At 51.2% G+C, this 57,671-nt stretch carries 48 protein-coding genes (2 of these 48 running past the window's edge); 33 read left to right on the top strand and 15 right to left on the bottom strand.

Annotated features, from left to right (window positions below; all coding sequences use genetic code 11):
• The 7 genes from ppc to glmS all read left to right on the top strand — a co-directional run.
• On the top strand, window positions 1-2,031 hold the 3' portion of the coding sequence (ppc, locus tag D7M11_RS23680) for a phosphoenolpyruvate carboxylase (RefSeq protein ID WP_120749746.1). The gene continues 762 nt to the left of window position 1, outside the view; 2,031 of the gene's 2,793 nt are visible here — the last part of the coding sequence; its start codon lies off the left edge, out of view; it ends in the stop codon at window positions 2,029-2,031.
• Window positions 2,032-2,248: 217 nt separating this feature from the next.
• Window positions 2,249-2,821, top strand: a complete 573-nt coding sequence (sigW, locus tag D7M11_RS23675) for an RNA polymerase sigma factor SigW (RefSeq protein ID WP_120749745.1) — start codon at window positions 2,249-2,251, stop codon at window positions 2,819-2,821.
• Between the two features lie 95 nt (window positions 2,822-2,916).
• Complete coding sequence (locus tag D7M11_RS23670) at window positions 2,917-3,528, top strand: zf-HC2 domain-containing protein (RefSeq protein WP_120749744.1); 612 nt, start codon at window positions 2,917-2,919, stop codon at window positions 3,526-3,528.
• 220 nt (window positions 3,529-3,748) lie between these two features.
• Window positions 3,749-4,573 (top strand): diadenylate cyclase CdaA, encoded by an 825-nt coding sequence (cdaA, locus tag D7M11_RS23665; protein ID WP_120749743.1) that lies wholly within the window; start codon window positions 3,749-3,751, stop codon window positions 4,571-4,573.
• Window positions 4,566-5,831 (top strand): CdaR family protein, encoded by a 1,266-nt coding sequence (locus D7M11_RS23660; RefSeq protein WP_120749742.1) that lies wholly within the window; start codon window positions 4,566-4,568, stop codon window positions 5,829-5,831. The genes cdaA and D7M11_RS23660 overlap by 8 nt, the downstream gene beginning before the upstream one ends.
• 93 nt (window positions 5,832-5,924) lie before the next feature.
• Window positions 5,925-7,268, top strand: a complete 1,344-nt coding sequence (glmM, locus tag D7M11_RS23655; RefSeq protein WP_120749741.1) for a phosphoglucosamine mutase — start codon at window positions 5,925-5,927, stop codon at window positions 7,266-7,268.
• Between the two features lie 647 nt (window positions 7,269-7,915).
• Window positions 7,916-9,745 (top strand): glutamine--fructose-6-phosphate transaminase (isomerizing), encoded by a 1,830-nt coding sequence (gene glmS / locus D7M11_RS23650; protein ID WP_120749740.1) that lies wholly within the window; start codon window positions 7,916-7,918, stop codon window positions 9,743-9,745.
• 276 nt (window positions 9,746-10,021) lie between these two features.
• Here the strand turns inward: glmS and D7M11_RS23645 are convergent, their stop codons facing one another.
• The 5 genes from D7M11_RS23645 to D7M11_RS23625 are packed head-to-tail and all read right to left on the bottom strand — an operon-like array spanning window position 10,022 to window position 12,341.
• Complete coding sequence (locus D7M11_RS23645; RefSeq protein ID WP_120749739.1) at window positions 10,022-10,318, bottom strand: spore coat protein; 297 nt, start codon at window positions 10,316-10,318, stop codon at window positions 10,022-10,024.
• A 13-nt stretch (window positions 10,319-10,331) separates the two neighbouring features.
• The gene (locus tag D7M11_RS23640) at window positions 10,332-10,535 is read right to left on the bottom strand and encodes a hypothetical protein (RefSeq protein WP_120749738.1); all 204 of its coding nucleotides are present in this window, start codon (window positions 10,533-10,535) and stop codon (window positions 10,332-10,334) included.
• 31 nt (window positions 10,536-10,566) lie between these two features.
• Window positions 10,567-11,703 (bottom strand): zinc-dependent alcohol dehydrogenase, encoded by a 1,137-nt coding sequence (locus tag D7M11_RS23635; protein WP_120749737.1) that lies wholly within the window; start codon window positions 11,701-11,703, stop codon window positions 10,567-10,569.
• Window positions 11,700-12,086, bottom strand: a complete 387-nt coding sequence (locus D7M11_RS23630) for a spore coat protein (RefSeq protein ID WP_120749736.1) — start codon at window positions 12,084-12,086, stop codon at window positions 11,700-11,702. The genes D7M11_RS23635 and D7M11_RS23630 overlap by 4 nt, the downstream gene beginning before the upstream one ends.
• 12 nt (window positions 12,087-12,098) lie before the next feature.
• Entirely contained in the window at window positions 12,099-12,341 is a 243-nt protein-coding gene (locus tag D7M11_RS23625) for a spore gernimation protein GerQ (RefSeq protein WP_120749735.1), read from the bottom strand.
• Between the two features lie 229 nt (window positions 12,342-12,570).
• Between D7M11_RS23625 and D7M11_RS23620 the strand changes: the two genes are divergently transcribed.
• Window positions 12,571-13,665 carry an L-dopachrome tautomerase-related protein gene (locus D7M11_RS23620; RefSeq protein ID WP_193556264.1) on the top strand — a complete coding sequence of 365 codons (1,095 nt, stop codon included), beginning with the start codon at window positions 12,571-12,573 and terminating at the stop codon, window positions 13,663-13,665.
• Between the two features lie 287 nt (window positions 13,666-13,952).
• Here D7M11_RS23620 and D7M11_RS23615 read toward each other — a convergent pair whose 3' ends face one another.
• Window positions 13,953-14,825, bottom strand: a complete 873-nt coding sequence (locus D7M11_RS23615; RefSeq protein WP_120749734.1) for an AraC family transcriptional regulator — start codon at window positions 14,823-14,825, stop codon at window positions 13,953-13,955.
• A 514-nt stretch (window positions 14,826-15,339) separates the two neighbouring features.
• Between D7M11_RS23615 and D7M11_RS23610 the strand changes: the two genes are divergently transcribed.
• From D7M11_RS23610 to D7M11_RS23590, 6 genes are all read left to right on the top strand, one after another.
• Entirely contained in the window at window positions 15,340-16,653 is a 1,314-nt protein-coding gene (locus D7M11_RS23610; RefSeq protein WP_158606795.1) for an ABC transporter substrate-binding protein, read from the top strand.
• A gap of 205 nt (window positions 16,654-16,858) precedes the next feature.
• Window positions 16,859-18,190, top strand: coding sequence for an ABC transporter substrate-binding protein (locus D7M11_RS23605; RefSeq protein ID WP_120749732.1), 1,332 nt, complete (start codon window positions 16,859-16,861; stop codon window positions 18,188-18,190).
• A 52-nt stretch (window positions 18,191-18,242) separates the two neighbouring features.
• Window positions 18,243-18,431, top strand: a complete 189-nt coding sequence (locus D7M11_RS23600; RefSeq protein ID WP_147433483.1) for a hypothetical protein — start codon at window positions 18,243-18,245, stop codon at window positions 18,429-18,431.
• A gap of 248 nt (window positions 18,432-18,679) precedes the next feature.
• Window positions 18,680-20,005, top strand: a complete 1,326-nt coding sequence (locus tag D7M11_RS23595; protein ID WP_158606794.1) for an ABC transporter substrate-binding protein — start codon at window positions 18,680-18,682, stop codon at window positions 20,003-20,005.
• Between the two features lie 415 nt (window positions 20,006-20,420).
• Window positions 20,421-20,597 carry a hypothetical protein gene (locus tag D7M11_RS36515; protein WP_158606793.1) on the top strand — a complete coding sequence of 59 codons (177 nt, stop codon included), beginning with the start codon at window positions 20,421-20,423 and terminating at the stop codon, window positions 20,595-20,597.
• A gap of 81 nt (window positions 20,598-20,678) precedes the next feature.
• A complete protein-coding gene (locus tag D7M11_RS23590; RefSeq protein WP_120749729.1) occupies window positions 20,679-23,396 on the top strand; it encodes a phage tail protein in 2,718 nt (905 codons plus the stop codon).
• A 123-nt stretch (window positions 23,397-23,519) separates the two neighbouring features.
• Here the strand turns inward: D7M11_RS23590 and D7M11_RS23585 are convergent, their stop codons facing one another.
• Window positions 23,520-24,410, bottom strand: coding sequence for a helix-turn-helix transcriptional regulator (locus tag D7M11_RS23585; protein ID WP_158606792.1), 891 nt, complete (start codon window positions 24,408-24,410; stop codon window positions 23,520-23,522).
• A gap of 490 nt (window positions 24,411-24,900) precedes the next feature.
• Window positions 24,901-26,205 carry an ABC transporter substrate-binding protein gene (locus D7M11_RS23580; protein WP_158606791.1) on the bottom strand — a complete coding sequence of 435 codons (1,305 nt, stop codon included), beginning with the start codon at window positions 26,203-26,205 and terminating at the stop codon, window positions 24,901-24,903.
• A 1,287-nt stretch (window positions 26,206-27,492) separates the two neighbouring features.
• On the opposite strand from D7M11_RS23580, the gene D7M11_RS23575 reads away from it, so the two are divergent.
• The 3 genes from D7M11_RS23575 to D7M11_RS23565 all read left to right on the top strand — a co-directional run bounded on the left by D7M11_RS23575 (window position 27,493) and on the right by D7M11_RS23565 (window position 32,688).
• A complete protein-coding gene (locus tag D7M11_RS23575; protein ID WP_158606790.1) occupies window positions 27,493-28,677 on the top strand; it encodes an extracellular solute-binding protein in 1,185 nt (394 codons plus the stop codon).
• A gap of 194 nt (window positions 28,678-28,871) precedes the next feature.
• Entirely contained in the window at window positions 28,872-29,738 is an 867-nt protein-coding gene (locus D7M11_RS23570; RefSeq protein WP_120749725.1) for an amidohydrolase family protein, read from the top strand.
• Window positions 29,739-29,841: 103 nt separating this feature from the next.
• Window positions 29,842-32,688, top strand: coding sequence for a phage tail protein (locus tag D7M11_RS23565; RefSeq protein ID WP_120749724.1), 2,847 nt, complete (start codon window positions 29,842-29,844; stop codon window positions 32,686-32,688).
• Window positions 32,689-32,932: 244 nt separating this feature from the next.
• Here the strand turns inward: D7M11_RS23565 and D7M11_RS23560 are convergent, their stop codons facing one another.
• The gene (locus D7M11_RS23560; protein ID WP_120749723.1) at window positions 32,933-35,248 is read right to left on the bottom strand and encodes an alpha-galactosidase; all 2,316 of its coding nucleotides are present in this window, start codon (window positions 35,246-35,248) and stop codon (window positions 32,933-32,935) included.
• A 394-nt stretch (window positions 35,249-35,642) separates the two neighbouring features.
• Here D7M11_RS23560 and D7M11_RS23555 point away from each other — a divergent pair, with 394 nt between their 5' ends.
• Together D7M11_RS23555 and D7M11_RS23550 are read left to right on the top strand one after the other, a co-directional pair.
• Window positions 35,643-36,533: an AraC family transcriptional regulator gene (locus tag D7M11_RS23555; protein WP_120749722.1), complete on the top strand. Its 891-nt coding sequence runs from the start codon at window positions 35,643-35,645 to the stop codon at window positions 36,531-36,533.
• 174 nt (window positions 36,534-36,707) lie between these two features.
• Window positions 36,708-37,901: a DegT/DnrJ/EryC1/StrS family aminotransferase gene (locus tag D7M11_RS23550; RefSeq protein WP_120749721.1), complete on the top strand. Its 1,194-nt coding sequence runs from the start codon at window positions 36,708-36,710 to the stop codon at window positions 37,899-37,901.
• An 84-nt stretch (window positions 37,902-37,985) separates the two neighbouring features.
• On the opposite strand, the gene D7M11_RS23545 is transcribed toward D7M11_RS23550, so the two are convergent.
• The 3 genes from D7M11_RS23545 to D7M11_RS23535 all read right to left on the bottom strand — a co-directional run bounded on the left by D7M11_RS23545 (window position 37,986) and on the right by D7M11_RS23535 (window position 41,942).
• A complete protein-coding gene (locus D7M11_RS23545) occupies window positions 37,986-39,269 on the bottom strand; it encodes a neutral/alkaline non-lysosomal ceramidase N-terminal domain-containing protein (RefSeq protein ID WP_120749720.1) in 1,284 nt (427 codons plus the stop codon).
• A 185-nt stretch (window positions 39,270-39,454) separates the two neighbouring features.
• Window positions 39,455-41,170: an ankyrin repeat domain-containing protein gene (locus D7M11_RS23540; protein WP_158606789.1), complete on the bottom strand. Its 1,716-nt coding sequence runs from the start codon at window positions 41,168-41,170 to the stop codon at window positions 39,455-39,457.
• A gap of 64 nt (window positions 41,171-41,234) precedes the next feature.
• On the bottom strand, window positions 41,235-41,942 hold the full coding sequence (locus D7M11_RS23535) for a MerR family DNA-binding transcriptional regulator (RefSeq protein WP_120749718.1): 708 nt from the start codon (window positions 41,940-41,942) through the stop codon (window positions 41,235-41,237).
• Window positions 41,943-42,099: 157 nt separating this feature from the next.
• On the opposite strand from D7M11_RS23535, the gene D7M11_RS23530 reads away from it, so the two are divergent.
• A complete protein-coding gene (locus D7M11_RS23530; RefSeq protein ID WP_240041273.1) occupies window positions 42,100-42,588 on the top strand; it encodes a DUF6022 family protein in 489 nt (162 codons plus the stop codon).
• 69 nt (window positions 42,589-42,657) lie between these two features.
• Here D7M11_RS23530 and D7M11_RS23525 read toward each other — a convergent pair whose 3' ends face one another.
• The gene (locus D7M11_RS23525; protein WP_120749717.1) at window positions 42,658-43,437 is read right to left on the bottom strand and encodes an IclR family transcriptional regulator; all 780 of its coding nucleotides are present in this window, start codon (window positions 43,435-43,437) and stop codon (window positions 42,658-42,660) included.
• 236 nt (window positions 43,438-43,673) lie between these two features.
• Between D7M11_RS23525 and D7M11_RS23520 the strand changes: the two genes are divergently transcribed.
• The 6 genes from D7M11_RS23520 (at window position 43,674) to D7M11_RS23495 (ending at window position 49,899) form a co-directional block, all read left to right on the top strand.
• Window positions 43,674-45,059 (top strand): MFS transporter, encoded by a 1,386-nt coding sequence (locus tag D7M11_RS23520; protein WP_120749716.1) that lies wholly within the window; start codon window positions 43,674-43,676, stop codon window positions 45,057-45,059.
• A 180-nt stretch (window positions 45,060-45,239) separates the two neighbouring features.
• Window positions 45,240-46,010 carry a 5-oxoprolinase subunit PxpB gene (gene pxpB / locus D7M11_RS23515; protein ID WP_120749715.1) on the top strand — a complete coding sequence of 257 codons (771 nt, stop codon included), beginning with the start codon at window positions 45,240-45,242 and terminating at the stop codon, window positions 46,008-46,010.
• The gene (locus tag D7M11_RS23510; protein ID WP_120749714.1) at window positions 46,007-47,014 is read left to right on the top strand and encodes a 5-oxoprolinase subunit C family protein; all 1,008 of its coding nucleotides are present in this window, start codon (window positions 46,007-46,009) and stop codon (window positions 47,012-47,014) included. Before pxpB ends, D7M11_RS23510 begins: the two co-directional genes overlap by 4 nt.
• A gap of 36 nt (window positions 47,015-47,050) precedes the next feature.
• Window positions 47,051-47,827: a LamB/YcsF family protein gene (locus D7M11_RS23505; protein ID WP_120749752.1), complete on the top strand. Its 777-nt coding sequence runs from the start codon at window positions 47,051-47,053 to the stop codon at window positions 47,825-47,827.
• Between the two features lie 26 nt (window positions 47,828-47,853).
• Window positions 47,854-49,572 carry an FAD-binding protein gene (locus D7M11_RS23500; protein ID WP_120749713.1) on the top strand — a complete coding sequence of 573 codons (1,719 nt, stop codon included), beginning with the start codon at window positions 47,854-47,856 and terminating at the stop codon, window positions 49,570-49,572.
• A 15-nt stretch (window positions 49,573-49,587) separates the two neighbouring features.
• Window positions 49,588-49,899 carry a 2Fe-2S iron-sulfur cluster-binding protein gene (locus D7M11_RS23495; protein ID WP_120749712.1) on the top strand — a complete coding sequence of 104 codons (312 nt, stop codon included), beginning with the start codon at window positions 49,588-49,590 and terminating at the stop codon, window positions 49,897-49,899.
• A 56-nt stretch (window positions 49,900-49,955) separates the two neighbouring features.
• On the opposite strand, the gene D7M11_RS23490 is transcribed toward D7M11_RS23495, so the two are convergent.
• Window positions 49,956-50,438, bottom strand: a complete 483-nt coding sequence (locus tag D7M11_RS23490; RefSeq protein WP_120749711.1) for a CcdC protein domain-containing protein — start codon at window positions 50,436-50,438, stop codon at window positions 49,956-49,958.
• A 306-nt stretch (window positions 50,439-50,744) separates the two neighbouring features.
• On the opposite strand from D7M11_RS23490, the gene D7M11_RS23480 reads away from it, so the two are divergent.
• From D7M11_RS23480 to D7M11_RS23450, 7 genes are all read left to right on the top strand, one after another.
• A complete protein-coding gene (locus D7M11_RS23480; protein WP_120749709.1) occupies window positions 50,745-51,965 on the top strand; it encodes a leucine-rich repeat domain-containing protein in 1,221 nt (406 codons plus the stop codon).
• A 177-nt stretch (window positions 51,966-52,142) separates the two neighbouring features.
• The gene (locus D7M11_RS23475; protein ID WP_120749708.1) at window positions 52,143-52,610 is read left to right on the top strand and encodes a hypothetical protein; all 468 of its coding nucleotides are present in this window, start codon (window positions 52,143-52,145) and stop codon (window positions 52,608-52,610) included.
• Window positions 52,611-52,742: 132 nt separating this feature from the next.
• The gene (locus tag D7M11_RS23470; protein ID WP_240041278.1) at window positions 52,743-53,432 is read left to right on the top strand and encodes an ArsR/SmtB family transcription factor; all 690 of its coding nucleotides are present in this window, start codon (window positions 52,743-52,745) and stop codon (window positions 53,430-53,432) included.
• The gene (locus tag D7M11_RS23465) at window positions 53,402-54,556 is read left to right on the top strand and encodes a cysteine desulfurase family protein (RefSeq protein WP_240041272.1); all 1,155 of its coding nucleotides are present in this window, start codon (window positions 53,402-53,404) and stop codon (window positions 54,554-54,556) included. Before D7M11_RS23470 ends, D7M11_RS23465 begins: the two co-directional genes overlap by 31 nt.
• Window positions 54,557-54,612: 56 nt before the next feature.
• Window positions 54,613-55,923 carry an MFS transporter gene (locus D7M11_RS23460; protein ID WP_120749705.1) on the top strand — a complete coding sequence of 437 codons (1,311 nt, stop codon included), beginning with the start codon at window positions 54,613-54,615 and terminating at the stop codon, window positions 55,921-55,923.
• Window positions 55,924-56,195: 272 nt separating this feature from the next.
• Window positions 56,196-56,672 carry a VOC family protein gene (locus tag D7M11_RS23455; RefSeq protein WP_120749704.1) on the top strand — a complete coding sequence of 159 codons (477 nt, stop codon included), beginning with the start codon at window positions 56,196-56,198 and terminating at the stop codon, window positions 56,670-56,672.
• A gap of 69 nt (window positions 56,673-56,741) precedes the next feature.
• A complete protein-coding gene (locus D7M11_RS23450; protein ID WP_120749703.1) occupies window positions 56,742-57,476 on the top strand; it encodes an ankyrin repeat domain-containing protein in 735 nt (244 codons plus the stop codon).
• Between the two features lie 104 nt (window positions 57,477-57,580).
• On the opposite strand, the gene D7M11_RS23445 is transcribed toward D7M11_RS23450, so the two are convergent.
• Window positions 57,581-57,671 carry the 3' portion of a hypothetical protein gene (locus tag D7M11_RS23445; protein ID WP_120749702.1) on the bottom strand. The gene runs 440 nt beyond the window's last position, so the window shows 91 of its 531 coding nt (coding positions 441-531); its start codon lies off the right edge, out of view; its stop codon occupies window positions 57,581-57,583.

Genomic DNA, 57,671 nt, shown 5'->3' with positions numbered 1-57,671 from the left:
ATTCCGTCTTTCCTGCGTTTCGGCTCCTGGATCGGCGGGGATCGCGACGGCAATCCGTCGGTAACGGCGAAAGTCACCTGGGAAACGCTGACGCTGCACCGGCAGCTGGCTCTTAAGAAGTATGAGGAGCAGCTCAGTGAGCTGATGAATCACTTGAGCTTCAGCACGAACATCGTAGAGGTGCTGCCTGAGCTTCTCGAATCGATCGAGACGGACAAGCAGCACATTCAGCTCAAATCCGAGGACGTATGGCGCAACGATAAGGAGCCTTACCGGATCAAGCTCACCTACATGGCCGAAAAAATCGCGAACGCGCAATCGCACGGAAAAAGCGCAAAAGCCAAATATGCATCTCCGGATGAACTGCTCGAGGATTTGCGCCTGATCGACCGCAGCTTGCGTAATCACTACGCCGACTACACGGCTAATATATACATCCGCAAGCTCATTCGCCAAGTCGAGCTGTTCGGCTTCCATTTGGCCGGGCTGGACGTGCGTCAGCACAGCAAAGAGCATGAAAGCGCGATGAACGAAATTCTCGGGAAAATGAACATCGCGAGCAGCTATGCCTCGCTATCCGAAGAGGAGAAGGTCAAGCTGCTGAGCGGTTTGCTTACCGATCCGCGCCCGCTGATGTCTTCCTATATGGAATACTCGGAATCGACGATGGAAGTCATTAGCGTATACAAAGCGATCAAGGCGGCCCAGGCCGAGTTCGGACCGAAGTGTATTACGACTTATCTGATCAGCATGACACAAGGCGCGAGTGATCTGCTTGAAGTCATGGTGCTTGGCAAAGAAGTCGGCTTATACCGGCGCGAGGCGGATGGAACGGTACGCTGTACCCTGCAGCCTTCGCCGTTGTTTGAAACGATTGATGACCTGCATGCGGCGCCCGCTATTATGGAAACGATATTCAGCATTCCGGCTTACCGGGAGAGCATTAGCGATTTTAACAACGTCCAGGAAATTATGCTTGGCTATTCCGACAGCAACAAGGACGGCGGCGTGCTCACCGCGAATTGGGAGCTTCGCGTGGCGCTGAAAGAGATTACAAAAACGGCCAAACGTTATGACGTGAAGCTCAAGTTTTTCCACGGACGCGGCGGTGCGCTCGGGCGCGGCGGCATGCCTTTGAACCGTAGTATCCTCGCTCAGCCTCCAGAGACGATCGGTGGCGGCATCAAAATTACAGAGCAAGGGGAAGTGTTATCTTCCCGTTATGCGCTGAAAGGAATCGCCTATCGCAGTTTGGAGCAGGCGACGTCGGCTCTTATTCTGAGCGCTTATCTCGCGAAAAACCCGCAGGATACGGACAACGAGTCCGAATACGAGACGATCATGCGATCGATCTCGGAGCAATCGCAGAGCAAGTACCAGGATCTCATTTTCCGCGACCCGGACTTCTATGCGTTCTTTAAGGAAGCGACTCCGCTTCCGGAGGTTGGCGAGCTGAACATCGGTTCGCGTCCGTCCAAGCGGAAAGGAAGCGACCGTTTTGAGGATCTGCGCGCCATTCCGTGGGTATTCGCATGGACGCAGAGCCGCTATCTGCTGCCTGCTTGGTACGCGGCTGGATCGGGTCTCCAGAAGTTTTATCAAGGAAATCCGGATAACCTCCGCAGTCTGCAGACGATGTACCAGAACTGGTCGTTCTTCAGCTCTACGATCGACAATTTGCAGATGGCTCTGGGCAAGGCCGATATGCTGATCGCTCAGGAGTATTCGCAGATGGCGAATAATACGGAAGCCGGACAGCGCATCTTCGAACAGATTCGTTCGGAGTACGAGCTGACCTCGCAGCTGATCCTGCAAATTACAGGCCAAAAAGAGATTTTGGATAACCAGACGGTTATTCAGGAATCGATCAAGCTTCGCAACCCGTATGTCGATCCGCTGAGCTTCCTGCAGGTTCAACTGCTTAGCGAGCTGCGTTCGCTGGATAAGTCGTCGGAGGAAGGCGCCAAGCTGCTGAGAGAAGTGCTGTTGACGATCAACGGCATTGCAGCCGGTCTTCGCAATACAGGCTGATGCGCTTCAAATTATTTCTAGTCGGGGATCGGCTCCTTCGGGAGCCGGTTCTCGACTTTTTTTATAAAAAACGGTACTCTAATAAAGATGGATAAAGATAAGGAATGGCGTTGATACTTCTCGGTATCACCTATTGGAATAAGGCCCGTCTGCGCGGGAGAGAACCGAATCGTAGCGCAGCGGCGGGCCGCAAGGTACCGGGATGGGAGGAATGTCGGTGAATTTTGTAGAAACAAGGCTGGCCAAGCTGGCCCGCGAAGGCGACCGCCGGGCATTCAGCGAACTGGTCGACTTGTACAAAGATAAAATTTATCATCTCGCGTACCGGATGCTGCATAATGTGCAGGAAGCGGAAGACGTGGTCCAGGAAACGTTTTTGCGGGTGTATACGAATTTGAACCGGTTTGACGAGGCGCAGAAGTTCTCGACGTGGATCTACCGCATCGGCACGAACTTGTGTATCGATCGGCTTCGCAAGCGCAGGGCGTCGTATTCGCTCGATGCGGAAGTAAACGACAGCGAGGGAAACGACTGGTACTCGATGCTCGCGAGCGGCGATCGCACGCCGGAGGGCGAGCTGGTGTTATCCGAGACGCAGGAGCAGGTGCGTAAAGCGATCGACTCGCTGCCGGAAAAATATAAATCGGCGGTCATCCTCCGTTACTTGCACGACATGTCGCTTCAGGAGATCGGAGAAGTGCTGGATATGCCGGTGACAACGGTGAAAACGCGGGTTCATCGCGGCCGGGAATATTTGCGGGAACGTTTAGAAAAAGATTCGCTGCTGTGAAGAACAAATGTTGAAACGATTTCAAACATCAAACGTATTGTACGTTACGATACTTTATGCAAAGCGATAGCCAAGGAAAGGAGTGGCACTGTAATATGAATTGCAAAGAAGCCATCCTTTTGATGCACGACTACTTGGACGGGGACTTGACGGGACCCGAGGCGGCGGAACTCAAGAAGCATCTGATCGGCTGCGCCAGCTGCCAGGAGCGGTATACGAAGCTGGAGAAGACAGGGGCGGCTCTCATGGCCTCGATGAAGCCGGTCCATGTGCCGAGCCATCTGACAACTGCATCGATTATGCAGAAGCTTCCCGCTCCGGCGAAACGGACGGTCTGGATGAGGTGGCCGCGACGCCATCCGGCTGCGACAGTGGCCGCATTATTTTGCATCGTCATGTTGGGCAGCTTCATGAGCATGTGGAATGAGGACACCCAATTGGTCGTGCACGGTTCGAACCTCGAGCAGGTCGTCATTAAAGGAAACACGGTTGTTGTCCCAGAAGGCCAAACGTACCAGGGCAACCTGATCGTAGAGAACGGCAAAATCGAAGTAAACGGCAAAATCGACGGGAATCTGATCGTGATCGACGGCAATTACGCTCTCGCTTCTACGGCTCAAATATCCGGAGATATTACAAGCGTCAATCAAGCGGCGGAGTGGGTCTGGTACAAATTGAACCAACTGTTCACCCTGTTCGTCAAATAAATCCGGATGCCGGAAGCGAAAATGTTTCGCCTTCGACATGCGGATTTTTTTTGCAAATTGGGCCGTATCGGCCGGTACATGGGATAGGCGGTTCCTTTGTCGGATTTCGTAGAAACATTCGGACCGTCAATCGGGGCGCAAAATGAGGTTTTTTTGCAGAAATATGTTATGATTATACAATAGACAGATAGGCTCTCGATACGGCCATGGGGGAACAAGCATGGAACTATTGACGGATATTCGCATCAAAGACATAATCGATATTTTGATCGTAAGTTATGTCATTTACCAGCTGATCCTGCTTGTCCGCGGAACGCGTGCCGTTCAGCTGCTCAAAGGGATCATCGTCGTCGTACTGACCTGGGCGCTCAGCATCTGGTTTAACTTAAACACGCTCCAATGGATGATGAACCAGATGTTTACGTTCGGCGTGCTTGCGGTCATCATTATTTTTCAGCCGGAGCTGCGACGGGCGCTCGAACAGCTGGGCCGCGGCAAGCTGTTTCGGGGGTCGTCCTCGTCCGATGAAGAGCACGAGGTCACAAACCGCATCTCGCAAATCTTGAAGTCGGTTAACTATTTATCGAAGCGCAAAATCGGCGCGCTGATCGTATTCGAGCGGGAAACCGGCCTGAATGATTACTTGGAGTCGGGTATATCGCTAGAGGCTCATATTACGTCCGAGCTGCTTATCAACATTTTTATCCCGAATACGCCTTTGCACGACGGGGCTGTCATTATTCGCAGAGGCCAGATTATGGCGGCGGGCTGTTACTTGCCGCTGTCGGAAAACCCGTTCATCAGCAAAGAGCTCGGTACGCGCCACCGGGCGGCGATCGGCATGAGCGAAGTGTGCGACGCGATCTGCGTTGTCGTATCGGAGGAGACGGGACAAGTCTCGCTTGCGATCAACGGCCAGATCGTCCGCGATATCAAGGAGGAGTCGCTCGTCTCGAAGCTGTTCGAGGAGCTTCGCCCGAAGATGAAGGTTAAGGGCAAGACCCCTTTCTGGAAGCGGAAAGGAGGCGAAGGGGCCAATGGATAAATGGCTTCGCAATCCGAACGTCGTCCGGGTCATTGCGCTGTTTATTGGCATCCTGCTGTGGGCGGTTGTACATCTGGACGATCGTTCGACGTCGGGTGGCAGCATTTCGACTAATCAGGAAAAGACGATTTATAACGTTAAGGTTACGCCTATTTATGACGATAACAAGTTTCATATCGCCTCAATCGATCCGACGGAGGTTATGATACGGGTAGAGGGCAAGGAATCGGCGCTGAAAAAAATCAGAACCGACCAGTACCAGATCGTGCTCGATCTGAACGGAGCCAAGGTCGGAGAAAATACGCTGTCGCTCATTGCCAAAGATTTTCCGGCCGGAGTTAAAGTTTCGGTCTTCCCGCCTTATGCCAAAGTAACGCTGGAGGAGAAGCAGACGAAGGAGGTTCCCGTACAGGTGAACCTGATCGGCAATCCGGCGAACGGCTTCAAGGCCGGGCAGCCGGTAGCCAAGCCGAATCGCGTCCTGCTTACGGTGCCAAGCGGCCTTATGGGAGAGGCGATCACGGTCAAAGCCGACGTGAACATCGAGAATGCGCAATCGGCTGTTACAAAGCAGGTGAAGCTGGTCGCCGTCGACAAAAACGGCAAAGAGCTGGGAGTTTCGATCAGTCCGACCGTTGTGGACGTAGAAGTGCCGATTACGCAGCCGTTCAAAAAGATGCCGCTGCAGCTCAAGGTCGTAGGTGAGCCTGCGCCGGGGTACAGCATATCGTTGTTCCAGCCGTCCGTTGACCAGATTACGGTGTACGGACCGCAGGAACTGCTCAATACGCTCGATTTCTACGAAGGGCCGCAGGTCGACGTGGGCGGGCTCAAAACCGACCAGCTGTACACGCTGGACGTTCCGCTCCGGACGAAGATTACTTCGGTCGATCCGCCGAAAATGGAAGTGAAGGTGCAAGTCGTGCCGTCCGATAAGCGGACGTTCGAGCAAGTGCCGATCACGATTATCGGGCAGAACAACAACTTCGATACGCGCATCAAATCGCCGCCTAACGGCACGATTAATGTAATGCTCGAGGGAGCTCCTGCGGTGCTTCAGAAGCTGAAGGCGCAGGATGTGCAGGTCATCGTCGATGTCAGCAACCTGCCGCCGGGCGAGCATACGGTAAATGTGAACGTCAATGTGCCGCAGTTCGTCAAAAAAGTGGAGACGGAAACGAAGGCTGTAGTGGAAATAACGGCCAAAGCGACCGACAATACAGCCGCTCAAAGCGCGCAGGTGAAACAGCTGCCTTAGATCGGGGCCAAACCGAAAGCTTATTCGCGGACACAGGAGCTTAATGAACGGGCTTCGTTAAAGCTCCATAGATAAAGGAGAGGGAACTGGAACATGGGGAAGTACTTCGGAACAGACGGGGTTCGCGGAATTGCCAATAAAGAACTGACAGCAGAGCTGGCTTATCGGATCGGCCGCTGCGGCGGGTATGTGCTTACCCAGCACGCTTCGGAGAAGCCGGTTGTACTGATCGGCCGCGATACGCGCGTATCCGGGGCTATGCTGGAGGCGGCGCTTGTGGCAGGACTATTGTCCATCGGCGCAGATGTCGTCCGTCTTGGCGTCATCTCGACGCCGGGAGTGGCCTATTTGACGAAAACGTCCGGCGCACATGCCGGGGTTATGATATCCGCTTCGCACAATCCGGTGGAAGATAACGGGATTAAGTTTTTTGGCAGCGACGGATTTAAGCTGTTCGACGAAACCGAGCTGGAAATCGAGCAGTTGCTGGATGCTCCTGTCGACGAGCTGCCTCGCCCGATCGGAGGAGATTTGGGGACGGCGCGAGACGACGAACAGGCGAAGTTCCGTTATGCGGAATTTCTGAAAACGACGGTAACTCGCTCCTTCCAGGGATTGCGAATTGTGCTTGACTGCGCTCACGGAGCCGCTTACGAGCTGGCGCCGACTATTTTCCGCGAGCTGGGAGCAGACGTTCATGTGATCGGTGCGGAGCCGAACGGCCGCAATATTAACGATAATTGCGGATCGACGCATCCGGAGAAGCTGAAGGAGGAAGTCGTTCGGCTGGGTGCCGATCTAGGCTTGTCGTTCGACGGGGATGCCGACCGTTTGATCGCCGTGGACGAATCCGGAGCCGAGGTCGACGGAGACTATATTCTGGCGATTTGCGGCGATGCGCTCAAGCGGGCAGGCAAGCTGAACCGGGATACGATTGTGACGACGGTGATGGCTAACCTCGGCTTTTTCAAGGGTGTAGAGAAGATGGGCATGAATGCGCTGCAGACGGCCGTAGGCGACAGATATGTGATGGAGGAAATGCGCAAGGGTGGCTTCAACCTCGGCGGCGAGCAGTCCGGACACGTAATTTTCCTGGATTACAGCACGACTGGAGACGGCATCCTGAGCGCGCTCCAGCTTGTAAACACAGTAGCGGACTCGGGCAAAAAGCTGAGCGAGTTGACAGGCATTATGCAGAAATATCCGCAAGTGCTCGTTAATGTGCGCGTAGCCGACAAAACGAAGCTGAAGGGCAATGCTGCAATCGAGAGCATCATTCAGGATGTAGAGAGCCGCTTTGCGGGCAATGGTCGCGTGCTTGTTCGTCCTTCCGGTACGGAGTCGCTCGTTCGCGTTATGGCGGAAGGACCGGATAAAGACATTGTGGAGTCATACGTCGCCGAAATATGCGAAATTGTGAAGCGTGAGCTGGTATAGCGTTTGTATTTGATACAAAGCGTATCTAAGACAAGTCCTCCGGATGAGCATCCGGGGGATTTTTGCCGATAGACGGGTGTTTTGCGGGAAATTTGGAGGTTGCGTCAAGGAGCAGAATTGAATATGATGGTATTATCACTTTGAAAATGGAAAGGTGGGCGGAGGTTTATCTTAGTATATAAGCGCCAGCGCTTGTCAGGCGGTCGCCGGATCGGAATCAGGGCGTATCGTTATCTGGGTAGGGCAAGCGGACGAGGTAGAGGTGTTCGAAATATTCGGCGGGGACCTCTCGGCAGCCGCATCAGGCCGAAAGCGGGAAGGCAAAAGGTTCGGGCAACCGGGCTGACAAGATTTCCGCATGATGCATTAAAGCGCGATTAAAAAGACCTATGTCTTTTGGATTGCGTACAGGTTCGAAATAAACCGGATCGGCAGAAGCCGTTCGCGCACGTAAGGCGGAGCGGAGCTGCGAGACCGGGTTCGATACAAGCAATAACACGATGAGCTTGCTGCGTTCTTTGAAAACGGAATAGGCTAACCTTGAAAAAAATCGTACGGTTTGTACGCTTCTTTGTCATGCACGGCTGCATGTTCTCGTAGAAAGGGCGCACAAGTTCAAACATCCCATTATTCGGAGGTATGGAACTATGTGCGGTATTGTCGGATATGTTGGAAAGCGGAATTCGCAGCGGATTTTGCTGGAGGGTCTTAAGAAGCTGGAGTATCGGGGATACGATTCGGCTGGCCTGGCGGTATTTACGGATCACGGCCTGGTTGTCAGGAAGGCGCAGGGGCGGCTGGCCGTCCTCGAGTCCAGGCTGGAGCAGGAGCCGCTGGACGGGACGATCGGGATTGGACATACCCGCTGGGCTACGCACGGCAAGCCTTCCGATGTGAACTCTCATCCGCATACGGATAATTCGATGAAATTTTCGGTCGTGCATAACGGCATTATCGAGAACTATATGAGCTTGAAAGAGGAATTGACGGCCAAAGGCCACGTATTCGTATCGGAGACGGATACGGAGGTCATCTCCCATCTGATCGCGGATTTGTACGACGGCGATATCGTCAAGGCTGTGCAGCAGGCGGTCAAAAAGATGAGCGGAGCGTTCGCTCTAGGTGTCTTGACCGAGTATGAGCCGGAGAAGCTTGTAGCGGTACGGCTGGCGAGCCCGCTTATTATCGGCGTCGGCGACGGAGAGAATTTTATCGGCTCGGATATTCCCGCGATTTTGGAGCATACGCGCAACGTTTATATTTTAAACGACGGTGAAATGGCCGTTCTGACGCAGAATGGTGTCGATTTGCGGACGATTGAGGGGAATTTTATTTCCCGGGAAACGTTTTATGTCGATTGGGATCTGATGACCGCGGAAAAAGCCGGATTCGATCATTTTATGCTGAAGGAAATATACGAGCAGCCGAAAGCGTATCGGGATACGATGGGCAGCCGGATCGACGCCGCCGGGGGGCAGGTCGTTCTGAACGAGGTGAAGCTGACGCCGCAGCAGATTTGGGACATTCATAACATTCATATTGTCGCTTGCGGAACGGCTTATCATGCCGGCCTCGTCGGAAAAGCGGTCATCGAGCAGTTGGCGCGAATTCCGGTAGAAGTTGATGTCGCGTCCGAATACCGGTACCGCGATCCGATCATTACGGCGAATACGCTCGTTATCGTCGTCAGCCAGTCCGGCGAAACAGCCGATACGCTGGCGGCTTTACGGGAAGCGAGACGAAGCGGGGCGAGAGTAATCGCCATTACGAACGTAGTGGGCAGCTCCGTCTCCCGCGAGGCGGACGATGTGATCGTCACCTGGGCCGGACCTGAGATTGCCGTCGCTTCGACGAAGGCGTATACATCGCAGTTGATCGCCTTTTATTTGCTTGGGCTGCATTTCGCGCAAACGCTAGGCTTGCAGGACGAAACTATGATCCGGTCGACTATCGCCGCGCTGCTAAAGCTGCCGGAGCAGGTGGAGCAAATTCTTGCGCAAGCCGAACAAATCAAGGAATATGCGGAGCATATTGCGAGCCACAACGATCTGTTCTTCATCGGCCGCGGCTCGGATTACGCCGTTGCCCAGGAAGGCTCGCTCAAGCTGAAGGAGATATCGTACATCCACTCCGAGGCTTATGCGGCGGGAGAGCTGAAGCACGGGACGCTGGCGCTGATCGAGGAAGGGATTCCGGTCATTGCGCTTGCGACACAGGAGCATTTGCTCGAGAAAACGGTCAGCAACATTAAAGAAGTGAAAGCCAGAGGCGCACAAGTGTTCGCTATCGCTTTCGAAGGCAATCCCGACATCGGCAAGGCGGTCGATCTCGTATTCGAGATCCCGCGTACGCTGTCGCTGCTCGCGCCTGCGCTTTCGGTTATTCCGCTGCAATTGCTCGCCTACTATGCGTCGCTTGCTCGCGGCAACGACGTGGATAAGCCGCGCAATTTGGCGAAGTCGGTTACGGTAGAGTGATGTTCACTTGCCTGATGTAACTATGTCTGGTGATAAAAAAGTGTGGAACCAATAAGCAAAATGATTGAACAGATCTGGAAGGGAGCCCGAGGGGAAGATTCGGCGCTCCCTTTTAGATTGCGTAAAAATTGATTTTTTGGATGAGAAGAAAAGAAATTGAATGAACCTCTCCAGCTCAAACTCCCGTCGTTCAATTCTCTAAAGTCTTCGCCTAAAATCAAAAAACGCGCCTGAACCATGGTGGTTTTGCGCGTTTTGTCGGGACGAAATACGGTGTCAGGACGGGATGTTCATAGCGGTCTGCATATTTTTCAGATCGAGCTGAATTTGCTCCGGAATATGGTAGGGATGGTATAGGCCCCGCTGCATCATGTAGTTTGTTATCTTTTCATGGGAGTCTATAGCTTCGTCGAGCTGTTTCATCAAAATTTGTTTGATTTCGGAGGTGGCACATTCGGTTACGGCCATGGCGTAGTTTCTGACTCCGCTCTTGGCGTTCATCAAAAAATCCATTGCGATCACGTCGTCGGTCAGCGTATGAAGCCCTGTCAAGTGTTCTAATAGGGTGTTCATGTTTCTATCTCCTTTAGGTTAGGGTCACTTTAGACAGCACTCCACCGAGCTCCTGAAGCTGCTGCTGTGATAATTGCACGTCTTGCTGCAAAATTTGCCTGAGCTCCGGGTCGGTTACCAGAGCTTGCATGGTTTTGGATTTGGTCATGCAAACGGTCTTGAACGCAGCCATTTCATGAACCTCCAGCATCTCATGCAAAGCGTAATTGGAATTCATTCGGATTGTCCTCCCCTGTATTTACCCATATTCAGGGCTTTAAGATGACTTTGATGCAATTGTCCGTTTTCGTATCGAACATTTCATAGCCGTGCTTGGCCTCGCTAAGCGGAATGACGTGCGTAACAATATCTCCAGGATCTACTTTGCCCGACGTAACCAGCTCGTACATATACGGCATGTAGTGAATGACCGGAGCTTGCCCGGAACGGATATTCACGTTGCGTTGCATGATGTCGCCGAGCGGGAATCCGTTATAGCGTCCGCCGTATACCCCAGTGACTTGGATGGTCCCGCCTTTGCGGACAGCCTGAGACGCAATGATAAATGCGCTCATGGTCCCGCCTTGCAGTTTCAAACCGCTGGCTAGAAATTCGAGATCGCTCATCTTGCCGTCCATGCCTACCGCATCAATTACGACATCGGCGCCGCCTTTGGTCATTTCCTTGAGATTGTTGCCGATATTTGTATCCTGTTCGAAGTTTACGATTTCCACATGGTTCGTTCGCTTCGCATGCTGTAAGCGGTAATCGACATAGTCAACGGCGATGACCCGCTTTGCTCCTTTCAGCCAGCAGAATTTCTGGGCCAGAAGTCCGACCGGACCGCAGCCGAGCACGATGACCGTATCTCCATTCTTGACACCGGCGTTATCTACGCTCCAAAATGCCGTCGTCATGGCATCGGCGATCAAGCTTAGCTTTTCGTCCGGTTGCTCGCAGTTTTCAGGAATCTTGAAGTGGGTGAAATTAGCAAACGGAACTCGTAAATACTCGGCTTGCCCGCCAGGGTAACCACCGGTCGTTCCGGAGTAGCCGAAATATGCGCCTATATCCCCGTGTTCGTTTGAATTGTCGCATTGGCTTTCCAGCTGATTCTTACAATAAAAACATTCCCCGCATGCGATGGTAAAAGGGATGATCACCCGGTCACCTTTCTTTACCTTGGTCACTCCGGGGCCTACTTCTTCTACGATCCCCATCGGTTCATGCCCGATGACATAGTTCTCCTGAAGGTTAGGGATCATTCCGTGAATCAGGTGAAGGTCCGAACCGCAAATGGCGGAACTGGTGACTCTTACGATCATATCGTCCGGTTTCACAATCTTCGGATCCGGCACCTCTTTGACCACGACATTTTTAATCCCTTGATACGTTACCGCCTTCATGCTTTATGTCCTCCAATATGTTCATCCGGGGTCCGATCAAACATCCCTTTACGCGACGTATCATCCGGGAACAAATTCATCTGCCCGATCATCACCGTATTTTTCGCTGAAAGCTGGTCGAGTTGGTACTGTTCGTTCAGCTCGTAAGGATGGAACCATTTTTTGCGAATCATAAGCTCCGTGATTTCTTGGTGCAGTGCAATCCCCTGCATAAGATGATTGCGAAGCAGCGCTCTTACATCGGGAGAAGCCGTTTCCGTCAGGGCGATGGACAAATTTCGCACACCCTCCTTGGCACGAATAAGGAAGTCCATTGCAAATGTCATATCTGCCATCTCCGGCATATTTAACGAATTAATCGGGTCTAAATAATCGGTGTTCATTGGCGTTCCCCTTTAATGTGTGATAGGTGTCGGGTTATTCGGAACAGGCGCTTGGAATGGAGCTCTTGCGTAGATGGCCTGGAGCTCGGCGATCTGTTGCGTGGATAGAATGACGTCCTTCTGCATTAACGCTTTCAGCTCCTGGTCAAAGACCAAGCCTTGCATAAGTTTTGACTTAGCGAGGCAGAGCGTTTTGAAGTTTAACGCTTCATGCAGTTCCATCGATTCGTGCGGCGCTAGCGTTGGCGTATTCATTGAGTAATTATCCCTCCTTACTTTCATCAAAGTTAGACTTTCCTACGCATTGGATCCTATACTAAAATGGATTGCCGAAAATCTGGGGTTCGAATATTCCCATGCAGTCGTAAGAATATGAGGACTCACCTTTTCGGGGCCCGTAAAAATATTTTATTATCCAGACACTTGAACCACATTCAGTCATATAAATAGGTAATAGCAGTTGGAACTTGTTGAGGAGGATTTTATGCAAGTGATGTTACCGAGTGAAAAGTATTTCGGTAAGTTTGAGGCGTTTTTTTTATTTTACGGAGCCATGCCTACAGGCGTTACGGTTTCTGAAACTGGGCGCATTTTTATTTGCTTTCCAAGATGGGGAGACGATGTTAAATTTACGGTGGCTGAAATCGTTCGCGGTACATTACAGCCTTATCCTAGTTTAGACGCTAATTTGGTAAGCCAATCGAATATCACAACGTCCTTCATTAGTGTTCAAAGCGTCGTTGCTGATGGAAAGGGAACGCTTTGGGTACTGGATACGGGGGCTCCTAATTTCTCAGAACCCATCAACGGGGGGGCGAAGTTAGTCGCTGTAGATTTAAATTCAAATACCATAAGAAGTATATATACATTTACGGAAAATGTTGTCCTGCCAACCACTTATCTGAATGATGTCCGATTTGATTTTCGTGTTGGTAAAGCAGGTTATGCTTATATAACGGATTCGTCTTCCCGAGGACCAGGAGCCATTATTGTCGTTGATTTAGAAACGGGCTATGCCTGGAGACGGTTAAACGGAGCAAACTCAACCTCGCCCGATCTCTTTTTCTTACCGAAAGTTGAAGGTAAAATCCTGAAGAATCGAAACAAAGACGGATCTACTTCACCTTTTAGATTGGCATCCGATGGTATAGCGATTTCCCCGGACGGCAAGATGTTGTTTTTTTGTCCTCTCTCCAGTCGTCATCTGTACTCGATTTCAACGGAAGCCCTAAGAGACCGAACGATACCGGATATGAATGTACAGGATCACGTGAAGTATTGGGGAGAAAAAGGTGCTTCAGATGGAATGGTCACCGATGCAAAAGGAAACGTTTATTCTGGAGACTATGAAAACAATAGTATTCGAAAGATATTGCCTAATGGAACAATGGAAACCATCGCACATGATCCGAGGATTTTATGGCCGGATACTTTTTCTATTGGTCCCGATCAATACTTATATTTCATCGTGAACCAATTACATCGGCAGGCAAGATTTCATTATGGTAATGACCTGCGGCAGAAGCCTTATAGTTTACTCCGTATGAAAATAGACGAACTACCTGCTCCTACCTTTTAGTAAATATTTCGCTTTACAAAGTTGACTCTATTTGCATAGAAAATGTATTTTATGACTTTAGGGTTATTAAGAATTTGGAGGCTGCCGCTCGGCAGCCTGTTCAGCTATCGGACTAGCCATAATACCGGACGCTTCAGAGAGATAATAACAGGTGAGGAAGCAATTATGGTAGCCTTTTGAAGTAACGGGGATAATGACAATCTAGTAAACATCACCAAATGTAATTGTTGATATCTCTAGTATTATGGAGAGACGCTGCCCAATGAACAGTCCAATGACGAAACATCTTAGTTAAACCGCTCGATCATCATTCTCCTGTAAAGGCCGGGGCTTGCGCCGTACAGCGATTTGAAAAAGCGGATAAATGGAAACGGCTGCTCATAGCCGACCCGATTTGCGATTTCATGGATCGTCAAATCGGAAGTAGCCAGCAACGATTGCGCTTTCTTATATCGCTGCGATTGAATATATTGCAACGGAGAAACGCCAAACGCCTCTTGGAACTCTTTATGGAAATGCGATGTAGAGATGAACATCAGGCCGGCTAACTGGGATATGATTATTTTCTCATGCAGATGGCTTTCGATATAATCGAGTACCGGCTGGAAACGCTGAAGTTTGCTGATTTTTTCAATGCCTCCGGATTTGTAGGGCGAAAACGACATGATCAGCTCTAGCACGACGTACATGAGCTGCTTCACAAGGCCGGCCGTGCGCAGAAGTTCGCCGGGATCGGACCGCTCGGCATGAACGAGCTCGTTAATTTGCGTTTGCAGCCTCCTTACCTCGTTTCCAACGGATACAGGGGATACATAAGGAACATCGAGCAGATCGAGCAGCGGAAAATGTTCGAATATAGTGAAATTCAAATTAAGCCAGTGCGAGACGATATCGCGATCGATCAGTTGCAGCGTATAAGGCTGATTGGCCGGTATATATAACGCTTGCCCCGGATTCACGATAAACGTTTCATGATGGAGCGTAATTTGTACGGGCCCGTCGGTTATTTGAGTCAGCAGTGCCCACGGCTGGACGCGAATGGACGTGTAGTAGCTTTTGCCGCGGTACGTGCCTAGCGTGGAAGTCCCACATTCGAATTCGGACAGCCTCAGTGTCGTGAGCAAATGAACGAGACGGAAAGCATCTGGCGAACCTTTCATACGAGTCCCTTCCTTTACTAGTATTCACCTGATACCCCTTCGAAAAAGAGGCTGTACTACGCGGTGCCATGCTACCATTATAGGGGGTATTGGGTCGCAGTCAATACGAATCTTGCAGGCGTTTCGAAAGTGCAGAGGATATGTGTACTCGACTGCACAATCTGTGCTTTTTGTCCGAAGGCCGGTGTGTGATAATGGCTTTGCAGCACGTAAGCGCTTGAGCGGGCGATGAGCCGATTGAGCAACGAAGGGAGCATACTTTTGACAAACAAAGCGAAGATCGGTAGCTTTGGAGGTGGAGAGATTTTGTAGGCGTGCAAGCTGCCGGGTAAAGGGGAGCGCATACGGCGACAATTTTGATGTAAGCGCTGTCAAATTTTGCGAAAAAGAATTGCAGCTCGATCTGACGCTTCTGCTACTTGCCCCATTGGATTGAGTCCAAGAAGGTAAGCGAATTGTACAGTGGCAAAACTATGCTTCAAGCAATCCAATTTAACTAATGGGGTGGGTCTATATGAAAAAATGGAAAGGTGCAGGGTTGGCCGCTGCGATGGCCATCGTCTTGCTGACTGCCGGATGCGGCGGCGGGAATGAAAGCGGCGCGAAAACGGAAGGGAACGCCTTAGCAGGCGGCGATAAGCCTACGGAACCGGCGAAACCGGTCAAGCTGCTCGTCATCACGCCACAGGGCGGCAACATGGAATGGTTTATGAGCCGATACGGCAGTCAGATTCAGAAAAAGTATCCCCATTATGAGTTTGAAGTGGTGGAGAGCGTCGGAAGCAATGTGCAAAATCTCGTTACGGAGCAGCGCAAAGTCGACCTAATTATTTCCTCCGTCAACAACTACCGCTCCAGCCTGCTCGAGCTGTACGGCGGCGATATCTCGGATCTGATCGTGAAGCAAAAATACGATCTTAGCCGACTCGAGCCTTCCTATGTAGAAGCGGCGAAGGTGGACGGGAAAAAACAGAACGGCTTGCCCTTGTACGATTTGCGGCTGACGCTGTATTACAATAAAGATATTTTCGATAAATTCGGTGTTCCTTATTTGAAAAACCATATGAGTTGGGAAGAGGTGGCGGAGGTTGCGACGAAACTGACGCGGAGCGATGGCGGCGTGCAGTACCGCGGATTTGTCGCTAGCCCAAACCCGTTGCTTGTTGTGAATCCACTTTCTATTCCGTATACTGACGTGTTGGGCGAAAAAGCCGTCTTGCAGACCGACCAGTGGAAATCGTGGATTAACACGCTGCTGCCGCTATATAAAGCGCCGGGCTATGACGCCAAGCTTCTGAACGATGCGCGGAACGTCTTCGTCAAAGAGAAGACAAGTGCCATGTTCCTGGCGTTTAACTCTGACGCTCCGAAGCCTGAGGAAAATATGAACTGGGACGCGGCCAGCCTGCCGGAGTTGAAAAGCTTGCCGGGCGTCGGCTCGCAGCCATACCCGGTCATTATTACCGTAGCTCCGACAAGCCAGCATCGGGATGAATCGTTCCAAAGCATCGCCCAGCTTTTGACCGATGAAGTGCAAACGGCGATCACCTCCGACTTTGCCGCGATTACGCCGCTGAAGAGCCAGGCGGTGAAAGAAGCTTTCGGCCGCAACGTAGCGCAGTGGAAAGGGAAAAACGTTAGCGCGATCGCTGCACTAAAACCTGCTGCGCCAGCCCGCGCCGGCGTGTTTGATTCGAACGCGACGGGCGCGATGAATAGCGCCGTCATGTCCGTCATCGCTGGAGAAACCGATCTGAATTCGGCTCTGCGGACCGCCGAAGAGCAAGCGACCAAGAAGATCGCCGAAGCGATTCAGATGAAAAAGTAACGAATAGTTCCCACGAAAAATAACTCTCCATACTTGGAGAGTTATTTGCATTTATATCCATTCGATTGCCTTATTGCTCGAACGGCGATTGCAGGGTTGTGGAATTTTGACCGATATTTTTCGGGAAGTGGCAAGAAATTTATCCTCTTTTCCTATAGCATAGAACTTGCTAAAGATCATCCAAAAAAGTGAAGGGGGACAACAGATGAGGCTCTGGAAATGGATCAAGCCGTTCGGAGCGGGAGTTACATTGGCTATCATAGCTGCTTGCGGGGGAGGAACCGGTGCCGGACAAACACAACAGGAAAAAAGTGAAGCGGGGCAAGCTCAGACGAAAAAAGACCCCGTAGAAATCGTCTTTTATTCCACCAGCGCCGACCCGCAGGAAAGCTTCGAGTACCGGTTCGGGGAACTGCTCCGGGCTAAGTTTCCTAACTATACGATTAAGTACATACAGTCCGGACAAGGGGCTACGTTAAACGATTTGCTCACAAACGGTACAAAATTCGATATTTTTTACGCCACAATCGGTAACTACGAACAGGCGATCATCCAGAACGATTTGCAGGTGGATATGACGGATTTAATCAAAAAGCATGGCATCGATCTGAATCGGATCGAGCCGACCGTCGTTCAGGCGCTTCAGCAGGTGCAGGGCGGTAAAATATTCGCTCTGCCCGTATCGACGGCCAATCTGATTTTATACTACAACAAAGACATCTTCGATAAATTCGGCGTACCGTACCCGGGTGACGACTTAACGTGGGAGCAAACGCTGGACTTATCCAAAAAAATGACTAGGAATGACGGGGGGACGCAGTATTTCGGGATGGCCGCCTCTTTCCTTCACCTGTTCCGAATGAATCCGCTTTCGACACCGACGGTCGATATGACTTCGTTCAAGCCTACGATCAACAAGGATGAGCGCTGGAAAACATTTTTCAAAACATTTTTTATCGACTCCTCGCAGGAGCCGGGTTATCAAGACTTTATTCAGAAGACGAAATCGTTCCCCGGTATTAATCAGTTCGTTAAGGATCGCAATGTCGCCATGTTCCCTTACTTATCCAGCTTGATCTACGCTTGGCCGACGGAGATGCAAGCCTTCAATTGGGATTGGGCTGCGCTGCCTCATTTCAGCGGCAGTCCGGGAACCGGATCGCAGTCGTATCCCGCCTTCTTCGGTTTGACGAAGCGAAGCGCCCATCCGGACGAAGCGATGGAAGTGTTGAAATATTTGCTCACGGATGAATTCCAGCTTTCTCTTTCCCACAAAGGAATTATGCCCGTTGTCAAATCGAAGAACGTAATTGACAGCTTCGGGAAGCAGTCGCCATTCAGCAACCGGAGGATGCAGGCGGTGTTCCAAAACAAGTTCGCGCCCATTTCACCCAAAGCGGTTTACGATGCAGATATTCTCAACATCTATACGAAGTACGCGAATGCGGTCAATCAGAATACGATGGACATGAATACGGCGTTTAGCAAAGCGGAGGAAGAAGCGGTTAAGTTTATCGATAATTTCAGCAAGAAGTAATCGGCGGAGCAGTCGTTCTCCCGAAAACAAATACAAGGAGGTGATGGACTTTTTGTCCACCGAGACGTTTCTGACGGAGAAGGCGAAGCCGTCTCCCCAGAGCAAATATTACTCGGCGGCGACGGCGCAGCTAACAAACGCCCTGCGCGGCATCCTGTACGAGGGCAAGGATCTCAACACCGCGCTGCGCGATGCAGAAGAAGCGGTGAAGAAAACGATCGAGGCGGACAAAAACAAGTAGCCGCGGAAGGAGAAGAGCAAGTAAAGGGGAAGGACTCGCTCCGACAATCCAACGTGAGCGGGGAGGGAAAGACTGGGTTAGCCGGATCGCGGTGTGCACCGGTTCGGGAATCGAGAGGTTCAACATACCCGATTTCTTTATTATCGGCTTTTTGGAAACGTTTCCGTTTATTGATTTATCCACATTTCAAATTCGTTGAACTGCGGCATGAAAGGCCGCACATAACCAACATGCAGGAGGGTCAATGTATGAGAACAAACAAACAAACAAACAAACAAACACGTGCGCTTGTCATCGCGGTATCGGCGGCTCTGATGATTGGCGGTTGCGCCGCCAAGAAAGAAGAAGAAGGGGGCAAGGCGGACCCGCAGACGGTGGGGGTGAAGCAGGAAGCGCCCCTCGAGCCGGTTACGCTGAAATTTCATCAGCTCGGCACATATTTTACGCCGGAGGATTTCAAAATGCTGCTGGCCGATCCGGTTCATAAAAAATATCCGCACATCACGCTCGAAATGATCAATTCCCAGAACGATATGGCCAAAATGCTCGCTATGGGGGAACAGGTCGACTTTCTGGTGACGTATAACGGGCGGCTCGCCCCGCATAAAGATTTAAACATTCTCGAAGATATAACCCCGCTCGCCAAAAAACATAATTTCGATCTGACCCGCTTCGACCCGGGCGCGCTGGACGCGCTGAAGTCGGCTTCGGATAAAGGCGAGCTGTATGCCCTCCCCTACGCAGTCAATCTGAACGCGCTCTACTACAATAAGGACATCTTCGACAAGTTCGGTGTCGGGTATCCGTCCGACGGTTTAACCTGGGAAAACGCGATCGAGCTCGGCAAAAAAGTCGGCCGCCAGGAAGGGGGCACGCAGTACAGAGGGTTGGAAATGGACAATTTGGCCCGCCTGCTTTTCCCGCTGTCGCTGAACGTGATCGATCCGAAGACGGATAAGGCGATGGTGAACAGCGACCCGTACAAAACCGCGTTCGAGATCGGCAAATCAATCTATTCGATACCGGGCAACGACTACAAAACGGGGACGGGGGCGATCGACCGCTTCTCCAAAGACCGGAACGTTGCGATGCTAGGATCGGTCAATTTGTTCCTCACCCTGCGGCAAATGCCGGATCTGAACTGGGACCTCGCGCAGTTCCCAAGCTACAAGGAGAAGCCGAATACATACGGCATGTACGATCTGCACCTGCTTATTCCGATGAAGATGAGCCAATATAAGGACGATCAGATGCGCGTTATGGAAGTGATGTTCTCCGACGAGGTGCAAAACGCGATGGTGCGAAAAACGGCCCGTATCTCTACGCTGAAAGATCCGAAATACAGCCAGCAGTTCGCCCAGGAAATCTCCGAGCTGAAAGGAAAACGGATCGAAGCCGTATTCAAGAGCAAGCCGGCGCCGGCTATGGCTTTCTCGGTGTACTATTCGAACGCGTATACACTGCTGAACGCCGAATACGAAGCGATGCTGCAAGGGAAGCAGGATACGAACACCGCGCTGCGGACGGCTGAGGAAAAGATCAACCAGCTAATCAAGACGGAAAAAGGCAAATAAGCCGGATTGTAACCGAAAGCGATTTCATTTCGAGCGAGGAGGCTGGCCATGAGTTTAGGTCAAGGGATGAACGTGTTATGGTTTGGAGCGAATGGTGACGAGGTGTCGGACGATTCCGACGTCGTCAACGGCGTCTTGCAGTAGTTCGCGAACGTATACTTGCCTCCCGAGCGGACATACCGCATTACGAAGCCGCTGGTCGACCCGGCCGGGATCGAGGTCGGTCACCAATCGGCCGTAGAGACGCTGACCATACTGATCTGCGGCGGGTAATACCGCCGAGTCGGCTTGCGCGATCAAAATCCGAACGAGCCCGCTATCGACGCGGGCCCGAATCCGGGACATCGATCAGGGGGACCGATTTTACGAGCAATGGAATCTGCATCAAGAGCCCGCCTATGCGAACGGGACGATTTTGAACAATATCGTCATTCGCTCGACGAAGCGCGGCTTTTACTTCGATAAAGGCTCGGAAGCGAATGTAGTGAACAATGTGCATTGGAATTCCGGCAGCGAGTCGATCGAGTCATTTATGCCGAATCCAACTACAATCAGTGGAACGGCTGGTATTACGACTTGGGCGTTTTCTTGACAGAAGTCCACAGCGAAATATCCCATACTTGCTGGGGTTCTTCGATTTTCAAAAATCGGCTTAGATGGAGGAGAATAAATTATGACTGGTTCCATTTTAACTGTAATCGGCAAAGCTAAATTAGCCAATGCAACCTCTGAAAATCAGCTTGAGATTACACATGTCGCCGTTGGTGATGGCAATGGCTCATATCCTGTTTTGACTGAAAATATGGTGGCATTGGCTAACGAAGTTTGGCGTGGTACTGCTTCTACTCCAATTCATGATACGCAGGCACCAAATACATTGATGTTTGAGTCAGCTATTCCACCAGATGTTGGCGGCTTTACCATTCGAGAGATTGCTATCTTTGACAGATCAGGTGCAATGATTGCAATCGGGCATGTTGACCCTGCACAGCAAAAACCACTGCCGACGCAGTCAACTGGCATCAATATGACGGTGCGTATCGTTATCGCACTGGCAAACGCTGCCGAAACCAATCTTATTTTACAAACAGAAAAGCTGGAGCAGCAAGCGGGGAAAGGTATGGAACAGGAACAGCTGGAAGAGCCCGTCACCCATGTAAGCCGCAGAAAGCTACTGACGGCCTTCGGCATGGCCGGTGCAGCCTTAGCCGCGGGCAGCATACTCCCGGGATCGTTAACGGCTTACGGGAAAGAGGGCTTATCGGTTGCCGGTACAGTATACGAAGGGTCTAACGGCAAGGATAAAATTCCACCAGGAATAGCGGCCAAGCTTGAGCTTGTAACCCATAACGAGCTGGCAGGCCGTGATATGGCTGAAGCGCATCCAGCGAGCGCGATTTTGGATTCAAGCGGGTTATCCCAGCAGCAGGTGAACGATTACAATCGCCATGTTGATTCCATCTCCGACATGCTGGCCATACTTTCACCGCAAAATGGTATGCGTGTTGCTGTAAAAGGTTATCATTCACCCGACACTTTAATTGAACTTAATCCATATAAGGGTGGTGGTATCTTTATTTGGGATGCTACAAGTACATCGACAGCAAATAGCGGTACGGTTTTTCAGGTTCCCGGAATTGCTACTGGTCGATGGATTCGCTTAGACTGCTCTGAAGTTACAGTAGAGATGTTCGGCTCAAAAGGTGACGGTGTCTACGACGATCGACCTTCATTCCAAGCTGCTATTAACTACCTGCACGGGCGTGGCGGCGGTGAGTTGGTTGTTCCAAAGCCTATAGTAGAGTACCGCTGGAAATCCTATGATGCCACAAACTCCGCATGTTTAGTTATTCCTGCGCCTACACGAAGCATTTACTTGGATCCTATCTCTATTCGTGGTACGGCTAACTTAACGTCTATTAAAGTGGATTTAGGCACAGGTGTTACAATTGAAGCCGCAATTCTATTGAAAGGCGGCGGTCTGTATAAGAAATTTGAAAACTTATCGGTATGGGGTGGGGCAACCGCAACAGCTCCAAACTGTAATTATGTTCTAAAAGGTTCAGACACCTATTACCCGAATATGGCTATTCGCCAATGCCAATTCTATGTTGCAAAGAAAGACTGTGTTCGTCTAGCAACCTATGTGACATTGCTGGAGCAGCTTCAAACGGCTTATTCTCCACGTGGAATTGTTATCGCAGGACCCGGGGTTAATGATTCGGGTGTATGTACTTCTGTGACATTAAATAGTTGCTATGCTTTAAACCATACTGAGTTCGGTTACTGGTTCGGCGAGTCAACCTATATGACTTTCAACTCATGTGCAGCAGATCACATCATTAATAACACGGGTAATGGTGTAGTAGCTTATCCGTACTATATTGATATTGCTCGAGGTGTAGCCCTTAATGGTTGCGGTGCTGAAGGTTCTACCCGCATTATGAAAGTCCGTGTTGCACAAGGGTTGAATATTAATGGATTTATGACATTATCAATCGGCAACGCCGCAACGCCGCCAGACCACTTAATACGAATTGACGGTGGTTCTTCTACCACAATCTCAGGGTTATGGAATCATAATAAGTTGGGTGCGACTTATGTGTTATCGCTGGGGAATACATTCTCTGCTGAAAGCGTCACCATTCTTGATCAGAGTATTTTTGCTACCGAAGTGACTTATTCGTCTAATTGGCGATTTGAAAATCCTATCAGATTCCTATTGAATGACTTTTCTAAAAAGACACAGGATAACACTTTAACAAACACAGGTAACGCCACAACAAACACGACTAATTTCGTAAATTTAACAAAATTAGCTTACGATACGGAGTTAGTTCATGATGTCATTATTCGATTACCGTCAGGAGATTACGAAATAAACGGAACCGTTTATTTGTGTAATTCAAAGACCCGCGGTGTTGGTAGAGTTCGATTAATTGGCCATGCAGATGGAACAAGCAGAATTGTGTTTTCTGGTAATGGGGGGATTTCATTTGGAATTCCGAGCCAACTATCTAGTGTTGACTTCACTGTGGAAAATGTAGAGCTTTACTTAGGACCTGCGATTAATGCGAGTAATAAAGGTGTACTGTTCTATAAAGCAAATGTAGCATTTACAAATGCAAAAATTACGTCAAACGATGGGGCTAAACAATACTATTCTACCGGTCAAGCGACGTTAACTTTGGATAATAACTCAAGAATAACGACGCCGCTGTTTGGTGCAATTGAGGTTGGTTACAGTTATAAAGCTACTGACGCACCAACAAACAGCACAAGATTGCCGGCAGGAACTATATTTAAAGCGTCAGACCCTAATGCAACTCGCATCGGTTGGATTAATACAGCAGACAATGGTGCAAACTGGCTTCCTATGGTGGTTGTTTAAGATTAAGCCCTTCGGGGCTTTTTTTTCATGAGGATGATGTTCATAATTGACCCGGGCCACGGCTTAAGTAGAACCTATGTGTCCTGCCGCGATCGAGTCCGATGAACCGCCATCTTTTTTTTGCTATTCGTCCACACATGTGTGCTGTTTACGGTAGTCGGATGCGCTCATGCCGGTTATTTCTTTGAAGACACGGATAAACGAGCGCAAGGAGGAGAAGCCGACTTCGTAGGCAATTTCCACCACCGACATATTTGTGGTGCTGAGCAGACCGGTTGCGCGGCGCACGCGCAACAGGTGCAAATATTCCAGAAAGTTTTTGCCGACGAGACGTTTGAACGTATGGCGAAACACACACACATTGACGCCAAAATGCTGTGCGACGTTTTCCAGCGACAACTGTTCCTCCAGGAAATGCGTATGGACGTATTTGACATAATCCCATTCAGTCGGCTGCGCGGGAGAAGGCTGCTCCATCGAGGCGAAGCCGGGATGGTGGCGAAAGTACAAGTAGATCGCTACCAACAGCTGGAGACGCATAAACCCCTGCTTGCCCATCGGCTCGGGATCGGCGTAGTACTCGTTGTTCAATGCAGTCAACGCAGCAGCAATCTCTTCATACGCGGCGGGCGCCAGCTCATAAAACGGAGTCATGTTGTCCGACAACTGGACAATCCATCTGCCGACTTCAGCGAAATCAGTCTGGAACAGCAACTGCATATCGAACATGACGCTAATCTTGTGCAGACCGTCGGATTGGTTCTCATCGAATTCCAGCGCGTGCAAATGATATGGGAGCAGCAAACAGATGCTGCCCGGTTGCAGGGGGTGCCTGACCCCATTGATGATCTCGGTTCCATGTCCGCGAGTAATCAGCGAAATTTCCACAAATTCATGATGATGGTTCGGGTAGCCTATGGCGTTATGATAGTGCCGGATAAATAACGGCAGTCCGCCTTTGCGAAACGAGACCAGGCGCAAGTGGTCCTCCCAGAAAAAAGGAAACGTGGTCATACACATTCCTCCGCATCTTCCGATGAGATATTCCTGTGACCGTATTGTATCAAATTATCGATGAGATCATCTGCGGCATCCGCAAAGTCTTGAATCATTTTGCCGAGGTACGATGCAGCATAATGCCATCAAAAAAAATAAGACCAATTTGACCATGAGTAGTGTAGCCACACTCCTTATCGTTCAAATAAATGGCCAATTGGCTTCATGCACATTAAGGCTATGAAATTTTTATATGCACGAAGGGAATGCCGCTATTTTATCGGCTCGTCCTATTTAGATTTGGAAATGGTGGAGAGTTCGCCATAGCCGATATGTTTCGACGCCAGCGCCGGATTTCCTGTTTTCGGATGCAAATGGGTACAATGGGCCGGGCCCTTCCCTCCGAAAGACAAGCATACCGGCCGGAGCCCGTTTTCCGGGGACCGTTCCGGCATGTTTGTTTTCGCTTTCCGTTCAAACCGCTTCCGCCGACCTTCGGCCTCCGCAGCTACTTGTTTTTGTCCGCCTCGATCGTTTTCTTCACCGCTTCTTCTGCATCGCGCAGCGCGGTGTTGAGATCCTTGCCCTCGTACAGGATGCCGCGCAGGGCGTTTGTTAGCTGTGCCGTCGCCGCCGAGTAATATTTGCTCTGGGGAGACGGCTTCGCCATATTTTTCAGCGGGATCGCGGCGACATTGCGCCCTTTGTACAGCGGGGCGTCCTGGCCGAATACATTCGAAATGTTAGCGCTGCTCAGCGACGGGATGAACGTCGCCGCCTTCGCCTTCTCCGTCAGAAACGTCTCGGAGGACAAAAAGTCCATCACCTGGTACGCGTCATCCTTGTACTTGCTGCCGACGTTCAGGAACATGAAGACCGGATAAGGCTGTGGCCCAAAGCCGTTCATCTTCGGGTACGAGACGATATCCCAGTTGAGCGGGGCCAGGGCATCCTCAACGTGCAGACCGGCCACCGGCGTCCACATCGCCGATACTTGATCCTTGAAAAACATTTTGGTCAAGCTGTCCATCTTTGTCTTATCCGGATTGAAGCCGGGAATTTGATAAAAGCGGGCGATGTTGTCCATGAGGCTTTTGACGTTGTCGTTCGTCAGCGACACTTGCAGCGTTTGCGGATCGACGAAGTTGAGCGACAATTGGTTGCGCAAAAAGTAATGATTCGGCGAAATCGTGAAGCCGTAATATTGGACGCCGCCTTCGTTGCGTGTCAGCTTGACCGACATGTTGTACAGCTCGTCCCAGGTCATGCCGTCCTTCGGGTAGGCGACGCCAAACTTGTCGAACAAGTTTTTGTTGTAGTAAATGACGGAAGCTGCGGTGTCGAACGGCAGTGCATACAGCTTGCCGCCGCTCATTTGCCGGATCATCTCGAGCGCCTGCGGCTCGAAGCGGCTTAAGTCCGTCTTGTATTTTTTGACGAGCGGTTCAATATCGTATTGCATTTCGTTCAAAAAGATACTGTTGTAGACCAGGCCGACCGAGCCGAAAATGACGTCGATCGACTGGTTCGTCGCGATCTGTTTGTCAAGCGCTCCGGTCGTGGTAGGGATCAGCACTGGAGTAATATGCGGGAATTTCTCCTTGATTGCTTTGCCGAACTTTTCCTCGAAGTAGCCTTCGGGGTTGAAGTTGTCGCCGACGTTGTAAAAGTAAAGCGTGACCGGTTCTTTTTTCTCGGGCTGGGTAGGAGTCCCTCCCGCCTCTTTGCCGGCATCCGGCGTGCCCGTTCCGGAGCAGGCGGTGAGTACAAGCAGCAGTCCCGCCGTTCCGAGCGCAATCGATGGCTTCAGCATGAATAACACCCTTTTCGTTATTTGGTTTAAAAGGACTTTCAAGTTGGTAATCGCTTCGATATCGAAATACGAAATGTATGCGATTACAGCCATTGTAGATGGTTCTTTTCAGAAAAACTCGCCAAAAACGATCGTTTGATGCGACAAAAAAATGTTTTACGCTGCCGCTTATCGGGCATCGCGTGCAGCCTGATGAATCCGAGGTAAAGAAGTCCATCGCCTTCACAGCAAGCTCCTTGTGCTTGCTTATACTGGGGCAGGTACTATAACCCGTGGGTAAAGCTGCATGCTGACGTTGTCCCGTTCAGACAATAGCGGAACGGGCGCCAACTCCCACTTCAGTCCCGTATACCGTTCCGGAGTGTTGTACGCGGAGCCCAATTCCATTCATGCGGACGCCATAATACTGGACACCACCATCCATTCGGGTCAGTTTGTTGGGCATCTCGAACATCTCATCCCACATCCATCTGTCGCAGGCTGCACGCGATGCCCGTCGCGGCGGCGAAAAACATTTTTTGTCGTATCAAACGATCGATTTTGGCGAGTTTTTCTGAACTGAACCGTCTACAATGGCTGTAATCGCATACATTTCGCAACTGGTATAGAAGCGATAACCATTTTGAAAAATCAAATTTGAAAATGGGAGGCGGCATACTTGATGGAACGGCGAGATATGGATGGAATACAAGAAGATAAGGGTTGGATCCCGCGGGCAGTGTGATCGGAGGAACGATAGGCACGTCGTTCGCGGCTGAGGGACCGGTGAAGCGGTGAAGCGGGGGAAGTATACGGCGCAAAGGGCGGCCCAATTTTTTGCGTAGCGCTGGTTCTTTTACCGTTCCAGTTGGTTTTATAATCCGCGTTCTCTGAATTTGTCCGTCCGACGACACGCAAAGTACAGTTCAACAGCGATCCGGGAAAGGCTGTATCCGAAATGTTCCTTCGGCAATATGAGCTTTGAGATACGAAAGGACTTACTCCATACGGGGATAAACTGTTTTTCAAAGACCGGACATTGCTGCCGGGACTCTAGGTGATTTGCCGCATTATACTTTGACACAGCCGAAAACAGAGATGGGAAAGTACGCGTGTAAACGCATTCTATCTTATTATCGGAGGTTGAACGCTTTGCACTGTTTATGGAATCGAGGGTCGCGGGCGGGGATCGCAGGACTGGCCGTTTTGATGCTTGCGTCGTGTCAACAGACAAAAACAGCCGATCCGCAAAATTCTCCGTCAAACCGTACGGAGGCGCCGTCAAAGGCAAATGCGGAGCCCGTAGACATGGTGATTTATCATCCGTTTGCCGGCAACTGGAGCGTGGAGAAGTTGGAGCAGTTTTTTGGCGAAAGCATCCATAAAAAGTTCCCGAATATCCGTCCCAAATTTCTGGTGGGCGGGCCGCCCGGCACGGCAATCCCGGAACTGATCATGGCTAAGCAAGCGATCGATATCGTATTTGTCTCTATCGGCGCGACGCAAACCCAGTTTCTCGATTTTAATTTGGGCTACGATATTTCCCCCTTTATCCAAAAAAGCCGGGTCGACCTTGGGAAGTTCGACGAGAATAGCATTCGGCAATTAAAAGAACTGGGAAAGGGAGCACTGTACGGTTTGCCTTTATTTGATTCGATTGCCGCGACCGTCTATAACAAAGACCTGTTCGATAAATTTGGAGTAGCCTACCCTCGTGACGGGATTACATGGGATGAGTTGTACGAATTAAACAAGAAATTAACGGTTCACAACGGCAATGTCCAATACTACGGGTTTTCGGCCGCAACTCGCGATACGATCGGCATGAATCAGCGTTCTGCGCAATTGTTCCGGCCGGGAACCGATGAAGTGCTGGTTACGACGGACGTATGGAAAAATCTGATCCATGATTTGGTACGGTTTTATGCTGTGCCCGGTTACGATACTTCCCCGGCCGCTTCCAATGCGGCGAACCAGCAGAAACGTTTTTTCGATGAACGCACAACTGCGATGTATATCGGATCAAGCGGATTGCCTTTTCAGCGCCTTGCCGGCATGAACTTTGATTTTGCCACTTATCCCGTGTACCCGGAGACGCCGAAAGCCGGGCCTGCGCCGTATCCGACCAATATCTACGTCACATCGATCAGCAAGCACAAGGAGCAGGCATTTCAAGTACTCGATTATTTGACGTCAAAAGAGTTTCAGTCGTTCGCCGTTCAAGACGGAACGCAGGTTTCCGTGTTAGATGATGCGGACGTCAAACGCGCATTCGGGACGAAATCGCAAATGCTGCAAGGAAAAAATGTGTCCGCTTTCCTAGCGCTGCAGCACAGTCCCCCGCTGGCGAGCAATTCCTACACCACGATTGCAACAGGCGCTGTTCAGGATGCCATCGTAGCCGTCGTAGCCGGCGAAAAGGACGTCAATACCGCGCTGCGACAGGCTGAAGAAGCCGCCAACAAAACTATCGCAGAGCGGAAGGGCAAGTAATCCCATGGAGAGAAGGCAGGCATTAACCGGGCCGAAGACTTTTTGGCGATTGCGGATCAGACGGCGTCGATCATCGCCAAGGATCATCGGTCAAAAGCGTTAGCACGCTTCTCTCTCGGCACCGCATCTGTATTTAGTCTGTACAATATGTGTGGGTAAGGAACACCACCACCGATAAAGCGAGGTTACGAACCATGATTATCGACTGCCATAATCACCCGGACTGGTATGGGTACAATATCGAACGGTATTTGGACAACATGAAGCAGTACAACATCGACAAAACCTGGCTGCTTAGCTGGGAATGCCCGGATGACGAATACAGCCCGACATACAAAAAACAGGTCCCCGACGCATCGCTGCCGGACGGCCCGATCTCGTTCCGCCGCTGCGTCCGGTATGCGGAGCAGTATCCGGACAAATTCATTTTAGGCTACGCGCCCGATCCGCGCCGTCCCGATGCGATCGACAAACTAGATCATGCGATCCGGCTGTACGGCGTCCGCGTGTATGGCGAGATCAAGCTCCGCATGATGTACGATAATCCGGACGCGATTCGGCTATTCCGTTTCTGCGGGGAGAAAGGGCTGCCGGTTACGGTACATATCGACTACGAGTTCGCTACAGGGTCGACGTATCCCCGTCCGAACTGGTGGTACGGCGGTGGCATCGATGCCTTCGAGCGTGCTGTCAAGGCTTGTCCGGACACGTATTTCCTCGGTCATGCTCCCGGTTTCTGGGCACATATATCCGGCGACGACCAGTACGACAAAGTCGCCTATCCGACAGGAAAAGTCCAGCCGGGCGGCAAGGTTGGCGAAATGCTGCGCAAATATCCGAACCTGTATTGCGATATTTCCGCAGGCTCGGGAGCGAGAGCATTCAGCCGCGATCCGGAATTCGCGAGAGAATTTATCCTCGAATTCCAGGACCGCATCTTGTACGGCCGCGATTATTTCGATAACGTTCACCAGGAAGTGCTGGGGTCGCTTCATCTGCCGGACGACGTTCTTGCCAAAATATACTCCGGCAACGCTTTGAAGCTCGTTCCGTTATCCTGATACAACGCTTGCTCTTTGTTTTTGCAGTTCGTGACGAAGAAGTAGCGGGGCCTGCCTGGAATCCTGTCTTGGGAAAAATCGGCATAGATGAGGAGAATAAAAAATGACTGGTTCAATTTTAACTGTAATCGGCAAAGCTAAATTAGCCAGTGCAACCTCTGAAAATCAGCTTGAGATTACACATGTCGCCGTTGGTGATGGCAATGGCTCCTATCCTGTTTTGACTGAAAATAGGATTGCTCTAGCTCATGAAGTATGGCGTGGCCATGCATCTAACCCGATTCGTGATTCGCAAGCAACAAATACACTGATGTTTGAATCTGTAATACCACCAGATGTTGGTGGCTTTACCATTCGAGAGATTGCTATCTTTGACAGATCAGGTGCAATGATTGCAATCGGGCATGTTGACCCTGCACAGCAAAAACCACTGCCGACGCAGTCAACTGGCATTGAGATGACCGTACGTATCGTTATCGCACTGGCAAACGCTGCCGAAACCAATCTTATTTTACAAACAGAAAAGTTGGAGCAGCAAGCGGGGAAAGGTATGGAACAGGAACAGCTGGAAGAGCCCGTCACCCATGTAAGCCGCAGAAAGCTACTGACGGCCTTCGGCATGGCCGGTGCGGCCTTAGCCGCGGGAAGCATACTCCCGGGATCGTTAACGGCTTACGGGAAAGAGGGCTTATCGGTTGCCGGAACCGTATACGAAGGGTCTAACGGCAAAGACAAAATTCCCCCAGGAATAGCGGCGAAGCTTGAGCTTGTAACCCATAACGAGCTGGCAGGCCGTGAAATGGCTGAAGCACATCCAGCGAGTGCTATCAAAGATTCAACAGGTAAAAACCAACAAGAAATCAATAGTGGATTGCTAGATATTAACGAGATGCTAGCAATTTCTAATCCAGCTAACGGCTCCAGAGTTTTCGTAAAACATTATGATGCTGCGCAAGGGATTTTAGAAGGTGGCGGTGAGTTTGTATACGACGCAACTAAATCGAACAAAAATGATGGTGGCATTTGCTTTAACGGCTGGGTACGGGTAACTGACAACGCTGCTATTAATGTGAAATGGTTTGGAGCTGTAGGCGATGGCGTTAAAGATGATTACCAAGCTTTATACAACTGTTTTAACCACCACTTCAATCCAGAAGTCGGAACAACAGACCCTAATGCCTTACAACATGCAATACCATCATTGACATTTCACTTGCCTCGCGGATGTTACCGCTATACAGAACCGCTGCGTCTACCGTGTAAAGGCACTATAACCTGCGAAGGTAACTTGAATTATTTTGCAAGACCAGATGTAGTTACTCAAAAAAACAGAGCCACATTATTCTACGATGGCGATAACTTAGAGGTAGCTGCACTGTACACACCGATGTTCAAGTATGTAAACAATAGTTGGGTGTTGATTTCAGACAGTACGGAGTTCTTCACCTACTCGGCAAATATTAACACGCACTCTATGGTACGCGGCTGTGAGTACAGATTTAACTTAGTTACCAGACGCAAAACAAAGATCGGCCTTAACGCATTTGGTACGGAGTCTGGAAATATTAATGTAGCGATCGGGACGCTTGGATCATGGGCTAGTCCTCAGAAACAAGCGTCGTGGGGTGACTATAATCCGGACGATCTGTCTCCAAGAGTAGGCATTACTTGCTGCACAGCTTGGAATTTAGTATTCGACAGACCACGTATCTTAGCGCACAATCAAGGGATTTACATGGGTGGGTCAACGGGTTCAGTAGTTATTAGGGAAGGTTATATTAATAGACAAGTATCTTCGGCAGCTAGTTCTGTAACAGACGGTTTAGTTTACAGTCACAGTGCATTACCGGTATCTAAGCAGGGCTTAACTTCAGCGATCACAGCAGTAGATGCAGACGTATCTATCTATGACACAGTAACAGAGGGGTGGGGTGCGCCGTATATGCTTTTTGGTGGCCGCATTTCGATATTTACCCCACATATCGAAGGCCCGAATGATATTATGATGCATGATTGGATTGTCTACAACTGTAAGTTAGATGTATACAACTGGGGCAACATCCGCAGCATGCAATTACGTGCTGGTACTTCAGTTATTTACAGTTGCGGTATGTCTAGCGATAAGGGGCATTATGTACACTTACAGGGTTCATCGTACTATAGGGATAATTCATTGTTTAATCTATTAGACGGTGTTCCTTACGACCAGTACACTAACACAGCGTTTCTCAAAATATCTAATGTGCCAACCTATAAAGCAATAAATGGATTCTATGTGTCTGACTTGCGAAATATGAAGCAAGTAGGATTGCAAGGGGAGAATGTTGTTAAGCTACCAATCTATATGGACCCATCACGTTCAGGAAATAAGGGTATAGGTTTGGGTGTCAGTAACGCTGTACAAAGTTTATCTGATTTGCAAGAGGCTATTCGGATACTTGGTTCCAACTGGAATGGTGTAGTTAATTTAACCAGCAACTTAACTGTTTCAGCAAGTTATGATTTCTCAGTACTGAATAATATTCAGAACATTATTTTCACTATTAACGCCGGTGTCACTTTAACTATAAGCAATAGATTTATGGTTGGTTGCAATAACATTACCTTTAACGGTGGCGGCAGTATAGTAGTTAATTCACCTTTAATTGAGCCCAGGTTCACAACATATTCGCCAGCTGTAACTATTAGATTGTCGAATGTAACTGTGTCTGGGGCATCGGCCATTGTTCGGGGCGACTCCATGTTTGGCCATGTAAATTTATTTGTTGAACCTAACGTCAATATGACGTCTTGGACGGGCAAATATTTATACTCTACTAGCAGTTACGGGTTCTTTAATGTTGCAGTATTAACAACGAACAGAAGTGCGGCTATTAAAAGCAATGAAGCTTCTAACAACAACGTTGATGCCGCAAACTTCATAGTAGCTAACAAGATTTTTGTTGCTTAATCAGGATTAGTTAATTGCGAAATTTACAATGCTGGGAAAATCATGCGAGACGTCGAGCGAATTATGAAAAAGCGTCCCAGAACGGTAACAAGGAGAAAAGGGGAGTGGTAGCCTTCAGGTATACTGTCTCCTTTTTTGTTTTATGCACTCGTTGCCTATTGCGCTGCTATCGAAAAAACTTAGCGACCGCTCTCCGGTGGAATACCGGAAAACGATCGCCGCATGAGCGCTCTTTTTCAATTTTTCATTCCAAAATGACTCTCTCTTCCCCGACATGAAGCAAGTTGTGATGTTGCGCTTCGTCTTCCAGTTCGAAGTCAATGCGCCAAGTGAGTGTTTCTGTCCGAAACACCAAAGGTTTGAGGACGATTAAGCTTTGATCCATGGGGACTTTTGCGGTTTGAATCCCTTCATATTGAACGGGCTTCCACCCTTTCGGAAGCTTCAAGAACAAATTCCCTGCCTCCCCTTTTGGCCGGATGCATACGCCGCTCAAATAGCGCCTGTTCGGATTCCACTCGAGCCGTTCGATTTCGACCCCACCTTGGGTTACATGCATATCGGTCCCAATCAGCCAAGGATGCGGCCTCGACCTGGCTATTCGAAATACCCGGATATGATGGGGGGGCACCTCGACTTCGAGCCGGTCTTTTATTTCGCCCAAATACATCTCGTTCCAAAAATCAAACACGGTGTAGGTAGGGCCGTGTTCCAACTCAAGTTTGTCCAGCGAGAGCTCCATTTTTACGGTCGTAGGTTCGGTATTCAAGACGCCGATAACGTTCCATTCGTCCCAGCCCTTCTCGACCTTCAAATTGAATATTTTGGGCCAATCCGGATATACGGCGTCAAACAGGTCCGCCGGTTTTGCCATCTTGTTGTATGGCGGAAGCGCCTTCTTGATAAGCGCAAGCCGTTCCTCGCCAATGGTCGAAATATCGTCCCCGAGCATCACGGGACCGCCTGACAAAGCAAACATGCTGACCGTAATAATCGCTTCATTCAAAGGAATAGGCTTATCGATGGTCATCACATTGAAAGCGTCGTTATAATAGAGCTTCCGATCCGTAAAATAAGTGTTGGCCATCGTGGTCGATACGGTTCGAATCAAATTCCACGTATTGATCGTATACATGGCGGGGTATTCGTTCATCCCTTTTATAAGCGGACGTCCTTCACCGCAATCGGGGGCAACCCTTACAGCATCGACACAACCGATGTTTTGGAATGTTGTTCCGGTCGAAGACAAAATATACGCATCCTCGCCTGCAGCTTCCCGGATCGTTTTCAAAGCCTCTCTGTACACTTCGGGACCTTTCACCTTGGAGCGGTCGAAATATTCATCATAGGGGAAGTGTCCCGGGGTCGAGCCCGATCCCGCATAAAGAAAATCGATCATATAGTACCTGATCCCCAGCTTCTGATAAAATTCAAAGGTTCGCTTCAAAAAGTCAACCGTATCGGGATGACTCCCATCCAGGCAATAGAAGCCAGCCCGTTCGTCAGGCGGCAAATCGCCGGACTTCCCGAACCTCCACCTGGAATCGCATTTGACGAACTCTCCTTGCCTTTTTAACAGATGATGCTTGTGTTCTTCAAATAGGGGACTCAGCTTATCCGGTATCCAGAAAGGAGCGACCCAAAAGCCAAGACGTTGTCCGTTTTTCGCCAATTTGGAAACAAGCCATTCGAAATCGTGGGGGAACGTCGTTTTGTTAAACGCGGTCCAGTTTCCCGGCAGCATATGCTTTAAATTGCCGATGCTTACCCAGAAATTCGTGACATCAAACCCTTCGAGTCTCATTTGGATGGCGGCGGAATTCTCCAGCACAAGTTCTTCATACGTTTGCTCCGTAAAACCGTCCCTCCAAGTCCATCCTCCGAGCCAGCCGACGGACGGTTTCGGGGCTATCCGGGGTTTGTAATAGTGGCCCACTTTCGCTGCCCAATTTTCCAAAGAAGCGTAAGGATCGTATGACCAATCGCACCCGATCGTTTCGGACTCGATTTCCTGATCCGGCTGAAGCTCATAATCATCAAAGTCGCAGTAACCATCAACATGAATCTTGTTATGGGACGCGCTGTATTCGATCTCCGTATTGATTTTGTCAAAGGTCATAAAGCTGCAGTTGAATGCAAGTTTATGGGACCGATTATACAGCAAACCGACCGTTTTGCTCCGGTGACAGTTGTTTTCGGAATAAAGCTTTTTCACATTATTATCGGTAACCCAGGCCGTTTGACAAAGCACCACCGTTTCCTCGGCTCCCTCGCCAAGATCAATATTGCCGCTCTCGTGCAATAAATGGCATTTCCCGAGCTTAATGACTGTATTCCCGACATTTTTGACCCGGGCTTTTATGGTCAAAAAGCATTCCTCTTCATATAACCGGAACGAGATCGCAAACTTCTTCCCCGTACTTGAGGCGCCGCAATCGGCAACCAGTTCCGAGTATCGTCCGTGCAAGTCTTCGCCTTGCCTCATTTCGACCGAATCGGTTTGCTCCAGACAGCGGATCTGGGAGTCATCTACTTCCCATACCAGCGAAAAGGATTCCATGACCAAGCGTTGATCTGCAGTCCATGACCACGTTCCTGCAACGGAATCAAATGAAATGTCTCCGAATTTGTTACTTAACGGGTATAACATGCCTGTATACACCTCTATGTTTAAATTTTTACGGTTTTTGCGGTGGAAGGGCTTCGGACGATTTCATTTTAATGGCGGGTGCCCTCCTATTTTTTTTATTATCTCTTGCTGTACGGTGCGGAAACAGCACATATCGTCTGCTTTTATTGTCATATTGTCTTTGCTTTTCAGTGTAATTCAATGCCGCGAAGATCGTCCTGAGCCCCGGCAGCACCGGGAACGCACTTTGCTTGCGGGGCGGAAAATGATAGTGATATGATGAGGGAAACAGGCACCTTTTTTGTTTCGGGAGGGTTCGGTTCAGATGAACAAGAAACTGGAGCACTATGAATTCATGGAGGGAAGCAGCTCTAGGGAAGGTCAACTGCCATTTTATATTGGAATTCATGCCTATCCCACAACTGTGTTAAATTATCATTCCTTTGTTGAGTTTACTTATATCATAGACGGAAGCGGTTACCAGAGCATAAATGGAACTCTGCATCGTATGGAGCCGGGCACGATTTCATTTCTGCCTCCCTATCACATTCATCAAATGACGAGCGACAACGGATGTGTGATTCGAAAATACTGCTGCCTGTTCGATATGAACCTATTATTTGGTTCGCCATACGCTTCGGAATGGACTGAACAATTGTATCAGATTGGAACCGTTTTTCCGTCAAGTGTTGCGTTTTGTGGAGAAGAAGCGGCTAAGATGAAAAACCTGTTTGCGCAACTTCTAATGGAATACCGCAATCCCGAGCCGCGCGGGCGAAATCACATGATTTGCAATAAGCTATCCGAGGCATTGATCCTGTTTCTGAGAATTGCCGCTGCCGGCGACCCTGCGGCAAAGCCGAATGAACGGGAGGACGGGAACTCGTTGTTCTGGACTGCTCTTCATTATGTTCATGCGCATTATACGGAGCGATTAACACTAGATATGGTAGCGAAGTATCTTCATATCAGCGAAACGTATGTAAGCCGGATGTTCAGAGAAAAAACGGGACGAAGCTTCCTTGTATACGTGCACCAACTTCGTATAAATAGCGCGGCCAGTATGCTGATTATGACGGACAGAACGATTATGGATATTGCATTCGATACAGGATTTGAATCGCCTCGTACCTTTTATCGAGTTTTCAAAGAGATTAAGGGGCAATCGCCAAAAGAATACCGGAATGCTAACTTGTGCAGGCCTGGACTTAGCTAAGTTCAGCCTGCTTTTTATTTTCGTCGCCCGCCTTGGCATGGATATGACCTATTGTTTATGGAATTTGTCACGAATATTTTCCTGAACCGGGTTACAATCCGATCAGATCAGAAATTAGCTTTAGATGATCCAAGTCGGTGCAATTGAACTATCGGCACAAGGGAGATGTATACCATGGACAAATTGGCAATCGATGGAGGTCCGCGAATCAGAACGAAACCGTTTCCGGCATGGCCCATATACGACGAATTGGAGGAACGGCTCATTCTCGAAGTCGTTCGCTCCGGCAAATGGGGAGGCACCGGTCGTGTCAAGCTGCCTGAGCTGGAGGAGAAATTTGCCGCCATCCATGATGCGAAGCATGCGGTATCGATTACCAACGGCACGGTTGCGATCACAATAGCTCTACAGGCGGCTGGCGTACAGCCGGGCGACGAAGTCATCATGCCTCCGTATACGTTTATCGCCACGGCCAGTTCCGCGCTCTTGTTTGGCGCGATTCCGGTATTCGTCGACGTCGAGCCGGATACACTACTGCTCGATCCGGAGAAGGTAGAGGCGGCGATCACTTCGAAGACGAAAGCGATCATCGCTGTTCACATTGCCGGTTCCCCTGCCAACCTAACCCGGTTGAAGGCGATTGCCAATCAACATGGACTTCGCTTGATCGAAGATTCGGCGCAGGCGGTCGGCGCTAGGTGGAACGGCGTAGGCGTCGGTGCCCAGGGCGACCTCGGCACGTTCAGCTTTCAATCGAGCAAAAATATCAATGCCGGGGAAGGCGGAATGATCCTGACCAACGATCGGGAGCTGGCCGACCATGCCTGGTCCTTGGCGAACGTGGGGCGCATTCGGGAGGGCGGTTGGTATCAGCATGAGACGATTGGCTGGAATTTGCGGATGACCGAGCTGCAGGCCGCGATTTTGCTCGGCCAACTGTCTCGTCTGGACGGACAAATGGAGCTGCGCGAGCGGAACGCCAAGCTGCTCACCGAACTGATGGACGACATACCGGGAGCCCGTACGCTCCCCCGCGATCCGCAGGCTACCCGGCACGCGCTGCATTTGTTTATGTTCCGCATCGATCCGGAGTTGGCCGACCGGGTTAACAAAAACGACGTGATCCGCAAGCTGAATGCGGAAGGCATACCGGTAAGCTACGGATACGTTTCTCTCAACCAGAACAAGGCAGTTATCAAGGAGACGAAGAAATGGACCGGAGAAGAACGCGTGTATTCGTGTCCGAACAGCGAGCGGGCATGCGACAAAGAAATTTTGTGGCTGCATCAGAACGTCTTGCTGGCGAGCGAGGCGGATATGCACGACATCGCGGCAGGGGTACGCAAGGTGTTGGCTTCCTTCCGGTAAACCATGCGTTTTGGTAGACAAGCAGCAAGCAGGCACGGATCGCAACGACCGTGCCTGCTTGTTTTTTTTCAGCTAGTCACTCTACTACTCGATAAGCTCGGCCAGCTTTTGATGGATCGCTGTTTCCGCTGCTTCCGTAAACGGCGAACAAAGACCGAAGTATGCACAGGATCCGACCGACTCATATCCGCCTTCCCGAAGCTGCCGGGCCGTGGACACATAACCGATCATCCCGTTGCTGTAAGCTACAGGGAGCGTGCGTTTGTCTGACCGATCTTTGATGAACAGACCGTACTCCACGACCATTTCCGCATTCATGGCGAGCAGCGATAGCCCGTCCGCAATATCCATGCGTACCAGGTCAAGCTCTGCCGCAGGCCGTACCAGTTCCGGATGGTCCAGCAGCAGCTTTGCCCAGCTGCGTATGTGCGGTTCCGCCGATTGGCTGTATGCGGCAAGCTCCGACAAGGTAGGGACAGAAGAGAAGGCCAATGGCAGTTTGACGTGCTTCCCTTGTGGCGAGCATGGTTGCAGTTCATGCATAGGACCGTTCAACACGTTCTTCACCGATTCGTATAACCGTGCTCCAAGCTGCTGAACGTCTGTATCGGTTCCGCTGTAAAATTTATCGTCACGGTACAAGGGCGGGCGTACATCGCCGCAGCACCCTTGGAAGAACAAGGAAACGGCGCCGCCACCCACTTCACGTTCCAGTTGTTCCATGGCTAAGCCGCAATACTCGGATGATACGAAGTTGGCGCTCGTCGTCGTCGGGTGGCACGTATAATGGACGATCCATGCTTTTGCTTCTCCCGTGCCGTTGACGAAACGGATCACCGTGACTTCAGGGTCCGTGACCCCCTGCGTATTCGGAGCGGTAACCATCTTGCCGTCAATGAGCTTCCTGCGGTGGACGCCAATGTCACAAACTCCGGACCCGCGCTTTATAGTAACAGGCTCCAAATTGGCCTCGGCAGTTTCAATACCGGCGAGCAACTTGCGCTCCAGATCTTGAAGATAGCTGTCGTCCGCTAAGCCCAGCGACGGCATCAGGAAACTTGTTTGCGGACCGGAATGGCTGTGCGAGGCATTGAGAAGGATGTCTTGCGCCCCCATGCCCCAGCGCGTTGCCAGTTCCCGTCGCAGCTTCTCCGTCAGTTCGGTTGACCACCAGATGAGATCGCCGGCAACAAGCAGACGGTTACGAACTGTTCCCGTTTCCTCGTCTTGCTGCCTAAGGAAAAGGACTTTCGCATAAATCGGGTGGTGTACCCCTTCGAAGACGCCATTTCGGTTGCTGTAACCGGCCAACATTACGGGGGGATTTGGAGTGATGTCGATTTTACAGGTTCCTAACCAAACGCTCATATTCGTTTCAACTCCATTGTAGTATCGTTCAGGGACGATTGGTAACGCAAGTTCATGATAAACTAAACCCGCTTGGAACGTATGCCATTTTCATGATTTGTTGCGCCATTATTTTTGAGGTTCTAGCCAGCTTCATAGACGAACAAGAGGTCATCGATGGATGACCTCTTAGTTGGCATACTTATTTACGGGGAACCGGATCGGCTTTGTTTGAGTTGTTCCTGCATTGCTTTTTTGGTCGACGGTCCATAGATGCCATCTGCGGTAAGCTCATTTTTCTTTTGAAATGACTTCAGCGCCTCCGTCGTTTCCTTACCGTAGCTGCCGTCCGCCCCGCTAGGCATCGATTCGCCGAGCTTGAGCAGCGTTTCCTGCACTGCCTTGACTCCGGGCCCTTTTGCACCGGGCTTCAGCACCCCGTCAGGCAGTTCATCCGGCGCCGCGGGTTGTTCGGCCGCCGAATTCCCCGGTTTCACGGTCGGCGCAGGCGAGTTCGGTTGCGGCGGTTTATCTGCTTGCGGGACTGTTCCCGTCGTTTCCTGCACTTTAGCCGGTGGTGCGGCAGTTTCTGCGGCTGCGGCCGGCGAGCCGGGAACGGATCGCGCCGCGGTTAACCACATTCCGGGTTTTCTTGTCGCTTTGACGTTCGGATCGGCTCCGAAGCTTTGCAGAAGCTTGACTATATCCTTGTGCCCGGCCGTCCTCGCTTCCTCCAAAGCGGTCTTCCCGTCAACCTTGATTGTCGGGTCGGCGCCGCCTTCCAATAAAGCTTCGACCATTTCATAACGTCCGAGACCGGCGATGTTCGGGAGCGCTTCGTTCATCGCTTTGTTGACCGGATACCCGGCTTTTAACATCATTTTGGTGACAAAAATATTGTTATGGAATAAGACCTGCAGTTCCAGGAAATTTTGCGTCTCCTCAATTTTGGCCTGCTTCAAAAGCTTTTGTGCGTCAGCTTTGGTTTTGGCCTGATCCAGCATGCTCTTGCCGCCTAGGCTTCTCAAGTAATTCGCCATGTTCTCTTGACCGGTGATAAGCGCGTGATCGACCGGATACAGTCCGACGGAATCGGGCCGATTAACGTCTTCTCCTTGCTGGAGCAAGAAATCGATAATGTCCCGGGCATCGTTGGCCGCGGCGTAGATGAAGGGCCGGGCATCCTCCCAATCGCCCTTGCGGATATCGGCGCCGGCGTCCATCAGCTTTCGAAACATTACGAAATCCTGCTTCATGGCGGCTAGCGAAATGGCCGGAATCGTATCCGGCCCATTCACGTTCGGGTCTGCTCCTGCCGCCAGCAGCATGTCGACAATCTCGTGACGTTTGTACGGCGGAATGACTAGAGCCCGGTGGAGCGGCGTTTTGCCGGCCTTGTCCATTTCATTGATGTAAGCTTTGTCGAGCGTTTGCCGGACCCTCGCCGGATTGCCGCTTTCTATCGCAGCGATCAGCGCCGCACGGTCTTTGGCCGCAGCCGGGGCGGATTCTTGTTTTTCCACGATTCGAGTACATACTTTTATGTAGTCCGCATCGAGCAAATTAAAATTGTCCCGAATATCCAGCTTCAGCCGGCCGCGGGCTTGTCCGTTCAGCGCGTATACTTTGCGCTCGTCTGCATCGTAAACGATCATCGGTCCGATAGCGCTCGGACATGCTATGTATTCGCCGTAATCCGTTCGAACCACGCGCAGGTCGTTCCAATCCCAATTGGTATGGACCGTCCGTTTGAACGCCTCTTCCGCTTCTTTGCGCAGCGCGGTGTTGTCTGCCGGTTCTTCCAAAGCGTTCGCATCCTTAAGGGGAACTTCAGCTTCTTGTTCCCCATCCGAACATGCGCCTAACACTCCGATCAACAAAAACGCGGCGAATGTCAATTGAATCGTTTTCTTAAAGCTCATCAAGTATCCCCCAAACATGCTTCCATTTTTAACAAATCGATTATAAGCGGCGATTCGGGGGACGTCAAATCAACTTAAGTTCCGTGCACAACTGATACAAACGATGCAGCCCCCCAAGCTGCTCTCTGTTGCGCTGAACCAATGCCCCGCGCGCAGTTTCGATCAGCGCTTGTAAGGTATGCAGGTCACCCTCTGACAGTTTTGCAATCGCTTGTTTAAGCAGGACCACGTCGCTGGAGTAGACTGCGTTTTGGGTTGATTTCAACAGCCATATTTTCACTTCTTGAAACAGGTCATACTGGCGATAGCGATTTGTTTCGTTAGTTCTCGCAGACTGAATGTACCCCTCCTTTTCCCAATACCGGAGAGTGGAGGCGGATAGTTTCGTGGCTCTCGCCATTTCCCCTATGTTCTTCCGCGTACGTTCCCTCGTTTTCTCCTCTTTGATCTGTATCAGTAGCCCTTCAGCTTCATCCAGCATTTTGCGATCCTCATGCATGGCAGTTTGAGCATCGTTGAGCAACCAGAGCGCTTCACCAAGCTCTCTTCGTTGAAGCAGGGAAAGGACTGACGAGGTAATTTCCATGCCGAACCCTGGAGACATGGCAACGATGCACTCAAAATAGACAGGATGCTCGGAGGTATATTCTCGATATCCATTGGGAGCCCTCTTAGCAGGCGGTACGAGTCCCCGAGCTTCATAGTTTCGTAAAGAGCTTGTACTTATCCCTAGCTGTTTGGCGATATCCGCAGGACGTAATAGACGGCTCATGATTCCCCCTGATAGCTCTAAAGATTATATGCCTTATAAAGTTTTGGTTCTTATGTTACTGATAATTCGATAGATTTTTGTCAAAACCTTTGCATTCGCTTCAATGATATACAATGAAGTTGTAATTCGTTAATAAAGCGGATGGAGGAATATGCAAATGATCGAATTGAAACCAGAAATGACCGTTGAATCATTGAGTGAGGCATTCGATGCGTATATCGAGCGCAACTGGAGTTCGGTGCTTACCGGTAGTAGAGATGAACTTCTTGCTCTGTTTCCTGAATATGAGGATGCGACGTACGGCATGTATTTGGACAAATTGATCCCCCCTGCCTGGCAGGAGCTGCAGCGCAATGGATTTCAATTGGTAGACACGGCCAGAGAAGATGATTTTGTGATCGCGGGTTGCCTTCTGTTCCGGAATTCAGTGGAAAAAGCGGAGTGGGGTAGCCCGGGGAATGAGATTCGTATGTTTTGGATGGTACTTCAAAATCATGAGAATAAGCCGATCGGCACGTTGGTTATGGAATTTTCCCATTCTCACATTCAGTTTGACATCCCCAATCGTCCGAAGATCTTCGCCTTCGAAGAAACCGAGCGAAAAGAGATTTTGTCCCGCATTACGCAGAGACAAAAGACTCGGTAGCGCCTCGTGAACGATCTCATGAAAAGCCGCATATCATGCGGCTTTTCAACATTTTAAATGAAACTGCCATTACTTTACGATAGGAAACGGATGGCCTACCGAGAAGCCTAGCCTTAGCGAGATGTCATAGGCCGCTTCTTGGACTTTCTGGATAAGGGCGGGGAGATGTTCGTCTCCGAACTGCACATCAAGCCCGGCAATGCTGAGCGCCGCAATGGCTTGGCCGGTATGATCCATAATGGGGGCGCCGAGCTCGGCCGTGTAGTTTTCAAGTTCGGAGCGGCTGAAGCTGTAGCCGCTTTGTTGCGATTGTTCCAAGGCGTGGCGTAATAGCTGCTTGTCTACGATCGTTCCGGAGCAAAGCGGCTTCAATTCCACTTCATTCAAATATTGCTCCCGTTCCTCCTCGGGCATGAAGGCGAGGATGATCCGGGAGGAAGCGCCTGCGTACAGCGGGGCTTTTTTGCCTATTTTGGTGAACAGCCGTACCGGGTGGTCGGTATCCAGTTTTTCGATATACATCGTGGAGTAGTCGTCCCGCACTGCAAGATGGACCGCCCGGTTGACGTCGTCGCGCAGCCGCTGCATCACTTCAAGTGCGGCATGCCGAATATCGAGGCGTTCCGCCACCAGGTTCCCGAATTGCAAAAATAACAGGCCGAGGGTGTAGCCGCCGTCGGCTTGCTTGGTTAAAAAGCCCATCTCTTCAAGTGAGCCGATCATGCGGTGCACGGAGGTTTTCGGTATATGGGACAGCTCCACCATCTCATTAATGGTGAGCTTCGAATGAGTCAGGAACAGGTGAAGAAGGTCCATCGATCTGACGACCGTTTTATTTTTGTTTTGCATCGTTTGCCTCCAGTTTGTTCTTGGTATGCCAAGTATCAGTATACAACGAAATGCGGCGGAAATCTCATGGAGCGAATGCTGCTTTCGAGCACGGGCTTGACTTGACATGCAAAATAGATCTTGCTTTTTGATCAAAACCAACTATAATGATCGTATATATCGGGATTGATTTTCGGATTTTAAATTCCGATATTCGGAATTTGGGCGGACTATATGGAGGAGGCGGCGGTACGAGGATGGGCACTCAAGTTTTACAGGTCAGGAGCCGGCGGGATATTATTGATTTTGTCAACGGCAATCCAGTTAGCCGGTCTGGATTTAAAATTATTTTGCTGGCGCTTGCCGGCGTGTTTGTCGATGCATACGATTTTACGAGCATCGGGATTGGCACGGCACAGCTGCAAGAACAGTTCAATCTGTCTTCCGTTGAGCTCGGAAGCCTGACGGCCATCATGGCTGTAGGATCGCTGCTCGGCGCCGTTTTTGGCGGGTATTACACCGATAAGTTCGGCCGGAACAAAATGTTTATGATCGACTTGTTCCTTATGGTGTTCGCCGCATTCGGCGCAGCGCTCTCGCCCAACTTTACCACCCTTGTCATTTTTCGCTTTTTGATGGGGATTGGCGTCGGTCTGGATATCCCGATCGCTCTCAGCTTTATCGCGGAGTACAGCAACATGAAGAAAAAAGGCTCGAACGTCACGTTATGGTGCCCGCTCTGGTTTTGCGCCGCTTCGGCTACGGGTTTGATCGCGCTTCCTTTTTATTTGCTGGACCAGCATGAATATATATGGAGATGGTCTGTCGGCCTTGGCGGTGTTTTTGCCCTTATCGTTTTGTTCCTGCGTTATTTTTATATGAACGAGAGCCCGTTATGGGCGGCGAATTATTTGTCGGTCGAGGAAAGTGCCAAAGTCATTCGCAAAACGTATAACATAGAAGTGGTTGTCCACCCCGAAGCGAAGGGGAGTGCGGCAGAGGGCAAGAAGAAGGTGCCGTATACCGCTATTTTCCGCGGCAAATACAGGATGCGCACGCTGCTGGCATCGATCATCACGTTTACGCAAAGCATGGAATACTTTGCCGTCGGCTTTTACATTCCAACGATCTCTACGATTCTTTTCGGAAAAGGCGTCATCTACGCGATTACCGGCACGATCGTTTTTAACTTGTTCGGGGCGCTTGGAGGGTTTATGGGCTCTTCGCTGAATACCCGCTGGGGGGTTCGCAAGTTGTCCATTGTCGGTTATATCGTGGCTGTAATCGGATTGCTGTGCATGGGGCTGCTGGGCAATACGTATATCGGCATTTCGGTAGTTCTGCTGGCCGCGTTTATATTCGGTCATGCGTTCGGTCCGGGATCGCAAGGGATGACGATGGCGACGCTGTCTTATCCGACCGAATTGCGCGGAATCGGAGCCGGCTTCGGACAAGGCGCGACGCGCGTAGGCAGCATTCTCGGCTTTTTCCTGTTCCCGGTTGTACTGGCTGCCGTAGGGCTGCATAAGACGTTGCTATTGCTCGCGATTGTTCCGTTTCTCGGTTTGATCGCCACCTTGCTCATCAAGTGGGAGCCGGTCGGCCACGATGTCGAGAGCGAGGAGATCGAAGCGAGGGCGTGAATCTTGAACTTTTGGCTTGTATCATGTACAAGCTAGATCCTCTTGCTTTATAATGATCGTATACTTGATTACTTCCGTATTTCGGTATGATAAATCCGAAATACGGAATTTATTGTTTGAATGTGACCTTCATCCAGTATTCCGTTTACGTTTTACTTATTGCGAGGTGCAAATGTTAGCATGATAGGCGCTCAGGACCGTTTACAGGAGAAACAGCCGCAGGATGTGCGGATCGTACCGCTTGGAGATACGGCCATTGTCGTTCAGTGGGGCGATGCCATTACGTCGGAGACGCATCAGCGCGTCAGGCAGCTAACGGCTTTTTTGGAGGATCGGCCGTTTGCCGGTTTGATCGAGTATGTACCCGCATTTACTACCGTCACTGTGTACTACGATGCGCTGACGCTGATCGATAAGCACGCCGGGCTCGTCGCTCCTGAAAATAGGGATTTCCCGTTCGCGATTGCGGAGGCCCTCCTAAGCGATATCGTTAATCAGTTGGTGACGACAAGTGATCGGCCTGCCAGAATAGTGGAAATTCCGGTCTGTTATGGAGGCGAGTTCGGGCCGGACCTGGAGGCGGTAGCGGCTTTTGCCGGAAAATCAGCGGAAGAGGTGATCGCCATCCATACGTCTGCCTATTATCTCGTTTACATGCTTGGCTTTGCCCCGGGCTTTGCTTATTTGGGCGGTATGTCCGGCCAAATCGCAACTCCGCGGCGCGAAACTCCGCGGCTGTCAATACCGGCGGGCTCGGTAGGCATAGCCGGCGGCCAGACGGGCGTTTATCCGATCGAAACCCCTGGAGGTTGGCAGTTGATCGGGAAAACGCCGATACCGTTGTTCCTTCCCGGGCAGACGCCGCCTACCCGGCTGCAAGCAGGGGATATTGTTCGCTTCCGCCGCATTTCCCGAACGGAATATGACCGGTGGAAGGAGCCTGCACGATGAGCTTGTTTGTAGAAAGACCTGGATTATTGACAACCGTTCAGGACTTGGGGCGGTACGGGGCACAAAAGTATGGCGTTATCGTAAGCGGGGCGGTAGACCGGCTGGCGCTGCGTATTGCCAATCTGCTCGTCGGCAACGAAGAGGGCGAAGCGGGTCTGGAGATTACGATCATCGGTCCCGAACTGGCGTTTGAGCGCACGGCGCTAATCTCCATCTGCGGTGCGAACTTGTCCCCGGAGCTGGACGGCAAATCCGTTCCGCTATGGAAAACCATCATGGTGCCGGCAGGGAGCCGTCTGAAATTCGGCAAAGCCCGGCAGGGCTGTCGGTCGTATGTCGCTATTGGCGGCGGGTTAGATCTCCCGGCGGAAATGAATAGCCGCTCGACCTACTTGCGTGCAAAGCTCGGGGGATACTTGGGCAGAGCTTTGGAGACAGGGGACAGAATCGCCCTCAGGGAGCCTTCTTCCCAGAACAAGCGGCTGCTCCATGTGGTAAGCGGGCATGAGGACGAAGACGGCTATGCGGCGAGTCCCTGGTCGGTATCCCATGATCTGATCCCGCCCTACCAGCCCGAGCCGACCGTTCAAGCGACGGCCGGACAAGAATATGAGCTGTTCGACGAGGAAAGCCGGCATCGTTTTTTTCACGAGCCGTTTACCATTTTGCCGCAGTCGGACCGAATGGGGTATCGTCTCAAGGGGAGCCCGCTTCTGCTGCGGGAGCAGCAGGAGATGATCTCGTCCGCGGTGACCTTCGGAACCGTCCAAGTGCCTTCCGACGGCAATCCGATCGTGCTGATGGCGGATCACCAGACAACGGGCGGTTATCCCAAAATTGCGCAGGTCATCTCGGCCGATTTGCCGCTGCTGGCGCAGGCGAATTTGGGCGGAAAAGTCAGCTTCCGGCTCGTGTCGCTGCGAGAAGCACAGCAAACCTATGTGGCGCAGCAGTTGGCTTTGCAAACGCTTCGCCGCGGGATGGAGCAAATGGCCCATTCATGACGAGGAGATTCTATCGACCAGGAAAGGGAGAGAATGATGCACATTGTAGATTTGAACTGCGATATGGGAGAAAGCTTTGGAGCGTATTCGATGGGGAGAGACGCCGAGGTGCTGCGGTTTGTCACTTCCGCCAACATTGCTTGCGGCTTTCACGCCGGCGATCCGGCTACGATGCGCCGTACCGTCAAGCTTGCCTTGGAGCACGGCGTCGCGCTGGGCGCTCATCCCGGGCTGCAGGATCTGATCGGCTTCGGCCGGCGGGATATGGATATATCGCCTGAGGAAGCTTACGATATCGTCGTTTATCAGATCGGCGCGCTATCGGGCTTTGTCCGGGCGGAAGGCGCGAAGCTCCAGCACGTGAAGGCGCACGGCTCGCTCTACAATATGGCGGCCCGCAGCGCAGGGCTTGCCGAAGCGATCGCAGAAGCGGTGTACCGGATCGATCCCGAGCTGATTTTGTTCGGTCTCGCGAACAGCGAGCTGATCCGGGCGGGCCGGAAAGCCGGTCTCAGGACGGCAAGCGAAGTATTTTCCGACCGGACGTATCAAGAGGACGGTTCGCTTACTTCCCGCAGGCTGCCGAATGCGCTCATTACCGACGAACGGCAATCGGTCGACCAAGTCGTCCGGATGGTCAAAGAAGGCAAAGTTTTATCCCAGCAGCAGATCGACGTTCCGATTCAAGCCGATACGATTTGCATTCATGGCGATGGCGTGCACGCGGTCGCATTTGCCGAACGCATACGCCGTTCGCTGGAGGAAGCAGGCGTGCTTGTACAAGCAGCTGGTGCCGGGTTACGCAAGTCATAAACGGCAAATGGAAGGAGAAGGATGGCATGGAGCCTCTACAACTGCAGGCGGATGTACTTATCGTAGGATCGGGCGCGGCCGGTATGATGGCGGCCAGGGCTGCGGCGGATGAAGGAGCCCGGGTGCTGCTTATAGACAAAAGCTTGATCGGCCGCGGAGGCGCGACGATTCTCGCCCAAATGACCGTTGCGGTCGCGCTGGGCGAGGCCGACGACGACAATACCGAGATTCATTTCGAGGATACGATGAAGGGCAGTCGCGGACTTGCGGACCCGGCCATCGTAAGGGCTATCGTCGAACGGGGCCCCGAAGTGATTTTGGAGGCCGAAACGTATGGCGTCAATTGGGCGAGAACGGCCGAGGGGAAACGGTCGCAGGCTTTTGCTCCCGGACATTCCAAATCCCGCTGCGTTTACGTCGATATTTTGAATACCGGCGGCGCGACGGCGGCAGGGCTGAAAAAGGCGATCTGGAAAGAGGAGAAAATCCGGCGTTACAAAAATGTCATGGTCACGAACATCGTCGTCGACGAGCAAGGCCGGGCAGTCGGCGCGGTCGGGTTCGATATCGAGCAGTATCGCCCCGTGAGCGTTGAAGCTTCTTCGGTCATACTGGCGACCGGCGGACTGACGGAAGTGTACGAGCGAAATAGCGCCTCCGCCAATATGACGGGGGACGGTTATATGCTGGCGGCGGAAGCGGGAGCGGAGCTGCGCGATATGGAAATGGTGCAATTTTTCCCGATCGCCCACTTATTCCCGCCGTTAGTCGGCATCGATCCGATTATGTGGGACCCGTTCCGGTACAAACTGGGCGGCCGCCTGCTGAACGGCAACGGGGAAGAGTTCATGGACCGGTATAACGGCGAAGTGTCCGGCCAATATACGGCGACGCGCGACCAGACGACGCTCGCTATTTTCCGCGAGGTGGAGGAAGGGCGCGGGACGCAGCATGGCGGAGCTTATCTCGATTTCCGCATGGTCCCGGAACAAAAGCTGAAGGAAGCGTTCGGACCTGTCATCGATATTTTGCGCAGCCAAAATGTCGACTTGACCCAGGATATGGTGGAAGTGGCGCCGATGGCGCATTTTATGCTGGGGGGCGTGCGCGTCGACGAACAGATGCGTACCCGGGTGCCGGGCTTGCTGGCGGCAGGAGAACTGATCTATGGGATGCATGGCGCGAACCGGTTGTCCGGTAATGCGATAACCGAGGCGCTCGTAACCGGGCGGATTGCAGGGGAGACGGCCGCACGGGAAGCGGCCGCTCACTCCGGCGAGCCGTCCAAGAGGGCCGTCATTGACGAAGCGCTCGCTAAAGAAATGAACCGCCTCGAGCAGTTCTGGCATCCGCAACCGGCGGGCCGCGACCAGTCGTCCCTGCAAGCGTTCAAACGCAAATTCCAGCATGTCATGTGGAAAGGGGCGGGACCGCTGCGGACAGAAGCCGGCTTGCTCCAGGCGCTGGACGAAGTTCGCGCGTTAGGCGAAGAATTGGAGCAAATCGCGCTTGCGCGGCAATCGACGTACGTGCTGCCTCTTGTCGAAAAGGTTGAAGCCGCCCGTATGCTGCAGACGGGAGAGGCGATCATCCTTGGCGCCCTGGAGCGCAAAGAATCCCGAGGGGCGCATGTCCGGCTCGATTATGAGGAAACGAACGAACAGCCGGTCAGCTATACATTTCGCTGGAACGATCGCCGGCAGTGGGAGATTCAACCGAATGTGCTGCAAGGCACGAATCCATAAAGGAGGGGATGGACGATGTCCACCGTCACGCTGCAAGTAGTACGGGGCGACCGGCAGAGCGGTTCCGTGCTGGAAAGCTATGAGGTGCCCTTCCGGGACGGAATGAGTTTGCTGGACGCTATTTTTTGGATTCGCGAGCACCGCGATCCTTCTTTGTCGGTCCGTTACTCTTGCCGCTCCGCCAATGCCTGTAAGGAATGCTCGGCTCTCGTAAACGGCAAAGCGGGATATTTATGCACCGTTCGCGCCGTTCCCGGCCAAGAGTTCCAAATCGCGCCGCTAAAGGCGCTGCCTTGGATTAAAGATCTGGTGACCGCCTTGGAATAAACAAAAGCCCGTCTGCCGCCAGAGCACCATGCTCTGCGACAGGCGGGCTTTTTCTATTAGCGGACGCTGGCAGCGACACGTTGGCCGTCCTGAACCTTGCGAAACTTGCTGAAGCAGGCGATGCGCCATACTGCGATGTAGCTGATTGTCGCGACGTTGAAGATGAAGCCGAGCACATCGGGACTCAGGCTCGTCATCGTGAACATAAGGACGAGGCGAAGCGCGAAGATGGCGCCCAGGAAGACGAAGATCACATAACTTATTTTAAAATAAACCGTCCCGGAACGGGCTTCGAAGTTGGTTACGGCGATAAGCGGAAGCGCGACGACCGCGCCGGCTGCAGCCGCGAGAAGCAGCGGCAGGCTTTGCACGTGCAGCTCCGGATTAAGCAGCTGAAGTAGCGAGGTGGAGACGAAGACGATCGGCAGCAGCAGCCTGGCTCCCGAGCCTTTAACCGGTTTTTTCATCCCTTTGAACACGGACAGGACGATTACAAAAAAGATCAGAGCGGACAACCCTACGGACATCGCCACGTTCATAGTAACAGCACTTCCTTTTCCGAAATTTGATATCTCAAGTATCCTCGATTTCCGGCCTTCCCACTAGTGGATTCCTTCACGAAGACGGGATGATAAAATTCACGATCGTGAACCGCTCTATGAACATTCTCATCGTGTTTTCCTCATCCCGGTGAACGAGGGCGCTATGGTTACGCTTTAGGTGCCGATGTGGAAGCTGCTTGTATTCGTTCTTTTGACCCAGAAGGTTAAGAGCTTTGATGGTAGCGATGAGCCTCCCGGCATTATACAATATATGGGCGAGTCTGTATGGGAAGGAGAACAACAATGGATATAACTATGGATTTCATAGATGAACGATTCCGGTTTTTCATTCTTGAAACGTTTTGCGGAGGCCGCGATACGATCCGGTCGGCCGATGTGGAAGGAATTGAAACTTTGCTGCTCTCCCGCAAAGAAATTTCGAGTTTTAGAGGGTTGGAGCATTTTACCTCCCTCAAGCAATTGGATTGCTCCTACAATAAATTAAAAGAGCTGGACATCGGCCGGCTTACGAGATTAGTCGCACTGGAGTGCGCAGGAAATCAATTAACAGCTTTGAACACGAGCGGCAATCCGCATTTAGCGCAGCTGAACTGCAACTCGAATGAAATAATTGCCCTCGATCTGACGGTTAATTCGATGCTTGAAACGTTAGACTGCGGGTTTAATCGCATAAAGACGCTGGACATAAGCAAAAATGAGCGTCTGGAACAATTGATTTGTTATTGGAATATGATTTCTAAGCTGGAATTGGAACAAAACCGGCATTTACGCAAGCTAAGCTGCGGTTACAATGCTTTGTTCGCTTTGGAGCTGAACAATCACAAGGAGCTGGAGTATCTCGATTGCGGTAGCAATTACTTGATAAACCTGGACCTTTCAAGCTGTGAGAACTTGCTCGAGCTCCGCTGCAACAATAACCACCTTTCCCGCTTGGATGTGAGCGGCAATCGGGCACTGCAAAGCTTGCGCTGCTTCAACAACCACATTACAAGTCTTCCATTCGACCATCCGCATCTGGAAGAGATATACTGCTCGGAAAATAAAATTTCCGTTTTGGATACCAATCTTCTTCCCAAGCTGAAGCGTTTGGATTACACCAACAATCTCATTCGCGAGCCGGATCATACGGTTCATGGCGTTGGAACGTTTCTATACGATATGTCGATGTCGGACTACAAAGCTGCCTTGCTTTATATGGGAAAAGAGCTGGCTGTTACTGCCGGTGTAGTGACAAAAGAAGCGATGGAGCGGTTGTCTCCGCTAGTCAAGATGGCATGGGAACGCATGGAGGAACTACAGGAGCAGGCGCTTCAGAATATCGCCGAACAGCATCCCGAGGAGGATGTATCGGAGCTAGTATACAGCGAGTTATTGTTTGAGGAGGACGGTACGATTCGCCTAGGTTTTGACGCGGGCGATACGCCGGCGGGACGTCTGTATATTTATGCCGTTTATGATCGCGAGCTTGAAATGGATGAAGCCTTGGTGTATGAGACGTATTGATCGGCAACAGACCCGTGTCAACGAATACATAGGAATCGTTCCTCCGACCAAAGTCCAGTTCAAATAAAGCCCCTAGACTGTTCTTGTTCATACGGGTACTACTGTATACTGATGTCATTAAGGAAGTCGTTAAACATTCGGTATATTAAATAATTTGAACATACAGAGGTGCTTCGGGTGGACTTTTTGAAAAGCTTTGGGAAGCTGGCGGGCGATGTGACAGGTTTGGTGCTTGGAGGTACGGTGCGTGTTGCCGGCGAACTCGTAAATAGTAACTACATTAAAGAAATCGGCAATGATGTAGAAAGAGTAACGGCGAAGACGGGTGAACTGGCAGGGCAAGCGGCGAGCGGCGTCTGGGATGTAGGTGCGGGCTGGTTGACGGCGGATAAGCAGCAGGCGAGAGCAGGACTTGACGACTTTGAAGATGCTGTCCATACAACGGTCAGAGGTGTTGGCCATGGAATCGAATACGTAGTCGATAGCGGGAAAGATATGGTGACAGGGTTCAAGGAAAACGATAAGCAATTACTGAAGGATGGCGCGATGAAGCTGGGAAAAGCAGCGGCGATCACCGCGATCGGTATCGGATTGGTGGATCTCGTCGATGGCCCGGACGGAATGGATACGTCAGGTACAGTATAAAAGCAGCACAAACCAATATGATCCCCACACCCCCTATGTTAAAATGGGGGTTTTTAGTTTTTTACATTATTCAAAATCGCTATCTTGACGAAAAAAAGAAAACAAGATTATAATTCAAGTAATTGATTGAATATGGTAGAAGGGATGAAAGTGATGAGCCAAAAGCTTCCCATTCGTGCTTTCAAAGACGACTTGTACCGGCAGTTTGCCCGAATTGGGAAATGTTTGTCCAGCGATAAACGGTTGGAACTGTTGCATTTGCTATCTCAAGGACCCAAATCCGTGGAGAAAATGGCCGAGGTTACAGGGATGAGTGTGGCGAACGTTTCACGCCATCTGCAAATTTTGCTGGACGCCAATCTGGTGAAGTTTAACAAGAAGGGAACTTATGTGATCTATACGCTCGCTAGCCTTGACATCGAGGCCTTTTTGAACTCCCTTTGGCGAATCAGCGAGCTGCAGCTTGGAGACGTAGTCCGAATTAAAACCGACTTTATGAGCAGGTTTGCCGATCTGCAGACGCTCTCCCTGAATGAAGTATTAGGCAAGATGGAGGAGGGCAGCATGATTTTACTGGATGTGCGCCCGTCCGATGAATTTGAGGCCGAGCATATCCCGGGAGCGATTTCCGTTCCGATGGGGGACCTGCATCATTACCTGCAAAGTCTTCCTAAAGGAACGCAGATTGCCGCCTATTGCCGCGGCCCTTATTGCGTATTTGCGGCTGAGGCGGTGCAGCAGATGCAGCAGGAGGGGTTTACCGCTTTTGTTATGGAGGAAGGAGTATATGAATGGCGAGAATACCAGGCACAGATCCATTGAAACCGATTTACTTGGACTATAACGCCAGTACGCCGGTGGCTCCTGAGGTGTTTCAGGAAATGCTGCCGTTTTTGCAGGAGCACTACGGCAATCCTTCTTCGTCGCATTGGGCTGCGGCGACACTTCAAGAGGCGATTGAGGCAGCGAGAAGGCGTGTTGCTTCCGCTATTGGGGCGAAGCCAAGCGAAGTGATTTTTACAAGCGGAGGAACCGAAGCCAATAATTATGCCTTAAAAGGGGTTTATTATGCATCACGCCATCGCGGCGCACATATCATTACGACGGCGATTGAACACCCGGCTATTTTGAACCCTTGCGCTTTCCTGGAGACGCTTGGTGCAGAGGTAACCTACGTATCTGTCGATCGATTGGGCCGGGTCTCGCCCGATGATGTGGAGCGGGCGATTCGCAGCGATACGGTCCTGATCTCCGTCATGCACGCCAATAGCGAAGTCGGAACGCTCCAGCCGATCGAAGCAATTGCTACGATCGCCAAGCAATACGGTATTCTCCTTCATACGGATGCAGCGCAATCGTTTGGTAAAATCCCCGTTCACGTTGATTCGTTGGGTGTGGATTTATTGTCCATCGCGGGCCATAAGCTGTACGCACCCAAAGGCGTAGGAGCGCTATACGTTCGGGAAGGCACCGAGCTGACTCCGCTCGTGCATGGAGCCGGCCATGAATCCGGCAGGCGGGCGGGAACCGAAAATGTCCCTTACCTTGTCGGGCTGGGTAAAGCGGCGGAGCTGGCAGCCGGGCAAGTGCATGCCCCTGTTTTGCGGATGCTTAGGGAAACGCTGAAGGAGGGGTTGTCTGCTGCCTTTGGAAACCGCGTACAGTTTCATGGCGACCCCGAGCTGAATTTGCCGAATACGTTAAACGTCAGCTTCTTGGGAATGAATGGGCACCGCATTTTGCAGCAGTTCCCGGAAATCGCTGCCTCGACCGGATCGGCCTGCCATTCCGGCAGCACTTCCCTTTCTCCCGTGCTGCGGGCTATGGGCATCAGCGAATATGAAGGATTAGGGGCTATTCGATTCAGCTTGGGCCGGTATACGACGATGGAAGAAATCGAGACGGTCATTTCTTTATTCCAAGCGCGACTTGACGCTAACCGGTAAGATTAGCTTGTGGGTCTGTGCTATAAGGATTTGTTTCATGAGAGGGGGTTACAGCCATGTCACTAAGTACATCACCACTGGAAAAAAACATAAATAGCTTCCCAAATCCGCTGAAGGAGTACGTGGCATCCCCTGAGAAGCAGCGTTTGTTGTACAAAAGAACGCTCAGGATTATTGTCGCTTCCCAAATGTTCGGCGGGGCGGGCTTGGCCGCAGGTGTTACGGTAGGCGCACTGCTTGCCCAAGATATGCTAGGAACAGACAGCTATGCGGGTATTCCGTCCGCCCTGTTTACTTTAGGTTCCGCTGCTGCGGCGCTTTTGGTCGGTCGTTTGTCTCAGCGGCTCGGTCGCCGGGTAGGGCTGGCAGCCGGTTTTATGACTGGAGGTATTGGCGCTATTGGCGTCGTTTTGGCGGCTGTCTTCCACGCCTTACCGCTGCTCTTTATTTCCCTGCTCGTTTACGGTGCCGGCACAGCGACAAATTTGCAGGCGCGATATGCCGGTACGGATTTGGCGCTGCCAACGCAGCGGGCAAAAGCGATTAGCACGGCTATGGTCTTTACAACCTTCGGTGCGGTGGCCGGACCGAACCTGGTTACTGTTACAGGAAAGGTAGCGACCTCCGTGGGGGCTCCTGCGCTTGCGGGGCCATTCATGCTGGCTGCCGCGGCCTATTTGCTCGCCGGACTGGTTCTGCTCTTGTTCCTCCGGCCCGATCCGCTTCTGGTCGCCAAGGCCATTGCCGAGGCAGAGCGGGCCAAGGAAGGGACAAGCGGCGAGGTTGCAAAAGCAGCGGTTCCGAGCGTCCATAAGCCGGGGATTATCGTAGGGGCGACGGTGATGGTATTAACCCAAATCGTTATGGTTGCCATTATGACCATGACGCCGGTTCATATGAAGCATCACGGGCACGGACTGGGCGAGGTGGGCATCGTCATCGGCATCCATGTAGCCGCGATGTATTTGCCTTCCCTGATTACAGGCGTTCTCGTTGACAAGTTTGGCCGCACGAAAATGTCCTACGCCGCCGGCGTTACGCTGCTTTTGGCAGGGTTAGTGGCTGCGCTTGCGCCCGGCGATTCGATGGTTCTGCTCGTTCTGGCGCTGGCGCTGCTTGGTTTGGGCTGGAACTTCGGCTTAATTAGCGGAACGGCGGCGATCGTCGATGCGACACCGCCGCAAATCCGGGCGAAGACGCAAGGGACGGTGGATGTGCTGATCGCGTTGTCCGGTGCCTCCGGAGGCGTGTTGTCCGGCATGGTTGTGGCCCAGTCCAGCTACTCCACGCTTTCTTTGGCGGGAGGGTTCTTATCCTTGCTTTTGATTCCGGTTGTTCTCTGGTCGCGAAGTAAGAGGAAGGCATAGTGCCTAAAGCATAACTGGCCTCAGGCAAATATTACGAAAGGAGCAGTCGCGGCTGCTCCTTTGTTGTGTTTCTATTTTATGCGATTAGATATTAATCTAGTAAAAAATACATGGAATCTATTATTTTTCGATAATTTCCCAATTCAATTCGGCAGATCATGATTTAATAATTGGAGGAGCGCGGATTAAACAAGCTCGAGGTCGTTTACAGGGGAACAAATGTGCGGTATTATAGCTGTATGTTGGAAATTTATTCAAGCGGGGGATGCTAATTGAGCCAAAACCAGGCGGATGATATTCAAACGGAAAACAAGATGGAGGACATTACGGGAATTACTTGTATTTACGTTCCAGTGCAAGATGTCTACGAATCGGTGCAATGGTATCGGAACAATCTAGGCTGTAGACAACCTTCCAGATTTAAACCCGTTGAGCAAGGGGATGCAATTGCGATTTTGCGTTTTCCCGACCAGGAAGATAAGCTGCCTGGTGCTGGCCTGAGAACTACGGTTCCCGCTATGTTTTTGATTCAGTCGAATGCAGAAGGCGGACGGTTAGGGTTTGCCAACAATAATGGGGACCGCGTCCCAGTAGGCTGTTTCATTACGCCGCGTATACAGGAGCTATTCCAGCGCTTTAAGACAAATGGGGTGCGCATCGCAAGCGATATACCGGAAGGGCGTGAATGCGGACCCAACTTTCAGTTTTATGATTTGGACGGAAACCTGTGGGAAATTTGGCAACCTTGATTGTTATCATAGAAGTAATGAATGGACTTATGAGGGCAACTTTACATACGAAATCCAAGGAGCGAGTGTATGGAGGTAGTCAAGCATAACGATCCGATGGTCGTATTGTTCGTACAGGCAGTTCAAACGGGCAACTTGGATGAGTTGCGCCGTCTTCTGGACGAGTTTCCCGGCTTGACCTCAATGAGAGCTATAGACAACAAAGGGGGCTCTCGTACTGCTTTGCACGTGGTTACCGATTGGCCGGGATACTTCCCGAACGGTCCCGAAATTGTAAAGATGCTGATTGATGCAGGAGCGGATCCCAATGCCCCGGCTACAGGGGGAACCTTTGCGGAGACCCCCTTGCATTGGGCGGCCAGCAGTGACGATGCAGATGTTGCAGCTGCGTTAATCGACAGCGGAGCCGACATGGAAGTGGTTGGCGGCTCCATTGCTGGCGGTACTCCTTTGGACAATGCGGTCGGATATGGTTGCTGGAACGTTGCGAGACTTTTGGTACAGCGGGGCGCGCGTGTGAACAAGCTTTGGCACGCAGCAGCTCTAGGAATGATGTCTCGCGTGGAGGAGTTGATCGGCTCCGAGCCGACACCAACTAGGAATGACATTACAGAGGCTTTCTGGCAAGCATGCAGCGGAGGCCAGCGTCGTGCTGCCGAGTATCTCCTGTCCATAGGAGCCGACATCAATGGGTCCCCCGATTACACGGATCAGACGCCGCTCGATGCGGCGGGCGGTTTGGATACCCGGAGAGATACGCTAGTTTCCTGGCTTAAAAGCAAAGGTGCAATTTCCTCAAAATAACTTCATAAATCCGCACCTAAAGGCTGCCGCGAGAATACCGCCGGCAGCCTTTTCGAAGATACGCTGGAATGGAAGAGCTCCTCGCCGGGGCTAAGATTGTATCCTCAGGAGCCTTGCAAAAGAGAGTCGAGCTGCCGCCGAATGTCGTCGGGAAGGGGCTCCTGCATCAATTGACGGACGATAGGCTCCCGAAAC

This window comes from Paenibacillus ginsengarvi (assembly GCF_003626695.1).
GTDB lineage: Bacteria > Bacillota > Bacilli > Paenibacillales > NBRC-103111 > Paenibacillus_AB > Paenibacillus_AB ginsengarvi.
This window is presented reverse-complemented; position numbering and strand designations above follow the sequence as displayed.

What these genes read in the sequence shown, in the direction of transcription:
- D7M11_RS23560 (WP_120749723.1), bottom strand. Translation starts at nt 35,248, where the DNA reads ATGGAATCCTTTTCGCTGGTATGGGAAGTAGATGACTCCCAGATCCGC.
- D7M11_RS23500 (WP_120749713.1), top strand. Translation starts at nt 47,854, where the DNA reads ATGGAGCCTCTACAACTGCAGGCGGATGTACTTATCGTAGGATCGGGC.
- D7M11_RS23480 (WP_120749709.1), top strand. Translation starts at nt 50,745, where the DNA reads ATGGATATAACTATGGATTTCATAGATGAACGATTCCGGTTTTTCATT.
- D7M11_RS23460 (WP_120749705.1), top strand. Translation starts at nt 54,613, where the DNA reads ATGTCACTAAGTACATCACCACTGGAAAAAAACATAAATAGCTTCCCA.
- D7M11_RS23570 (WP_120749725.1), top strand. Translation starts at nt 28,872, where the DNA reads ATGATTATCGACTGCCATAATCACCCGGACTGGTATGGGTACAATATC.
- D7M11_RS23580 (WP_158606791.1), bottom strand. Translation starts at nt 26,205, where the DNA reads ATGCTGAAGCCATCGATTGCGCTCGGAACGGCGGGACTGCTGCTTGTA.
- D7M11_RS23450 (WP_120749703.1), top strand. Translation starts at nt 56,742, where the DNA reads ATGGAGGTAGTCAAGCATAACGATCCGATGGTCGTATTGTTCGTACAG.
- glmS (WP_120749740.1), top strand. Translation starts at nt 7,916, where the DNA reads ATGTGCGGTATTGTCGGATATGTTGGAAAGCGGAATTCGCAGCGGATT.
- D7M11_RS23605 (WP_120749732.1), top strand. Translation starts at nt 16,859, where the DNA reads ATGAGGCTCTGGAAATGGATCAAGCCGTTCGGAGCGGGAGTTACATTG.
- D7M11_RS23470 (WP_240041278.1), top strand. Translation starts at nt 52,743, where the DNA reads ATGGTAGAAGGGATGAAAGTGATGAGCCAAAAGCTTCCCATTCGTGCT.
- D7M11_RS23585 (WP_158606792.1), bottom strand. Translation starts at nt 24,410, where the DNA reads ATGACCACGTTTCCTTTTTTCTGGGAGGACCACTTGCGCCTGGTCTCG.
- D7M11_RS23565 (WP_120749724.1), top strand. Translation starts at nt 29,842, where the DNA reads ATGACTGGTTCAATTTTAACTGTAATCGGCAAAGCTAAATTAGCCAGT.
- D7M11_RS23670 (WP_120749744.1), top strand. Translation starts at nt 2,917, where the DNA reads ATGAATTGCAAAGAAGCCATCCTTTTGATGCACGACTACTTGGACGGG.
- D7M11_RS23635 (WP_120749737.1), bottom strand. Translation starts at nt 11,703, where the DNA reads ATGAAGGCGGTAACGTATCAAGGGATTAAAAATGTCGTGGTCAAAGAG.
- D7M11_RS23535 (WP_120749718.1), bottom strand. Translation starts at nt 41,942, where the DNA reads ATGAGCCGTCTATTACGTCCTGCGGATATCGCCAAACAGCTAGGGATA.
- D7M11_RS23645 (WP_120749739.1), bottom strand. Translation starts at nt 10,318, where the DNA reads ATGAACACCCTATTAGAACACTTGACAGGGCTTCATACGCTGACCGAC.
- D7M11_RS23495 (WP_120749712.1), top strand. Translation starts at nt 49,588, where the DNA reads ATGTCCACCGTCACGCTGCAAGTAGTACGGGGCGACCGGCAGAGCGGT.
- D7M11_RS23615 (WP_120749734.1), bottom strand. Translation starts at nt 14,825, where the DNA reads ATGAAAGGTTCGCCAGATGCTTTCCGTCTCGTTCATTTGCTCACGACA.
- D7M11_RS23490 (WP_120749711.1), bottom strand. Translation starts at nt 50,438, where the DNA reads ATGAACGTGGCGATGTCCGTAGGGTTGTCCGCTCTGATCTTTTTTGTA.
- D7M11_RS23640 (WP_120749738.1), bottom strand. Translation starts at nt 10,535, where the DNA reads ATGAATTCCAATTACGCTTTGCATGAGATGCTGGAGGTTCATGAAATG.
- D7M11_RS23620 (WP_193556264.1), top strand. Translation starts at nt 12,571, where the DNA reads ATGCAAGTGATGTTACCGAGTGAAAAGTATTTCGGTAAGTTTGAGGCG.
- D7M11_RS23595 (WP_158606794.1), top strand. Translation starts at nt 18,680, where the DNA reads ATGAGAACAAACAAACAAACAAACAAACAAACACGTGCGCTTGTCATC.
- pxpB (WP_120749715.1), top strand. Translation starts at nt 45,240, where the DNA reads ATGATAGGCGCTCAGGACCGTTTACAGGAGAAACAGCCGCAGGATGTG.
- D7M11_RS23590 (WP_120749729.1), top strand. Translation starts at nt 20,679, where the DNA reads ATGACTGGTTCCATTTTAACTGTAATCGGCAAAGCTAAATTAGCCAAT.
- D7M11_RS23505 (WP_120749752.1), top strand. Translation starts at nt 47,051, where the DNA reads ATGCACATTGTAGATTTGAACTGCGATATGGGAGAAAGCTTTGGAGCG.
- D7M11_RS23625 (WP_120749735.1), bottom strand. Translation starts at nt 12,341, where the DNA reads ATGAATACGCCAACGCTAGCGCCGCACGAATCGATGGAACTGCATGAA.
- D7M11_RS23555 (WP_120749722.1), top strand. Translation starts at nt 35,643, where the DNA reads ATGAACAAGAAACTGGAGCACTATGAATTCATGGAGGGAAGCAGCTCT.
- glmM (WP_120749741.1), top strand. Translation starts at nt 5,925, where the DNA reads ATGGGGAAGTACTTCGGAACAGACGGGGTTCGCGGAATTGCCAATAAA.
- D7M11_RS23510 (WP_120749714.1), top strand. Translation starts at nt 46,007, where the DNA reads ATGAGCTTGTTTGTAGAAAGACCTGGATTATTGACAACCGTTCAGGAC.
- cdaA (WP_120749743.1), top strand. Translation starts at nt 3,749, where the DNA reads ATGGAACTATTGACGGATATTCGCATCAAAGACATAATCGATATTTTG.
- D7M11_RS23630 (WP_120749736.1), bottom strand. Translation starts at nt 12,086, where the DNA reads ATGAACACCGATTATTTAGACCCGATTAATTCGTTAAATATGCCGGAG.
- D7M11_RS23540 (WP_158606789.1), bottom strand. Translation starts at nt 41,170, where the DNA reads ATGAGCTTTAAGAAAACGATTCAATTGACATTCGCCGCGTTTTTGTTG.
- D7M11_RS23660 (WP_120749742.1), top strand. Translation starts at nt 4,566, where the DNA reads ATGGATAAATGGCTTCGCAATCCGAACGTCGTCCGGGTCATTGCGCTG.
- D7M11_RS23465 (WP_240041272.1), top strand. Translation starts at nt 53,402, where the DNA reads ATGGCGAGAATACCAGGCACAGATCCATTGAAACCGATTTACTTGGAC.
- D7M11_RS23525 (WP_120749717.1), bottom strand. Translation starts at nt 43,437, where the DNA reads ATGCAAAACAAAAATAAAACGGTCGTCAGATCGATGGACCTTCTTCAC.
- D7M11_RS23545 (WP_120749720.1), bottom strand. Translation starts at nt 39,269, where the DNA reads ATGAGCGTTTGGTTAGGAACCTGTAAAATCGACATCACTCCAAATCCC.
- D7M11_RS23530 (WP_240041273.1), top strand. Translation starts at nt 42,100, where the DNA reads ATGATCGAATTGAAACCAGAAATGACCGTTGAATCATTGAGTGAGGCA.
- D7M11_RS23610 (WP_158606795.1), top strand. Translation starts at nt 15,340, where the DNA reads ATGAAAAAATGGAAAGGTGCAGGGTTGGCCGCTGCGATGGCCATCGTC.
- D7M11_RS23550 (WP_120749721.1), top strand. Translation starts at nt 36,708, where the DNA reads ATGGACAAATTGGCAATCGATGGAGGTCCGCGAATCAGAACGAAACCG.
- D7M11_RS23520 (WP_120749716.1), top strand. Translation starts at nt 43,674, where the DNA reads ATGGGCACTCAAGTTTTACAGGTCAGGAGCCGGCGGGATATTATTGAT.
- D7M11_RS23575 (WP_158606790.1), top strand. Translation starts at nt 27,493, where the DNA reads ATGGTGATTTATCATCCGTTTGCCGGCAACTGGAGCGTGGAGAAGTTG.